The sequence below is a fragment of the Thermostichus sp. MS-CIW-23 genome (assembly GCF_054059455.1).
In genome coordinates this window covers 1-56,630 of sequence record NZ_JBSSCC010000006.1, presented here as the reverse complement: position 1 = coordinate 56,630, position 56,630 = coordinate 1, and the positions used below count along the sequence as shown (strand labels likewise).

Annotated in this window: 47 protein-coding genes and 3 pseudogenes (1 of these 50 running past the window's edge); 29 read left to right on the top strand and 21 right to left on the bottom strand. The window is 58.7% G+C overall.

Annotation, left to right across the window (positions count from 1 at the left end):
- Positions 1-751, bottom strand: partial view of a histidine phosphatase family protein gene (locus ACVW0B_RS03765; RefSeq protein ID WP_457466326.1) — the 5' portion only. Its footprint begins 641 nt before the window's first position; only the first 751 of its 1,392 coding nucleotides appear in the window; the start codon lies at positions 749-751; its stop codon lies beyond the left edge, outside the window.
- A 343-nt stretch (positions 752-1,094) separates the two neighbouring features.
- On the opposite strand from ACVW0B_RS03765, the gene murQ reads away from it, so the two are divergent.
- From murQ to ACVW0B_RS03740, 5 genes are all read left to right on the top strand, one after another.
- Positions 1,095-2,024, top strand: coding sequence for an N-acetylmuramic acid 6-phosphate etherase (gene murQ, locus ACVW0B_RS03760; RefSeq protein WP_457490980.1), 930 nt, complete (start codon positions 1,095-1,097; stop codon positions 2,022-2,024).
- Between the two features lie 21 nt (positions 2,025-2,045).
- On the top strand, positions 2,046-3,332 hold the full coding sequence (locus ACVW0B_RS03755) for a recombinase family protein (protein WP_457490979.1): 1,287 nt from the start codon (positions 2,046-2,048) through the stop codon (positions 3,330-3,332).
- A 371-nt stretch (positions 3,333-3,703) separates the two neighbouring features.
- Positions 3,704-4,540, top strand: a complete 837-nt coding sequence (bchL, locus tag ACVW0B_RS03750) for a ferredoxin:protochlorophyllide reductase (ATP-dependent) iron-sulfur ATP-binding protein (protein ID WP_041437180.1) — start codon at positions 3,704-3,706, stop codon at positions 4,538-4,540.
- A 158-nt stretch (positions 4,541-4,698) separates the two neighbouring features.
- Positions 4,699-5,676 (top strand): protochlorophyllide reductase, encoded by a 978-nt coding sequence (locus ACVW0B_RS03745; protein WP_414357295.1) that lies wholly within the window; start codon positions 4,699-4,701, stop codon positions 5,674-5,676.
- A gap of 41 nt (positions 5,677-5,717) precedes the next feature.
- Positions 5,718-7,118: a ferredoxin:protochlorophyllide reductase (ATP-dependent) subunit N gene (locus ACVW0B_RS03740; RefSeq protein WP_457490978.1), complete on the top strand. Its 1,401-nt coding sequence runs from the start codon at positions 5,718-5,720 to the stop codon at positions 7,116-7,118.
- On the opposite strand, the gene ACVW0B_RS03735 is transcribed toward ACVW0B_RS03740, so the two are convergent.
- The 3 genes from ACVW0B_RS03735 to ACVW0B_RS03725 all read right to left on the bottom strand — a co-directional run bounded on the left by ACVW0B_RS03735 (position 7,115) and on the right by ACVW0B_RS03725 (position 9,063).
- Positions 7,115-7,357 (bottom strand): hypothetical protein, encoded by a 243-nt coding sequence (locus tag ACVW0B_RS03735; RefSeq protein WP_414373570.1) that lies wholly within the window; start codon positions 7,355-7,357, stop codon positions 7,115-7,117. The genes ACVW0B_RS03740 and ACVW0B_RS03735 overlap by 4 nt on opposite strands.
- Before the next feature lie 38 nt (positions 7,358-7,395).
- Positions 7,396-8,706, bottom strand: a complete 1,311-nt coding sequence (gene hemL, locus ACVW0B_RS03730; RefSeq protein WP_011432645.1) for a glutamate-1-semialdehyde 2,1-aminomutase — start codon at positions 8,704-8,706, stop codon at positions 7,396-7,398.
- Positions 8,707-8,787: 81 nt separating this feature from the next.
- Positions 8,788-9,063, bottom strand: coding sequence for a DUF4404 family protein (locus ACVW0B_RS03725; RefSeq protein WP_414356579.1), 276 nt, complete (start codon positions 9,061-9,063; stop codon positions 8,788-8,790).
- Between the two features lie 196 nt (positions 9,064-9,259).
- Here ACVW0B_RS03725 and ACVW0B_RS03720 point away from each other — a divergent pair, with 196 nt between their 5' ends.
- The 5 genes from ACVW0B_RS03720 (at position 9,260) to ACVW0B_RS03700 (ending at position 13,612) form a co-directional block, all read left to right on the top strand.
- The gene (locus ACVW0B_RS03720; protein ID WP_414409074.1) at positions 9,260-9,571 is read left to right on the top strand and encodes a hypothetical protein; all 312 of its coding nucleotides are present in this window, start codon (positions 9,260-9,262) and stop codon (positions 9,569-9,571) included.
- Positions 9,572-9,601: 30 nt separating this feature from the next.
- Complete coding sequence (locus tag ACVW0B_RS03715; protein ID WP_457388200.1) at positions 9,602-10,348, top strand: SIMPL domain-containing protein; 747 nt, start codon at positions 9,602-9,604, stop codon at positions 10,346-10,348.
- Positions 10,349-10,823: 475 nt separating this feature from the next.
- The gene (locus ACVW0B_RS03710) at positions 10,824-12,134 is read left to right on the top strand and encodes a response regulator (RefSeq protein ID WP_457388199.1); all 1,311 of its coding nucleotides are present in this window, start codon (positions 10,824-10,826) and stop codon (positions 12,132-12,134) included.
- A 47-nt stretch (positions 12,135-12,181) separates the two neighbouring features.
- Positions 12,182-12,685, top strand: a complete 504-nt coding sequence (locus ACVW0B_RS03705; RefSeq protein ID WP_414413104.1) for a hypothetical protein — start codon at positions 12,182-12,184, stop codon at positions 12,683-12,685.
- A 60-nt stretch (positions 12,686-12,745) separates the two neighbouring features.
- A complete protein-coding gene (locus ACVW0B_RS03700) occupies positions 12,746-13,612 on the top strand; it encodes a shikimate dehydrogenase (protein ID WP_457388238.1) in 867 nt (288 codons plus the stop codon).
- Positions 13,613-13,675: 63 nt separating this feature from the next.
- On the opposite strand, the pseudogene glnT reads toward ACVW0B_RS03700, so the two are convergent.
- Positions 13,676-14,969 (bottom strand): annotated as a pseudogene (gene glnT, locus ACVW0B_RS03695) (type III glutamate--ammonia ligase).
- Between the two features lie 61 nt (positions 14,970-15,030).
- On the opposite strand from glnT, the gene ACVW0B_RS03690 reads away from it, so the two are divergent.
- Positions 15,031-16,284, top strand: coding sequence for an RNA-guided endonuclease InsQ/TnpB family protein (locus ACVW0B_RS03690; protein ID WP_457490977.1), 1,254 nt, complete (start codon positions 15,031-15,033; stop codon positions 16,282-16,284).
- 69 nt (positions 16,285-16,353) lie between these two features.
- Complete coding sequence (gene ribH, locus ACVW0B_RS03685; RefSeq protein ID WP_011432636.1) at positions 16,354-16,938, top strand: 6,7-dimethyl-8-ribityllumazine synthase; 585 nt, start codon at positions 16,354-16,356, stop codon at positions 16,936-16,938.
- Here the strand turns inward: ribH and htpG are convergent.
- Both htpG and ACVW0B_RS03675 read right to left on the bottom strand, forming a co-directional pair.
- Entirely contained in the window at positions 16,932-18,791 is a 1,860-nt protein-coding gene (gene htpG, locus ACVW0B_RS03680; RefSeq protein ID WP_457387673.1) for a molecular chaperone HtpG, read from the bottom strand. The genes ribH and htpG overlap by 7 nt on opposite strands.
- A 107-nt stretch (positions 18,792-18,898) precedes the next feature.
- On the bottom strand, positions 18,899-20,368 hold the full coding sequence (locus ACVW0B_RS03675) for an LCP family protein (RefSeq protein WP_457490976.1): 1,470 nt from the start codon (positions 20,366-20,368) through the stop codon (positions 18,899-18,901).
- A gap of 25 nt (positions 20,369-20,393) precedes the next feature.
- On the opposite strand from ACVW0B_RS03675, the gene ACVW0B_RS03670 reads away from it, so the two are divergent.
- The 4 genes from ACVW0B_RS03670 to ACVW0B_RS03655 all read left to right on the top strand — a co-directional run bounded on the left by ACVW0B_RS03670 (position 20,394) and on the right by ACVW0B_RS03655 (position 25,715).
- Positions 20,394-21,104, top strand: coding sequence for a 4'-phosphopantetheinyl transferase family protein (locus ACVW0B_RS03670; RefSeq protein WP_457490975.1), 711 nt, complete (start codon positions 20,394-20,396; stop codon positions 21,102-21,104).
- Positions 21,105-21,339: 235 nt separating this feature from the next.
- Positions 21,340-21,735, top strand: a complete 396-nt coding sequence (locus tag ACVW0B_RS03665) for a plastocyanin/azurin family copper-binding protein (RefSeq protein WP_457491004.1) — start codon at positions 21,340-21,342, stop codon at positions 21,733-21,735.
- 66 nt (positions 21,736-21,801) lie between these two features.
- The gene (locus tag ACVW0B_RS03660; RefSeq protein ID WP_457489782.1) at positions 21,802-24,294 is read left to right on the top strand and encodes an HD family phosphohydrolase; all 2,493 of its coding nucleotides are present in this window, start codon (positions 21,802-21,804) and stop codon (positions 24,292-24,294) included.
- Positions 24,295-24,491: 197 nt separating this feature from the next.
- A complete protein-coding gene (locus ACVW0B_RS03655) occupies positions 24,492-25,715 on the top strand; it encodes a glycosyltransferase (protein WP_457490974.1) in 1,224 nt (407 codons plus the stop codon).
- Between the two features lie 111 nt (positions 25,716-25,826).
- On the opposite strand, the gene ACVW0B_RS03650 is transcribed toward ACVW0B_RS03655, so the two are convergent.
- Positions 25,827-27,572 (bottom strand): peptidoglycan D,D-transpeptidase FtsI family protein, encoded by a 1,746-nt coding sequence (locus tag ACVW0B_RS03650; protein WP_457490973.1) that lies wholly within the window; start codon positions 27,570-27,572, stop codon positions 25,827-25,829.
- A 424-nt stretch (positions 27,573-27,996) separates the two neighbouring features.
- Between ACVW0B_RS03650 and ACVW0B_RS03645 the strand changes: the two genes are divergently transcribed.
- Both ACVW0B_RS03645 and ACVW0B_RS03640 read left to right on the top strand, forming a co-directional pair.
- A complete protein-coding gene (locus tag ACVW0B_RS03645) occupies positions 27,997-28,860 on the top strand; it encodes a hypothetical protein (protein ID WP_457490972.1) in 864 nt (287 codons plus the stop codon).
- Between the two features lie 75 nt (positions 28,861-28,935).
- Positions 28,936-30,522, top strand: a complete 1,587-nt coding sequence (locus tag ACVW0B_RS03640; protein WP_457490971.1) for an ArnT family glycosyltransferase — start codon at positions 28,936-28,938, stop codon at positions 30,520-30,522.
- A 24-nt stretch (positions 30,523-30,546) separates the two neighbouring features.
- On the opposite strand, the gene ACVW0B_RS03635 is transcribed toward ACVW0B_RS03640, so the two are convergent.
- The 5 genes from ACVW0B_RS03635 to ACVW0B_RS03615 form a co-directional block, all read right to left on the bottom strand.
- Positions 30,547-31,911, bottom strand: a complete 1,365-nt coding sequence (locus ACVW0B_RS03635) for a gluconeogenesis factor YvcK family protein (protein ID WP_414356608.1) — start codon at positions 31,909-31,911, stop codon at positions 30,547-30,549.
- Positions 31,904-32,887: an RNase adapter RapZ gene (gene rapZ, locus ACVW0B_RS03630; protein ID WP_457490970.1), complete on the bottom strand. Its 984-nt coding sequence runs from the start codon at positions 32,885-32,887 to the stop codon at positions 31,904-31,906. The genes ACVW0B_RS03635 and rapZ overlap by 8 nt, the downstream gene beginning before the upstream one ends.
- A 110-nt stretch (positions 32,888-32,997) precedes the next feature.
- Positions 32,998-33,702 carry an endonuclease III gene (gene nth / locus ACVW0B_RS03625; protein ID WP_457490969.1) on the bottom strand — a complete coding sequence of 235 codons (705 nt, stop codon included), beginning with the start codon at positions 33,700-33,702 and terminating at the stop codon, positions 32,998-33,000.
- A 6-nt stretch (positions 33,703-33,708) separates the two neighbouring features.
- Entirely contained in the window at positions 33,709-34,806 is a 1,098-nt protein-coding gene (gene rseP, locus ACVW0B_RS03620) for an RIP metalloprotease RseP (protein ID WP_457490968.1), read from the bottom strand.
- A 132-nt stretch (positions 34,807-34,938) separates the two neighbouring features.
- Complete coding sequence (locus ACVW0B_RS03615) at positions 34,939-35,181, bottom strand: NifU family protein (protein ID WP_414373537.1); 243 nt, start codon at positions 35,179-35,181, stop codon at positions 34,939-34,941.
- A 509-nt stretch (positions 35,182-35,690) separates the two neighbouring features.
- On the opposite strand from ACVW0B_RS03615, the gene ACVW0B_RS03610 reads away from it, so the two are divergent.
- From ACVW0B_RS03610 to sppA, 5 genes are all read left to right on the top strand, one after another.
- Positions 35,691-36,824, top strand: coding sequence for a PIN domain-containing protein (locus tag ACVW0B_RS03610; protein ID WP_457490967.1), 1,134 nt, complete (start codon positions 35,691-35,693; stop codon positions 36,822-36,824).
- Between the two features lie 44 nt (positions 36,825-36,868).
- A complete protein-coding gene (locus ACVW0B_RS03605) occupies positions 36,869-38,614 on the top strand; it encodes a sensor histidine kinase (protein WP_457490966.1) in 1,746 nt (581 codons plus the stop codon).
- Between the two features lie 44 nt (positions 38,615-38,658).
- The gene (gene rsmA, locus ACVW0B_RS03600) at positions 38,659-39,507 is read left to right on the top strand and encodes a 16S rRNA (adenine(1518)-N(6)/adenine(1519)-N(6))-dimethyltransferase RsmA (protein WP_457491003.1); all 849 of its coding nucleotides are present in this window, start codon (positions 38,659-38,661) and stop codon (positions 39,505-39,507) included.
- Between the two features lie 105 nt (positions 39,508-39,612).
- Positions 39,613-40,317, top strand: coding sequence for a 3-oxoacyl-ACP reductase FabG (gene fabG / locus ACVW0B_RS03595; RefSeq protein WP_457441274.1), 705 nt, complete (start codon positions 39,613-39,615; stop codon positions 40,315-40,317).
- Positions 40,318-40,391: 74 nt separating this feature from the next.
- Positions 40,392-41,198 (top strand): signal peptide peptidase SppA, encoded by an 807-nt coding sequence (sppA, locus tag ACVW0B_RS03590; RefSeq protein ID WP_457439205.1) that lies wholly within the window; start codon positions 40,392-40,394, stop codon positions 41,196-41,198.
- Positions 41,199-41,287: 89 nt separating this feature from the next.
- Here the strand turns inward: sppA and coaBC are convergent, their stop codons facing one another.
- Positions 41,288-42,526, bottom strand: coding sequence for a bifunctional phosphopantothenoylcysteine decarboxylase/phosphopantothenate--cysteine ligase CoaBC (gene coaBC / locus ACVW0B_RS03585; RefSeq protein WP_457491002.1), 1,239 nt, complete (start codon positions 42,524-42,526; stop codon positions 41,288-41,290).
- Positions 42,527-42,865: 339 nt separating this feature from the next.
- Here coaBC and ACVW0B_RS03580 point away from each other — a divergent pair, with 339 nt between their 5' ends.
- Positions 42,866-43,234 (top strand): AbrB family transcriptional regulator, encoded by a 369-nt coding sequence (locus ACVW0B_RS03580; RefSeq protein ID WP_011432615.1) that lies wholly within the window; start codon positions 42,866-42,868, stop codon positions 43,232-43,234.
- A 256-nt stretch (positions 43,235-43,490) separates the two neighbouring features.
- Complete coding sequence (locus tag ACVW0B_RS03575) at positions 43,491-44,294, top strand: Ig-like domain-containing protein (protein ID WP_457490965.1); 804 nt, start codon at positions 43,491-43,493, stop codon at positions 44,292-44,294.
- Position 44,295: 1 nt separating this feature from the next.
- On the opposite strand, the gene ACVW0B_RS03570 is transcribed toward ACVW0B_RS03575, so the two are convergent.
- Positions 44,296-45,489: an RNA-guided endonuclease InsQ/TnpB family protein gene (locus ACVW0B_RS03570; protein ID WP_457490964.1), complete on the bottom strand. Its 1,194-nt coding sequence runs from the start codon at positions 45,487-45,489 to the stop codon at positions 44,296-44,298.
- Between the two features lie 109 nt (positions 45,490-45,598).
- Here ACVW0B_RS03570 and ACVW0B_RS03565 point away from each other — a divergent pair, with 109 nt between their 5' ends.
- Positions 45,599-47,326, top strand: a complete 1,728-nt coding sequence (locus ACVW0B_RS03565; RefSeq protein ID WP_457490963.1) for a helicase HerA domain-containing protein — start codon at positions 45,599-45,601, stop codon at positions 47,324-47,326.
- Here the strand turns inward: ACVW0B_RS03565 and ACVW0B_RS03560 are convergent.
- From ACVW0B_RS03560 to ACVW0B_RS03550, 3 genes are all read right to left on the bottom strand, one after another.
- Positions 47,296-48,540 carry an FAD-dependent hydroxylase gene (locus tag ACVW0B_RS03560; RefSeq protein ID WP_457466853.1) on the bottom strand — a complete coding sequence of 415 codons (1,245 nt, stop codon included), beginning with the start codon at positions 48,538-48,540 and terminating at the stop codon, positions 47,296-47,298. The genes ACVW0B_RS03565 and ACVW0B_RS03560 overlap by 31 nt on opposite strands.
- Before the next feature lie 13 nt (positions 48,541-48,553).
- Positions 48,554-49,540 (bottom strand): methyltransferase domain-containing protein, encoded by a 987-nt coding sequence (locus ACVW0B_RS03555; RefSeq protein ID WP_041436329.1) that lies wholly within the window; start codon positions 49,538-49,540, stop codon positions 48,554-48,556.
- A 267-nt stretch (positions 49,541-49,807) separates the two neighbouring features.
- Positions 49,808-50,851 (bottom strand): glucokinase, encoded by a 1,044-nt coding sequence (locus ACVW0B_RS03550; protein ID WP_414344654.1) that lies wholly within the window; start codon positions 50,849-50,851, stop codon positions 49,808-49,810.
- A gap of 101 nt (positions 50,852-50,952) precedes the next feature.
- Between ACVW0B_RS03550 and ACVW0B_RS03545 the strand changes: the two are divergent.
- Both ACVW0B_RS03545 and ACVW0B_RS03540 read left to right on the top strand, forming a co-directional pair.
- Positions 50,953-51,136: pseudogene (locus ACVW0B_RS03545) on the top strand (hypothetical protein); the annotation flags it as partial.
- A 146-nt stretch (positions 51,137-51,282) separates the two neighbouring features.
- The gene (locus tag ACVW0B_RS03540; protein ID WP_414329009.1) at positions 51,283-52,029 is read left to right on the top strand and encodes a DUF3120 domain-containing protein; all 747 of its coding nucleotides are present in this window, start codon (positions 51,283-51,285) and stop codon (positions 52,027-52,029) included.
- A gap of 304 nt (positions 52,030-52,333) precedes the next feature.
- On the opposite strand, the gene ACVW0B_RS03535 is transcribed toward ACVW0B_RS03540, so the two are convergent.
- From ACVW0B_RS03535 to ACVW0B_RS03525, 3 genes are all read right to left on the bottom strand, one after another.
- Positions 52,334-52,915, bottom strand: a complete 582-nt coding sequence (locus ACVW0B_RS03535; RefSeq protein ID WP_457402191.1) for a hypothetical protein — start codon at positions 52,913-52,915, stop codon at positions 52,334-52,336.
- Between the two features lie 74 nt (positions 52,916-52,989).
- Complete coding sequence (gene ilvN / locus ACVW0B_RS03530; RefSeq protein ID WP_011432604.1) at positions 52,990-53,514, bottom strand: acetolactate synthase small subunit; 525 nt, start codon at positions 53,512-53,514, stop codon at positions 52,990-52,992.
- A 164-nt stretch (positions 53,515-53,678) separates the two neighbouring features.
- Entirely contained in the window at positions 53,679-56,192 is a 2,514-nt protein-coding gene (locus ACVW0B_RS03525; RefSeq protein ID WP_457490962.1) for a DUF3656 domain-containing U32 family peptidase, read from the bottom strand.
- Between the two features lie 163 nt (positions 56,193-56,355).
- Between ACVW0B_RS03525 and ACVW0B_RS03520 the strand changes: the two are divergent.
- A pseudogene (locus ACVW0B_RS03520) lies at positions 56,356-56,630 on the top strand (RNA-guided endonuclease TnpB family protein); the annotation flags it as partial.

The following is a 56,630-nucleotide window of genomic DNA, read 5'->3' as shown; positions in this document are numbered from 1 at the left end:
GCCGCACCAGCAAGATGCGCATCCCCTGCTTGCGCTTGGGCAGGGCTTGGCCGAGGTGAGCGGTGATGTTCAGAGATTCCAGTTGTGGCGGCCCCTGCAGGCCCTCGGGAAAATTGAGAACGCTGATGGCGCAGTTATCCTGCCCAAGGCGGTGATAGTGGTGTGGCCCCAGGCCGATGGCGGTGCTGACCAGGGCGCGATTGATGCCGCTGTGGCCCACGATGAGGATATTGAGGGTCTGTCTCTGGGAGGGATCCGCTCCATGGTTCCAGGGGCCCGAAGCCGATTGCAGATGGAAAGCCAGCATTTCCCAAAACCCCTGCGCCTGCTGCCAGAGATCCCGCACCGGAAAGCGGCCCTCCAGCTCCAGGGTGTCGGGATGGTGCCGCCACAGGTGGTAATCTTCGGGGTATTTCTCCTGCACCTCGGCAAAGGTCAGCCCTTCCCAGGCCGTCAGGTCGATCTCCCGCAGTTGATCGGTAACGTGCAGAGGGATCCCTTCTCGGTCTTTCAAAATGACGCGAGCGGTATCGAGGGCGCGAGACAGGGGGCTGCAATAGGCGCAATCCAACGGGATCCCGGCCAGGGCCTCGGCTACACGCTGCGCCTGCACTTCTCCAGTGGGGGTGAGCCGGGAGAGATCGGAGCGGCCTTGGATGCGATTTTCCAGGTTGAAGGTGCTCTCACCATGGCGCACGATCAAGATGCGCAGGGCAGGCTGGTCGCGGTAGCGGGACGGAGTCCTTGCCATCGCTTGCATGGACTTACTCATCGCAGTAGCGGGACGGAGTCCTTAGAACACCTTCTAGAGTACCGCCACCTGGCAGTGCTTGCCTTCCTCAATTCACCGGTTTGGCTGCGGACTGAGGGGTGCTTGGGCTGGTTGCCGCCGGTGATGAGGGCATCCTGGGAGAAGGACTACCGTGGCCGTGCTGCGTTCCCGTTGGCAGGGGTTTTGGCGGGAATGGATGCTGGCGACGCTGTTGGCGCAGTTCTTCTTCCGTTTACTGATCCCTCAAGAGATCCCTTGCCACCGCTAGATAGAATCTGAGGGGACAAAACTTGGGATCCCTCTCCCCTAAGCAAGCACTGCTATGGATTCTCCACAAGTGGCCGGGGATCCCGGATCCCTGACCGAAAGCCCCAACCCGGCTACAGCCGAGATCGACCGTCTCAGCACCTTGGAACTGGTGAAACGGATCAACGCCGAGGATCGGCAGGTGCCGGAAGCGGTGGCTGCTCAGGCGGAGCCGATTGCCCAAGCCATCGATGCCATTGCCGAGCGGATGAGTCGCGGCGGGCGGCTGATCTATATCGGGGCAGGAACCTCAGGTCGGCTGGGGGTGCTGGATGCGGCTGAGTGCCCGCCCACTTTTGGCACTTCCCCCACCCAGGTGGTGGCTTTGATTGCCGGGGGGGAAAGGGCCCTGACCCAGGCGGTAGAAGGCGCAGAGGATGACGCGGAAGCGGCTGCCCGCGCTCTGGAGAGTCTCCACCTCCAAGCTCAAGATAGTGTTGTGGGAATTGCTGCCAGCGGTCGTACCCCCTATGTGCTGGGTGGGATCCAAGCCGCCAGAAGTATTGGGGCGCTCACGATTGGCCTGGCCTGCAATCACCCTTCCCCGCTAACCGAGCAGGTGGATATTGCTATTGCCCCTTTGGTGGGGCCGGAGGTAATCCTCGGATCCACCCGCATGAAAGCCGGCACAGCCCAAAAGCTGGTGTTGAACACGATCTCCACCGGGGTGATGATCCGCTTGGGCAAGACTTATGGCAACCTGATGGTGGATCTCCAGGCCAGCAATGCCAAGCTCAAGCAGCGGGCGGAGCGAATGGTGGCCCTAGCCTGCGATCTGGATCCCGCCGCGGCTGCCCAATTGCTGCAGGCTTGTGATGGAGAGGTGAAAACCGCGATCCTTGTGGCCTTGATGGGGTGCTCTGCTCAGGAAGCTCGTCAGCACTTGCAACAGGCCCAGGGCAACATTCGCCAGGTGCTTGATTCCGTTCTGGCGCAGCGGCGGTGACAATAGTTGAATGGCTTGTCCATGAGCGTTTGCGGCTACCTCTACACGCCTTCCCATGCTCCTTTGCCGGAACAGGAGTTGGCCTGGCTCAAGTTGCGAGGGGCCGATCCCATCCTGCACGATTGGGGATCCCGAACTCATTTGGAGGAGCTGTTCCGACGCATCACAGCCGGCTTGGTGCAGGAAGTGCTGCTCTTGCGCCTGTCGGATCTGGGGGATCGGGCGGATGAAATTCACGAGCGGCTGCTGCAACTCCAACACTCCGGGATCCGCCTCAGCTTGGTCACCGAATCCGGCCTGCAAACCCCCACCAAGGCTGCCGATTGGATCCCCCTGCTGGCCGAGATCCCCCATCAGTTGCAAAGCCGCCGCCTCTGCTGCAGCCAAGCCCAAAACCGCCTGGCGGGCAAACCCCCCCCTGGCCCTGCCCCCTTTGGCTACCGCCGCGAAGGGGAACGCTACGTGCTGGATCGCCGGCAGGCCAGCATCGTTCAGGATTTTTTCCAGCACTTTCTCCTCTACGGATCCCTGCGGCAGGCGGTGCGCTTCTTGGAGGAAAAACACCACAAGCGGATTTCTGTGGCCACCGGACGCAACTGGCTGCTCAACCCGGTATACCGCGGGGATCTGGCCTATGCCGACGGCACCACCCTGCGGGACACTCACCCGGCCCTTCTCAGCCGCACGGAAGCCGCCCAGATCGATCGCTGGCTCAAACGCAACCAAGGGATCCCGCGTCGCAGCGCCAGTGCTCCCCGCGCTTTGGCCGGCCTGGTTCATTGCTGCGCTTGTGGCAGCCTTCTGCGCATTGTGCAAACCACCCCTCGCAAGGGGAAAAAGAACGGATCCCCCTACCTCTATCTGCGCTGCCAAACCTGTCGCTACAGCCTCCCCTACACCGAAGTCCTGCAGGAGGTGATCCGGCAGGTGTGCGAACAACTGCCCCAACGCGCCCAGACGCTGGATCGACAAGCCCTCACCCAAGTCCGCCAAGAGCTGCAAGCCCAAATCCAGGCCAACGCCGAGCGGCTGCGGCAATTGGAAGAGCTGCAGCAATCTGGACTAATGGACGAGGCCTCCCTGGCCCAGCGTCGCTACCAGTTGCGAGCAGAGACGGCCCGCTTGGCCCAAAAGCTGGAGCAACTCCCCCCCGCCAACCTCACCCAGACCATCCAAACCCTCTCCATCCCGCCCTTCTGGCAAGACCTCAGCGAGACCGAACGGCGTGCCTACCTGCGGGAATTCCTGCGCAGGATCGAGGTGGATTCTGCAGGAGCGGTGCGAGTTACGTTTGCCTTTGATCCCTGAGAGCGAAGGATTCCCCCCACCTTCCCCCCAGAATTGAGACCATTCTTGATTCTTTCTCAGCCCAGACCTGCCTCAGCGCCAAGCCAAGAGGACGGGATCAGCGCCATGGCATAGCTGAATCCTTCCCGATTTGGGTGAATTGTCATCTGGGATTGTTTTCTTTTGATCACTGATGAAAGTATATCTAAAACTAAAATCGGGAAAAACATCAAAAATCGACTTGAGAAGCCCTGGGAACTTTCTTAGGAGCATTTGCAAGATCTGGGAACTTCTAGCTTTTTGAGGGATCCACCTTTATCCTTCGCAACAGTTCTCAGGGGGCGGATCGGCTGCCGATAATGTCCCTTGTCTGCCCCATGGAGGAACGCGCTGTGAAGTTGGCAGTTTACGGAAAAGGTGGGATCGGCAAATCCACCACCAGTTGCAACATCTCGGTGGCCTTGGCCAGGCGGGGCAAAAAGGTCTTGCAGATTGGCTGTGATCCCAAGCACGACAGCACCTTCACCCTGACCGGCTTTCTCATCCCCACCATCATCGACACTCTGGAAGCCAAGGGCTATCACCACGAAGACATCTACCCAGAAGATGTGATCTACCGCGGCTACGGCGGCGTGGACTGTGTGGAAGCGGGTGGGCCCCCGGCAGGGGCCGGCTGTGGCGGCTATGTGGTGGGGGAAACCGTCAAACTCCTGAAGGAGCTGAACGCCTTCGATGAGTACGATGTCATCCTCTTCGATGTGCTGGGGGATGTGGTGTGCGGCGGTTTTGCGGCTCCCCTCAACTACGCCGACTACTGCCTGATCGTAACCGACAACGGCTTTGATGCCCTGTTTGCCGCCAATCGGATTGCTGCCTCGGTGCGAGAAAAGGCCAAAACCCGCAAGCTGCGGTTGGCCGGGCTGATCGGTAATCGCACCAGTAAGCGGGATCTGATTGACAAATACGTCTCGGCAGTTCCCATGCCCGTTATCGAGGTGCTTCCCCTCATCGAAGATATTCGCGTCTCGCGGGTCAAGGGCAAGACCCTCTTCGAGATGGCGGAAACCGATCCCAGCCTGGAGCCTGTCTGCCAGTACTACCTGAACATCGCCGATGAGCTGCTGGCCCGTCCGGAAGGGATCGTGCCCCAACCTGCCGAGGATCGGGAGCTGTTTGCTTTGCTCTCCGACTTTTACAACACTCCAGCCCGCCAACTGGCCTTGGTGTGACGGATCCCCTGCCAGCGGGGGCAGTGTGTCCAAAAATGAAGCCACTGTTTCGGAAGACTGTCGCAAACCTTATCAATTTGTTGTCCGATCCGCTTTCCCCCCCAAGATGGATCCTGTAGGGATCTCGCTTTGGGAAGGAAATGGCACAGGAGTTGGATATGCAAGGACAAGAGCAACCCACCGTCGTGATTACCGGAGCTTCCTCGGGTGTTGGCCTGTACTCAGCTTTGGCCTTGGCCAAGCGCGGCTGGCACGTGGTGATGGCCTGTCGGGATCTGGACAAAGCCTACCGGGCGGCCCAGCAAGTGGGGATCCCCCAGGGCAGCTATACCCTGATGCAGATCGATCTGGCCAGCTTGGCCAGCGTGCGGCGGTTTGTCGAGCAATTCCGCAACTGGGGCCGTTCCTTGGACGCCTTGGTCTGCAATGCCGCCATCTACATGCCCCTGCTCAAGCAGCCCCTGCGCAGCCCGGAAGGATATGAGCTGACCATGGCCACCAACCATCTGGGGCATTTCTTGCTCTGCCATTTGATGTTGGAGGATCTGAAACGCTCCACCTATCCGGATCGGCGGCTGGTGATCTTGGGCACGGTTACCCACAATCCCAAAGAGCTGGGGGGTAAGATCCCACCCCAACCCCACCTGGGGGATCTGCGGGGATTTGCCCAGGGCTTTAAGGATCCCATCAGCATGGCCGATGGCGGCAAATTCGATCCGGTGAAAGCCTACAAAGACAGCAAAGTCTGCAATATCCTCACCATGCGCGAGCTGCACCGCCGCTTCCACGAAAGCACTGGCATCACCTTCCTCTCCCTCTATCCGGGGTGTGTAGCCACCACGGCTCTGTTCCGCCATCACTATCCCCTGTTTCAAAAACTTTTCCCCTGGTTTCAAAAAAACATCACGGGCGGATTTGTTTCTCAGGAATTGGCCGGAGAGCGGGTGGCCCAAGTGGTGGCCGATCCCGAGTTTCGTCGGTCGGGGTTCTACTGGAGCTGGGGCAACCGGCAACGCAAGAATGCCAAGCCCTTTAACCAAGAAGTCTCTGACGAGGCGGCGGACGATGCCAAGGCCAAACTGCTTTGGGATCTCAGCGAAAAATTGGTGGGTGTGCCCCAGTTGGCGGCCCTTTAGCCCGAAATGTTCCCCTCTTTATATGTTGTTAGGAGACGAGCATGAATGCTGCTTTGGATAGTGCCAATGCCCTTAACTTTCAGTGCGAAACCGGCAACTACCATACCTTTTGCCCGATTAGTTGTGTAGCTTGGCTTTATCAAAAAATTGAAGACAGCTTCTTTTTGGTCATCGGCACCAAAACCTGTGGCTACTTTCTGCAAAACGCCATGGGGGTGATGATCTTTGCCGAGCCCCGCTATGCCATGGCCGAGCTGGAAGAGGGGGATATCAGCGCCAAGCTGAATGACTACGAGGAGCTGAAGCGGCTGTGCCTGCAAATTCAGCGGGATCGCAATCCCAGCGTGATTGTCTGGATCGGCACCTGCACCACCGAGATCATCAAAATGGATCTGGAGGGCCTAGCCCAGAAGCTGGAAGGGGAGATCGGGATCCCGATTGTGGTGGCCCGGGCCAATGGCCTCGACTACGCCTTTACCCAAGGGGAAGATACGGTTTTGGCCTCGATGGCTCAACGCTGCCCAGAGCAGGTGCGGGCAGAGGAGCAGGAAACCCGCGGGGGTCTCCAGGCGCTTTTTTACGGGCTCCGCTCTGGAACAAAGAAAGAGGAGGAAGGCTTCCACAAGCATCCCCCCTTGGTGATCTTCGGCTCGGTGCCCGATCCGGTGGTTACCCAACTCACCCTGGAGCTGAAAAAACACGGGATCCGCGTCTCCGGCTGGTTGCCGGCCAAACGCTATGGGGAGCTGCCGGCCATCGAGCCGGGCACCTATGTGGTGGGGGTGAATCCTTTCCTCAGCCGCACAGCCACCACGCTGGTACGCCGCAAAAAGGCTAAGCTCATCACCGCTCCTTTTCCCATCGGGCCGGATGGCACCCGCGCCTGGATAGAAGCCATTGCCCGCGAATTGGGGATCCCGACGCCAGGCTTGGCAGAGCGGGAAGCGGAAGTGTGGAACCATCCCCAGGTTTGGGATTATCGGGAGCTGCTGCGGGGCAAGAGCGTTTTCTTCATGGGCGATAACCTGCTGGAGATCTCGCTGGCCCGTTTCCTGGTGCGCTGTGGCATGACGGTGCAGGAAATTGGGATCCCTTACATGGACAAACGCTACCAAGCGGCTGAGCTGGCCCTCTTGGAGCGCACCTGCGAAGAGATGGGAGTGCCCAAGCCCACCATCGTAGAAAAGCCGGATAACTACAACCAAATCCAGCGCATCAAGGCCCTGCAGCCGGATCTGGTGATCACAGGTATGGCCCACGCCAACCCCCTAGAGGCACGGGGGATAACCACCAAGTGGTCGGTGGAGTTCACCTTCGCCCAGATCCACGGCTTCGGCAACACCCAGGCTCTGCTGGAGCTGGTGACCCGACCGCTGCGGCGCAATGCTGCCCTCAAAGGCTTGGGTTGGGAGCGGCTGGTGCGAGAAGAAGCCCCTATCTAACCTTCCGGCTCCTCATTGTCAAACAGTAGACCGTCTAGGTGATCTGGCAGTTGCTGCCGGTCGATCCAGACCATGCCCGCCAGAATAGCTTCGGCCTCGTTTTGAAAGTAGCCGTAGGCTTTGGTGCCAATCTCCGACTCGCAAGAGCCATCTTGCTGGAGCAGCCGGCAGCGAAAGATAAACCCCTTCTCTGTAGCTTGGGTGGTGATGCTCCAGTTGCGATGGATATGCTCGGCCATAGCAGGGATCCCGCCTCGAAAGAGGGTGAATTGCAGACTCAGAGGGTGCTCAACACCTCTCGCGCGGCGGCTAGAGTTTTCTCCACATCGGCCTCTGTGTGGGCCAGGGAGGTGAAGCCGGCCTCAAATTGCGAGGGCGCCAGATAGACTCCCCGCTCCAACATGCCGCGATGGAAGCGGGCAAATTTCTGCAGATCGGAAGTCTTGGCCTCTTCGTAGTTGCGCACTGGGCCGGCAGTAAAAAAGAAGCCAAACATGCCGGGCAGATAGCCCCCGCACATCTCATGCCCCGTTTCCCGCGCGATCTGCAATAGCCCCGTCGCCAACTTCTCGGTAATCCGCTCCAGATACTCGTAGGTGCCCGGGCGGCGCAAAATGTCCAGTGTCTGGATCCCTGCTGTCATGGCCAGGGGGTTGCCGGAAAGAGTCCCTGCCTGATACATCGGCCCCGCTGGAGCCACCATTTCCATAATTTCTCGCCGACCGCCATAGGCCCCCACCGGCAGGCCGCCACCGATGACCTTGCCCAGGGTCGTTAAATCGGGGATGACCCCAAACTTGGCCTGTACACCGCCATAGCTGATGCGAAAGCCGGTCATCACCTCATCAAATACCAGTAGGGCTCCGTACTTTTGGGTGAGATCTCGCAAGCCTTCCAAGAAGCCCGGCTGGGGGGGAATAAAGCCGGCATTGCCCACCACCGGCTCTAGGATGACTCCGGCAATGGAGTCGGGGTGCTGTTCAAACAGGGCCTTGACTGCCTCCAGGTCGTTGTAGGGAGCCGTCAGCGTAGCGCTGGTAGCTGCCTTGGGCACCCCCGGCGAGTCTGGCAAGCCCAGCGTGGCCACCCCCGAACCGGCCTTCACCAAGAACATGTCCGCATGGCCGTGGTAGCAGCCCTCAAACTTGATCACCTTTTCCCGACCGGTATAGGCCCGCATCAAGCGCAGCACCGCCATGCAAGCTTCGGTGCCGGAATTGACAAAGCGCACCATCTCCACACTGGGCACCGCCTCAATGACCCGCTCCGCCAGTTCATTTTCCAGAACGCATGGGGCGCCGAAGCTGGTGCCTTTCTCCAAAGCTCGGCGCAGAGCCTCAATGACCTCGGGGTGAGCGTGGCCAACAATCGCCGGCCCCCAACTGCCGATGTAGTCGATGTATTGGTTGCCGTCCACATCCCAGGCGTAGGCCCCTGAGACACGGTCGAACACGACGGGATCCCCGCCCACCGACTTGAAGGCCCGTACCGGAGAACTCACTCCCCCCGGCATGAGGCTTTGTGCCCGGGCAAAAACCTGCTTGGAGCGGGTGGTGTTAAACGAGGTGGAGTGGAGAGTGCTGGTCATAGAGCATAAGGAGCTTTCAACGCATTACCAAGGCTAGCAAGCAAGGGAGCTTTCTGGTGAGCCCTTTTACCGACCATGAAACTACAAACCCATCCCTGCCAGTGTGTCGATCACCTGCTCCAGGATCAGGGTGAGGTTGGGATGCGAGGTCTCGAACAGGCCCAGCGCCTCTCCGATGCGATCCCTGGGGCCTTGGCTCGGTTTGCTCTCGGTCGGGGATCCCAGCTCGGCCAGCACCGCTTCCACTTCCTGGCGAATGGTGGCAATGTGCTGCCGCTGCTTTTCGTCCAGGCCAGGGGTTTTTTGCAGCTCAACATCCAGATCGTGCAGCAGTTGTCGCAGTTTCGATTCGGCCATTCTGTAAAGAGACCTTAACGACTTGAGAACCGATTGAGTTTTGACCACCCTGCCTCAATCATACGGTCTGATGGGTTGAAGCAGGGATCCCTCTATCTAGGGTCTAAGAGCGGGTAAGCGGCGAAGGTTAACTTTTGCAGCCGGGGATCCCAGCATTGGAGCAACCTTTGTAGGATGGGCAGTAGAGTCTATCCCCATGTCTGAGCTGGCATTGGCCCTAGTAGGGGCGGCGGTTGCTGCTGCCCTTTTCGTTGGGATTTTCGTCTGGGAACAAAGACGCAGCCAAGAATTGCTGCAGCGGTGGGCGGCAAAGCAGGGCTACTCCCTGTTGAGCCAGGAGGCACGGTACTGGCGGCTGGGGCCTTTTTCCGGGAGCACTTCCAAGTATCAACGGGTATTCCGTGTGCGGATACGGGATCCGTGGGGGCAAGAACGCACCGGCTGGGTGAGGTTAGGGAACTGGTGGCTGGGGCTTTTGTCGGATCAGGCTGAGGAGCGGTGGGAGTAGGCTGGGGTTGAACCATGGAAAGGGAAAGCGATGAACGGGATCAGGGGTTGGAAAGGGCTGAAGGGGGTGGCGTGGCTGGGCCTGGTACTGGCGGTGGCCCTGTTGGGTTGGAACATAATCGCCGGAGGTGGAGCGATGGCCAGTCCCGCTGAGGGATCCCGAATGTTGACGGTTACAGGACAGGGATCGGTCTCCGTAGAGAACTCCATTGCCCTCATTCGCTTGGGGGTGGTGATCCAGGGGGAGACGGCGCAATCGGTACAACAACAGGTGGCAGAACGCTCAGAGCGGCTGGTCAATCGCCTCAAGGAGCTGCAAGTAGGCGCTCTACAAACCACCGGCATTTCCCTCTACCCGCAATACGACTATCGGGATGGCCAACCTCGCCTAACGGGTGTGCAGGGGCAAAACAGTCTGCAATTCGAGGTGCCCGTGGCCAGAGCCGGGCAAGTGCTGGATGAAGCCGTGGCCGCCGGAGCCACCCAGGTGGAATCGGTCAGTTTCCGGGCCGACGATGCCACCCTGTTGGAAGCGCGCAGCCGCGCCCTAACCCAAGCCGTGAAAGATGCCCAACGCCAAGCCCAGGATGTGCTGGGGGCCTTGAACCTGAGCATCCGTTCCGTCGAGCGCATCCAGATTCAGAGCGATGGCTACATGATCCCGCCGCCGATCCCCTTTGCCCGCGCCGACTATGCCCGTCTAGAAACGGCATCCACACCGGTGGAGGGGGGACAGCAAACCGTGCGCGCCCAAGTCACCCTCGAGCTCCGTTACTGAGCCTCTGCTCTGTTGCCTGGAATGATTCACAAATGTTCACCGCATGGATTTCAGCTCTCCCGCCAAAAGATTCCTACTCAGGGCAAGCCTTGGACAGCAACAGACACCGGCTCCGCAATGATCTGTCAATAATCCAATTACTTGGTTATGGTCATTCCAAACTAGATTGAGACACTCCCCAGGCGTTCCGCACTGCTGCCCAAGCGCTCCGCGCTGCTTCTGGAAACCACCCTCACCCCCAACCCCTCCCCCAGAAGGAGTCAGCCCTCACCCCCAACCCCTCTCCCTCTGGGAGAGGGGAGTTGGGAAGCGATGCAACAGAAATGTTTCATTCCTGTTTATTTATAATGACTATAATTTAACCAACTCGGCAAAGTTGAAGCGGCTGCTGTTTGCTACCGCATTAGAATAGCGATGGAAAGTTGCGGGTAGTTTGCTTTCCCGGATTTTCTCGCCATCCTGCCTCAGTTTGTCTATGGATCCCAGCCCGGAGAGCGTTGGTGCAACTCCTCTGCCCGAGAAGGGGAAATCCGGCTCTGGCAGAAGTCAAGACGGCAGTCTGCAAGCCCGTGTACTGATTGTGGATGATAGCTACATGGTGGCAGAAATGCTGTCCAACTTTTTGGGCAAGCAGGGCTGCAGTATTTCTTATGCTTTGGATGGCCTCTCCGCGCTGGAGCAAATTCGCCGCCAACCCCCAGACCTCATCATTGCCGACTGGGTCATGCCCTCTCTGAACGGCCTAGACCTGTGCCGCCAACTGCGGCAATTGCCGGAATATGCTTGGGTGTACTACATCATTATGACTGCCCGCGAGGGCAACGATAGCATGGAGCGGGCTTTGGAGGCAGGCGCCGATGAGTTTCTTTCCAAACCCTTTCAGGCTGCAGAGCTGCTGACGCGGGTGCGGGCAGGGCTGCGCATTGTAGAAAGTCGCCGCCAGCAATATCTGCTCAAAACTGGGCAAAAATCTCCTCCCTCTCCCCCCAAGTCGATTGGTTTGGAGGTGGGTAGCCGTCAGGATTTGGTGGCTCGTTTGCCGCTGCGGGTGGCCCAGGCCCGTGCCCAATCGGAACCCCTCAGCTTGTTTGTGCTGCGCTTGGCCAACCTCGGTTCTCTGGCACAAGGGCTGGATGCTGACGGTCGGGCTGATCTGCTCAAACTGTTTAGGGAGCGTTTGGCCAATAACCTGCGCGATGGAGACGACCTGTTTTGCTACGACGAGGGGCAGTTTATCATTCTGCTGCCGGGGAGCACCTTGGCTGCTGCGCAAATGGCTGCCGAACGCTGCTGTCAGCGGATGATTCAGGATCCCTTTGTGGTGAATGGGCGGGCGCTGCCGGTACAGCTCCAGTTTGGAGCGGCCAGCCTCATGGACAGCGATGATCCCAAGGGGGTGGCTCTGTTGCGTCGGGCTGCCCAGGCTATGCGAGATAGCAGGAATGTGCACAGCTCGGTGGTGACTGCTCCCCATCCCATCCCAGTTTCCGACCGCGTCAGCGGAACGGAGTCCTCAGAGCTGCTGAAACGCCTGCAGCGTCTGGAAAAAGAAAACGCCGAACTGCGCCGAGAGCTGGAGACTCGCCTCAGGCAGATTGAGGATCTCCGCCAACACCATCAAGAGCTCAGCCAAAAAATGCAGGCTTCTGCACCGGAACTGTCCACAGCGGGATCCCTGGCCCATAGACCCTTCCGCTTGCGGCGGCGAAAACTCCGGCAGCTTTGTCTGAAGCGTCAACTGAGCCGCAGAAGACCGCGCCTGGCTTTGGGACGGCTGAGCAGGTAGTGATGGGCTGAGCGAACGGGAGAGACGGAAGGGAGGTGCAAAAGGCTATGATGGGCATTCTTCAGGGTCAAGTGGCCGGATCTGGGATCTGGAGACCAGCAGGAAGATGGTTCCTAAACAACATTGAGCTCATCTTGACGGCGGTAGGAATAGGGGTGATTCTGCTAAGTGGTTTTGTGGCCAGCCGCAGCGCTTTTTCGCTAGAAACGGCAACGGCGGTCAGCGCCACTTTGGTGGGGGTTATCCACGGGATCCTCTTTTGGCTGTTGCGACGGCGGCAGAGACAGGTGAGGCGGGAGGCAATCGGGCAAATTCGGGAAATGCTGGAAGATTTGGGCAAAAACCGCCTGCAAACCATCAAGATGAGCTTGTACATGGTGCAGGCGCGTCAACCGGAACAGGAAGAGCGAACCCGACAAAGCTTTGACCGCGTTTATCAGATCCTGGCGGAGATGAGCACCTTGATCGACCACATTTCGGAAGAATCTCTGGCCGGCTGGCGCCATCGCTACCGGCAGACTCTGCAGCGGGTTGAGTCGGAGTCTCAGTAGTTTTTAAATCGTCTTTAACTTGAGTGGCTTAAGGGATCCCTTGAGGAGTTGGCTGAGCCGGTGGACGGTCGGATTTCGGGAAGCACCCAATTGCTCGGTCTAATCGGGGATCCGGTGGCCCACAGCTTATCCCCAGCCATGCACAATGCTGCTTTGGCAGCTATGGGGGAAAACTACTGCTATGTGCCGTTTCCAGTGGCTCCAAAACACTTGGCGGCGGCGGTGGCAGGGCTGGCGGCCATTGGGGTGCGGGGGTTTAATGTGACGATTCCTCACAAACAGGCCATTCTCCCTTTGCTCGATCAGATTGAATCGCGGGCAGCAGCGGTGGGGGCGGTGAATACGGTTTACCCCTTGCCAGAGGGCGGGTGGGCGGGCACCAATACCGATATCGATGGCTTTGTGCAGCCTTTGCTGGGTCTGGAAAAAGGGATCCCTACTCTCATTCTGGGATCCGGGGGGGCAGCGCGGGCGGCCATCCAAGGCTGTTTGGAGTTGGGGCTGGGGCCGGTGCGGGTGGCGGGGCGATCCCCCAACCCATTGCTGGCCTTGCAACAGACCTGGCCTCAGGTGGAGACGGTGAACTGGGCGGAGTTGAATTGCTACCTGTCTCAGACGCGGCTTTTGGTCAACACCACCCCTGTGGGTATGCACAAGCCGGGATCCCCCGCCGGTCAAGGGCTTTCCCCCCTGAGCCGAGAGCAACTGTGCCTGCTGTCTCCAGGTGCCATCGTGTACGACCTGATCTATGTGCCGGATCCCACTCCTCTGCTGTGCATGGCCGCCGAGTTGGGCTATACCCCCATCAGTGGGCTGGAGATGCTGGTTCAGCAGGGGGCCAAGGCCCTGTCGCTTTGGCTGGGAGGCAAGCCTGTGCCAGTAGAGGTGATGCGGCAGGCAGCTCAACACCAGTTGGCCCAGGTTTAGGGTCACTCCAGGCCAGTTGGAAGCCCTCTCTCAAGGTGTAATGAGATAACAACAACTACCGGGCTAGCAATCCAAGGTTGTTTCCCGCTCCCAGGGCGTGATCTGACGGTTGTATTCCTGCCACTGTTGGCGTTTGAGCTTGAGGTAGGCATTTACAAAGGGATCCCCAAGCCTGCTGCGGAACAGGGTGTTTTGGTCTAAATGGTTGAGGGCTTCGACCAGAGAGCCGGGCAACGTTGGGGCATTGGGGAGGGGATCGGTGTAGGCGTTGTTGTCACAGCGGGGGCCAGGATCCCGTTGGTGTTGGATCCCGTCCAGGCCGGCGGCAATGAGACCGGCAGCCAAAAGGTAGGGATTGGCAGCAGCATCGGCCAAACGCAGTTCAAACCGCCCGGCATCCGGGATCCGAATGGCGTGGGTGCGATTATTGCCGCTGTAGCTGATCGTATTGGGAGACCAGGTGGCCCCAGAGAGCGTGACGGGGGCATTGAGGCGGCGATAAGAATTGACCGTCGGGTTGGTGAGGGCACACAAAGCAGGCGCATGGTGTAGCACCCCGCCGATGAAGTGATAGGCCAGTTGAGAAAGCCCCAATTCCCCTTGGGGATCGGCGAATAGGTTTTGCTCCCCCTGCCAAAGAGAAATATGGGTGTGGCAGCCGTTGCCCGTCAGATGGGCAAAGGGTTTGGGCATGAAGGTAGCTCGATAGCCATGCTTTTCGGCAATGCTTTTCACCATGTATTTGAAAAAGGCGTGGCGATCAGCCGTAACTAGGGCATCGTCAAACCGCCAGTTCATTTCAAATTGGCCGTTGGCATCTTCGTGATCGTTTTGATAGGGATCCCAGCCCAGCTTCTGCATGCCATCGCAGATGTCTCGGATCACCGAGAAACGCCGCATCAAACTTTGCTGGTCATAGCAGGGCTTGGCCTGCCGATCCCGCTCATCGGAAATGGCCCACTCTTCTGGCGACAGAAGCATGAACTCGCATTCGATCCCCGTCTTGACTTGAAAGCCCATGGCTTCTGCTTGGGACAACACCTGCTTCAACACCCAGCGGGGGGTTTGTGGCAAGGGATCCCCGTTGACCTGGACTAGATCGGCAGGCATCCAGGCCACTTCCGGCTGCCAGGGCAGTTGAAACAGGCGCTCGCGCTCCGGCTGGGCAAACACATCGGGGTCTGCAGGCGTCAAGTCCAACCAGGCGGCAAACCCGGCAAATCCAGCCTGACCCTCCCATGAAGTCGATAACTGAGGCAGGCACCAGCTTGGCCCGTTGGATCCCAAGCAGGTCGGTAAAAGAGAGCAGAAAGTAGTTGATCCCTTGGGCGCGGGCAATTTCAGCTAGAAATCGCAGGAGCCCCGCACTGTACCCGTAGGGTCAGTGTCGGGAGGAATGCGGAAGTTATGATAGAACCATGACCCAAGTCCTGACCGTCTCCTGCAAGCTCAAGGTGTCCCAGTCGCAAGCCGCAAAGTTGGATGCGACAATGGATGCCTTTGTGCAGGCGTTGAACTGGGTCAACCAAAACACACCAGAAAAAGTAGTCAACGCAGTCAAACTCCAGTCCCTTTGCTATTACCAGATTCGCGCTCGGTTTGGCTTGTCCAGTAACTTGGCTCAGCAGGTCTGCAGACGGCTGGCCGGTGCCCGTAAAGTTGCCCGACAGAAAAACCGTCCGGTCAAAGCGTTCAAGAGAGGCTTTGCGACCTACGATGCCCGTATCTTTTCGTTCCGCGAGAAAGACTGGACGGTGTCGCTGACCACGGTGGAGGGTCGGGAGCGCTTTGAGCTGGCGATTGGCCGCTACCAGAGAGAACGGCTGGCGGGCTCCAATCCCAAATCTGCCACTCTGGTCAAGCGTAAAGACGGCTCCTACTCTATTCAGATCTGTGTGGAAGCGGAGCCATCCCCACCGCAACGCACGGATAGAGTGCTGGGGGTGGATTTGGGAAGGACGGATATTGCCCATACGTCAGAAGGGGATAACTGGAATGGACAGCAGTTGAACAGAGTCCGAGACCACTACTCCCGGTTGAGGGCGGTACTCCAACGCAAAGCCAGTAAGGGCACACGCAGTTCGCGGCGCAGATGCAGAGAACTGTTGCAACGGCTGTCTGGCAAGGAGAGGCGCTTTCAGGCGTGGGTCAATCATCGCATCTCCAAAGCTATTGTCTCTAGGGCAAAAGCTACCAGCAGCGCTATTGCTCTGGAAGACCTGACAGGGATCCGGGAAAGGGTCAATCAACAGCCACGCAGCAAAGCTGAGCGCCGCAGAACCAATAACTGGGCATTCTACCAGCTTAGGATGTTCGTGGTCTACAAGGCTGCCATTGCCGGAGTACCTGTGGTGCTGGCTCCGCCTGCCTACACGTCGCAGACCTGCCACCGGTGTTTGCACATCCATCCCGACCCTGCGCAATCCTACCGCAATGGGAAGCAGTTTAAGTGTGGACACTGTGGATGGGAAGGGGATGCGGATTTGAATGGTGCGAATGTGATTGCGCTTTTGGGGGCTGCTGTAAACCAGCCTAGAGGTCAAGCCTACGGCTCGCTTCGCGAACGTGGTTGGCTTGCCAACTGCAGGGCTACCGTTCGCGCCAGCGGGCCGGAGGCCTTAAGCCCGCCCTGTACTGCGAAGCAGTCAGGGTCGGGTAGTTTACTGAATTAGGATGGGAAAGCGTGGTTTTGCCGTGTCGGCCCGCTTGTTCTTCTCTTGGGTAGATCTGGAGCAGCGTAGATGGCAGTTTACGAGGGCAATTTTGTTCAGACGGAGGATCTGCGTCTGGCCATTGTCATCGGTCGGTTTAACGACCTAATCACCGGCAAATTGTTGGAAGGGTGCCAGGACGCGCTGAAGCGGCATGGTGTGGATGTCGGCCCGGAGAGCAAGCAAGTGGACTACTACTGGGTGCCCGGCAGTTTTGAGGTGCCTTTGCTGGCTCACCAACTGGCCCAATCTCGCCGTTATGATGCCATCATCTGTCTGGGGGCAGTGATTCGCGGGCAAACTCCCCACTTCGACTATGTGGCAGCGGAGGTCTCCAAGGGCATTGCGGCGGCAGGATTTCGTACCGGCGTGCCGGTCATTTTCGGGATCCTCACCGCCGATACCCTGCAGCAGGCTCTGGAGCGGGCCGGGGTCAAGAGCAACAAAGGTTGGGAATACGCCATGAGTGCCCTGGAGATGGCGACGCTGATGCGCCAAGTTGCCCCCGTGCTCCAAGGCAGCTACGGCCACAGCGGCAACGGGGCCGGATCCCGTCCGTCTCTGCCCGGTGGAGCGGAAGCCCTGCAGTCTACCCTGGACAGCGCTGCCTATTGAGGGCGGGTGAGCCGAGTCAGCACTTCGTTGGAGCGCTGCACAAAGGCCCGCACGGCTGCCGGGTCAAAGCTTTTCTGGGTGATCAAAGCCAAATCGTAGATGTGATTGCAGATGAGGTGAACCAAGTCGGGATCCCGCCCCCGATCGGCAAGAGACTGCAGGTTTTGGATGAGGGGATGGGCCGTGTTCAGAACCAGCGTGTGCTCTTCCAGAAACTCCAGCGGCTTCTGCTGGATGACGGCGTTGAGCTCCTGTAGGCGCCGCAGCGTCTCCGGCAGCAAGATCATGGCCGGAACCGACTCTGATTTAAGAGCTTCTGCTTTGATCTGCAACTTGTCTTTGCCCAGGGCTTGTCGGAAGAGATCGATCAACTTTTGGCTGCGGGTTTTTTGCGTTACCGGGTCAACAATTTCGGCGGCTTTGTCTTTATCCACCAGCGTTTCATCCAGCTCAGAATCTACCCGCTTAAATTGGATCCCTTCTTCTTTGTATTCCCGCTCCAAAAAGCTGCTGAAGTGGCTGTCGATCCAGCTATCCAGCATGATCACTTCCAGTCCTTGAGAGCGGTGGAGATCGATGTAGGCACTCTGGGCAGCCTCATCGGTGGCGTAGTAAACTCGCTTGTTTTGCTTGTCGCGGGTGCGCTCCAGGTACGCTTTCAGGGTCACATATTCGGGTTTGTCAGCACGGGATCCGGCCACTCGGAAAATGAGAATATCCTTAATCTGGGCAAAGAACTTGTCGTTGTTCATCGCCCCAAACTTCATAAAGAGGCTGATGTCGGGCCAGACCTTGACGTATTTTTCGTAATCTTCCCTGTACAGTTCATTGAGACGATCCGCCACCTTTTTGGCAACGTGATCCCCAATGCGTCTTACGGTGCGGTCATTTTGCAAGAAGCTGCGGGAGACGTTGAGAGGAATATCCGGGCTGTCGATGGCCCCCCGCAGAGGCAGGAGAAACTTGGGGATGACTTCCTCACAGTTATCTTGGACAAAGACTTGATTGCAGAACAGCTTGACTTGACCCTTGGTGGGATCAATATCTGGGCGCAACTTGGGAAAATAGAGGATCCCTTGCACGATGAAGGGATAGTCGGTGTTGATGTGCACCCAGAAATGGGGATCCTCTTGAAAGGGATAGAGGTAGCGATAAAACTCTAGGTAATCCTCATCTTTGAGTTCGGAAGGTGAGGTTCTCCACAGGGGCTTTTGCTTGTTGATCACTTCCCCGTTTAACTTGATGGGAACGGGGATGAAATCGCAGTATTTACGAACCAATTCCCGAATGCGGCTTGGCTCCAGGTATTCTTCGTTTTCGGGGGTGATGTAAAGGGTAACGGTGGTGCCGATGCTGGAGCGCTCAGAATCGGAGAGGGTAAAAGTAGTGGTGCCGTCACAAGCCCACTTTACCGGCGTGCTGCCGGGCCGATAGGAGAGGGTGTCGATCTCCACCCGCTGCGACACCATAAAAGAGGAGTAGAATCCTAGACCAAAGTGGCCAATGATTGCTTGCTCTGCGTCTTTGCCCTTGTACTTTTGAATGAACTCTTCAGCGCTGGAAAAAGCCACCTGGTTGATGTATTTTTTCACTTCCTCGGCAGTCATGCCAATGCCGTTATCGGCCACCGCTAAGGTCTTGGCCTCCTTGTTGAGGGCAATCGTAATCTCCGGCTCTGGGAGATCTGCCACTTCGCCGGCAAGGCTGGCCATCTTCAGCTTGGTGATGGCATCAGCAGCATTGGAGATCAGCTCCCGCAAGAAGATCTCTCGATCCGAGTAGAGAGACTGCTTGATGATGGGAAAGATGTTCTCGGTGTGGATGGTGATGGATCCCTGTTCCAGCACGGTCATAGGTGGCTCAGCACTCAAACAAGCTCAGTGCTAATCTACAGAGACCGAAAAGTCCCCGACAAGCAGGCTCTTTTTCGGAAATCCGCACTCGCAACCGAACCGGCTCTCTAGAGCTGAGCGGCTCCGGGCGGAGCTTGGGCTTGGCCGTTCCCATCAGTGGTGCGGAGCGCTTCATCCAAAGCAAGTTGTTGGGCCCAATCCTGGCCGATCCGAATGGTGACGTCGGAGTTGAGAACGCCGGTGGACTCTACCCGCATCTCTCCTAGGCCGACGGCGGCGCGGATCTGTTTGGCTCCTTCGCGATCCCCGCTCTGGGCGAGGATCTCCGTTTGCTGCAGCACCTGGGTGCTGTCTTCCACAGCAAAAGCATGGACGTATCCTTGCCTCACCAATTCTTGCACCATACGGCGGGCCATCCCCGGCTCTCCGGTTGCGTTTTGCACGGCTATGCGCAGGCGGTGTGGAGGAATGCGGGCTACCTCTGCCTCCAGGCCAAAGTGGGAGACGGCCACCCGTCGGATCCCGGCTGGATCCGGCAGCCAGTAGCTGGTGGAGAATTCTCCCGGCTGGCTGAAGCGGCCCGGCAACAGCACCAGGTCGATGCGATCGCCCCCAGAGGTGAGGACAAACTTGGCCAAGCTCAGAACCTCTTCCCAGGTGAGGTTGGTATCGAGGTTGGTGCGGACGACCTGCAAAATCTTTGGGATCCGCGGCCAGACGGCAGGGGAGAGCAGTTCCCGGCTCAGGGCCCGCAGCAATTCCTGTTGCCGTTGCACCCGACCGATATCCCCCAATCCCAGGTGATCGCGGCGAAAGCGGGCAAAGTGGTGGGCTTGTTCTCCATTGAGGCGTTGCCAGCCGGGCTCCAGGTGGATGAACAACTGCTGGGTGTGATCTGCGTACTGCATCGGTTCCGGCACGTAGATTTCCACGCCGCCCACCGCATCGATCAGCTCTTCCAGAGCATCGGTATTGAGGCGAATGTAGCGGTCAATCGGGATCCCACCCATCAAGTGGCTGACCACCTGGGCCGCCAGCGCCGGGCCCCCTGCCAAGTTGGCAGCATTGATCTTGGTCACGCCAAAGCCGGGCAAGCGCACACGAGTGTCGCGGGGGATGGACAAAACGGTAATCCGCCGCGCCTGGGGATCAAAGCGGGCCAAGAGAATGGTGTCGCTGCGGGTGTGGAAGCGATCTCGCTCTGTGGGCAAGGGCAGGGTGGGATCCGGGTTGTCTGTGCCGAGAATGAGGATATGCAACGAGCGATCCAGAGCCGCAGCCCGTAAGGCATCAGGACGGAAGGCTTCTTGTTCTGCAGGAGTGAGGGAAGTTGGGATCACCTGACGGGGCAACATCACGGCCAGGAGGGCACCGGCAGAACCCGCCAACACAGCCGTGAACCCCAACAACAGCCAGAGGATCCCCTGACGAATAGCCTGCTGACGAGCTGCGCGGACACGGTCAGGACGGGGGGGATAGTGGAAGGAGGGCATCAGGTCAGACCAGGTCTCGCGAGCGCGTACAGGAAAGGGTGTACTGTCTGGGTGGTGTTGCCAACCCCACCAATTCAAGGCCATGTTACCCTATCCTCAGTTTTCAGAGTTGTCTGGATCCAACTTCAGCGAGGTAGCAGTCGCCACAGGGGGATCCCTGCAGCCGTTGTCGGGAAAGTCAGAGGTGCATCTTTGGCTGCAGACAGTCCCCCCGTTGGAGAAGTTGCTCCCCCAGCTCGGCCTTCTTTCCCCTGAAGAATGTCGGCGGGCAGAGCGTTTACAACTGCCGGCAGATCGGCGCCGCTTTCTGGCCGGTCGTCTTGGGTTGCGGAGCTTGCTTAGCCGCTACAGCGGCATTCCGCCCCAGGGGATCCCCCTCGACCACAGTTCTACCGGCAAACCCTACTGGCGGGATCCACCCCTGCCGCTGCAGTTCAACCTCAGCCACTCCCACGAGCGCGTCCTGATCGGCCTGAGGTTGCAATACCGCATTGGAGTGGATCTGGAATGGGTTCGACCTGTGCCCCGCTGGCAGCGCATCGCCCAGCGCTACTTTTCGGCTGCTGAGCAGGGCCGTTTGGCCAGCTGTCCAGCTCCAGAGCGGGATGCCCTTTTCTTTCAAATGTGGACACAAAAGGAGGCGCTCCTGAAGGGAACAGGCAGGGGTCTGGCCGGCTCCAGAGCTTTGGACGGGGACTCTTGCTGGGTAACCCTACCGCTTCAGGTTGCCGGTGGCTACGCCGCTGCGGTAGCCCTTGAAATAAGGAAAGACGGAGAGGAAGCCCCAGCCGTGCGACTCTACGAGGATGTGGATGGCTAGACAGGGCAGAAGGGAATCAAAACCTCTCCGCCTAGAGATGCTATCTTGAGTTTCCAGGCTACTCGCAGAGGAGTGAGAAGGGAGGAGTGAGAAGTGAGAAGGAGAAATCTCTTCTCTTTGCTCTTTTCTCTCTCCTCGTTGCTCTTTTCTCTTTGCTCTTTCCTCTCTCCTCGTTGTTGCAATGTTAAACAGGTTCTGTCATTTCCTGGTGCTGGGAATCTGGCTATCGGCCCTCATGATTGGGATCCCTGGCCTGGCGCAGGCGCGGGATCTCTCCAGACAAACGCCGCAGGAGAAGGTGGTTGAGTTGGGCACTGCCGACAATCAGTTGGTGTTTGCGCCCAAGGAACTGTCTTTTCGCAACGGCAGCCTCTACCGTCTTTGCCTGAGCAACCCCAGCCAATTGAAACATTATTTCAGCGCCAAAGATTTTGCCGATGCCGTTTGGACCCGTAAGTTGGACGTGGCCGGCGTGGAAATTAAGGGCCAGATCCGAGAACTGGAGCTGAAGCCAGGCGCTTCGGTGGAGTGGCAATTTATTCCTCTGAAATCTGGGGTCTATTCTCTGGTTTGCACTATTCCCGGCCATGCAGAAGCAGGTATGGTGGGGCAGATTACCATCGGCGATTGAGATCCTCTTCCTGGGCTACCCGGCCAAAAGGGGATAGAAAAGAGAAAGACGCTGCCAGGCCAATCCATGAAAAACCCGCTCACGCCCAAAGCCCTTCGCGCCACCGACGCGAACGCGGAACACTGGACTCGGGGATGCCAGGCAGCCCCCCCTCGAAAGAGCAGGCTCTCCCTTTCGGAACGGGTTGCCGGCTATGCCATAGCGCTTCTCTCCCTCACTGCCGTCCACGGGATCCGCTACTACAACGAACCACAACTGACCGTCGGCAGCCGTTCTCCGCAGACGTTTCTCGCCCCTGCTGCGGCGGAGATTGAAGATGTGGAGGCTACCCAGGCCCGACAAGCTGAGGCGCGACGGCGGGTGGTTCAGGCCCTCAAAATCAACAGCACCGCCAACGACAGCATGCGGCAAAACCTGGAGGGTCTCCTGGCTGAGGTGGAAGCCATCCGACAAGAGGCAGGGCCTCTGCCCTATGTTTCTGTCCAGTTGCTGTCTCTGCCAACGCAGATCTACCTGCGCCAGCTTTCCCCGGAGGAGTGGGAACCCTTCCAGGCTCGCGCCCGACAAGAGGCCATCCGCGGAGCCACCCCATCTCCTTCAGAAGAGCCCTCTTCTGGGCGACCGGAGCAGCTTCCTCCGGAGCAGCGGGCTAAGCAAGAGCTTGTCGAGGTTTGGCAGCGGGTCTGGTTGGACGGATCGGCCACCCAGATGGCGGCGACGGATCCCTATACCCAGTTGATTGCCCAGGTGGAAGCGGCGCAGCAGCGCTATCGGGCAGCTTTGCCGGCTCTGGAGCAGCTCACCCCCCCTGTTCCGGCCACCGTTCTCAACTTGGCAGATGCGGATTGGCAGCATTTGCAAACCTTGAGCCGGCGGGTCTTGGAGCGCCTGCAGAAGATAGGGATTGTGGATGGCCTGCCCCGCGAAGTTCGCGCCGAAGGGATCCAAGCCCAACTGGACGATTTGATTTTTCCGGGCAGCGCCGCCCAACGACAGGAGCTGCAGGCCCTGGTCTATCAGTGGCTGCAGCAGGTGCTCATTCCCAACGTGGAGGTGGATCCCCAGCGCACCGAGCAGCGCATCCGCGCCGAGCTGGAAAAAGTCGAGCCGGTTCTGATCTCGGTTGCCGAGAACCAGGTGATCGTGCGAGCAGATCAGGTCATCACTCCCGAAATTTTTCTCATCTTGGATCACTTTGGGCTTACCCAGCGCGGGATCAACATCTGGGGCTTGGTGGGAGTGGCCGGAGTGATGGGCATGGGCCTGGCTGTCTTTGTGCCTCTGCAACAACGCTTGAGGCCGGGATTGCGCCGCCGGGATCGGGTGTTGATCCTCATAGTTTCCCTGACCGCTCCCCTTTTGGCGGCCTTGTTCAAGCTGGAGTTCAGCTCCCTGCCGGCAGTGGGGCTGTTGCTGGGCAGTTTTTACGGGGCAGGGCTGGGCTTGGTGGTGGTGGTAGGCCAGGCGCTGTTTTTGCCCTTGGTCTCCCCTGTCAACCTGCTCACCCTTGTACCCTTGCTCTCCGGCAGCGTGGTGGCCTCTGCCCTGGCCGGGCGTTCCCGTTCCCGCGAAGAGCTGGCCTTGTTGGGAGGAGGAGCGGCAGCGGTGCAGATGCTGGCCTACGGGGCGGTTAGCTTGGCCACCACCGGTGGCATCGACCTGTTGGCCATGGCTTTGGCAGGGGGAACCAGCTTGGGATGGAGCATTGTTGCCCTGGGAGCCAGCCCCTACCTGGAGCGCCTATTTGACTTAGCCACCCCCATTCGTCTGATCGAGTTGAGCAATCCCAATCGCACCCTGTTGCGGCGACTGGCTGCAGAGGCCCCCGGCACCTTTCAGCACACTCTGCTTGTGGCCACTTTGGCAGAACGGGCTGCCCAGAAGCTGAACCTCAACGTGGAGCTGGTGCGCACCGGCACTCTTTACCACGACATCGGCAAGATGCTGCAGGCCCGCTACTTCATCGAGAACCAGATGGGCAGCCTCAACCCCCACACCCAACTGGACGATCCCTATCGCAGTGCTCAGATTATCAAGGCCCACGTCAGCGATGGCTTGCGCCTGGCCAAGCAATATAATCTGCCTACCGCCGTCCAGGCGTTTATCCCTGAGCACCAGGGGACGATCCTGATTGCCTATTTCTACCATCAAGCCCAGATGAAAGCCGGGGGTCAGCCCGTACCCGAAGAGCCGTTCCGCTACGATGGCCCGATCCCCCAGAGCAAGGAGACGGGGGTGGTGATGATGGCCGATGCCTGTGAAGCCGCCCTGCGCAGCATGACTCTGAGCGATGGCTTCGGCCCCGATGTGGTCGAGCGGGCAAAAGCTGTTGTCCGCAAAATTGCCCAGGCCCGTTGGCAAGATGGCCAGTTGGTTGACAGTGGGCTGACGCTGGAGGATTTGGAGGTGGTGGCAGACGCTTTCGTGGAGGTCTGGCGGGAATCCAACCACGAGCGCATCCCCTACCCCAGTTTCACCCCTGCCCCCTCGCTGCCTGAGACTGCCTCTGCTCAGGCCCAGATCCCGGTGTTGATGAGCCCCTCTACGGGATCCCCTTAGCCAAGTAACCTCTCCCGTTCGCGTCAGCGAGACGGAGTCCTCAGAAGCTGGGTAGGTAGAGAAAGGTCTAGCCCTGCGGCTCATCGATCAGTACGATAGGGGATCGTTCTGTGGACCCAGTATGAACCAGGGCAGTCCTAGGATTTGCAGCCCTAGGCGGAGGATTTTTGTTTTATTGTTTTTGGATGGCCTGCTGAATGTTTCATGGAGCTCCTACTTCCTCTGCCGATCCCAAAGCTTCTGCAGCTCCTTTTCAGATTCCACCTCTGTCTCAGTCCAGCCCTGTCCAACTGTCGCTGGTCATTCCCACCTACAACGAAGCCTCCAGTATCTGCAGCCTGATCCGGCAGTTGTGTGCCCACCTAGACACGATTCTGCCTGGAAGCTATGAGTTGATTGTGGTGGATGACAATAGCCCCGATTACACTGCCAAAGTGGCCCAAGGATTGCAAAAAGAATTCCCTCAACTGCAAGTCATTTGTCGCCACCACGAACGAGGCCTGGCCACTGCCGTGCTGCGGGGATGGCAAGCTGCCCGCGGCGAGGTGTTGGGGGTTATGGATGGGGATTTGCAGCATCCGCCGGAGATTGTCCTCAAATTGTGGCTGCTCATCCAGAAGGGGGCAGATCTGGCGGTGGGCAGCCGCTATGCGGAGTCGGGGGGGGTGAGCCACTGGAGCTTGGGCCGACGCATCGTCTCCCGTGGGGCCCAATGGATCGGGTTGGCTCTGCTGCCAGGGATCTTCAGCCGTGTTTCCGATCCGTTGAGCGGACTGTTCCTGGTCAGACGCCAGTCTATTGCCGGGATCCCGCTCAACCCCAAGGGTTACAAGCTGCTGATCGAGGTGCTGGCTCGGGGCCGGGTGAGAACCATTGCCGAGGTCGGCTACATCTTTCAGGAGCGCCAAAACGGGGAGAGCAAAATCCAACTGCAAACTTGTCTCCAATATCTCCACCACCTGATGGTGCTGCGCTTTTCGCTAGGGCAGGTGGGATCCTTTTTGCGCTTCAGCACGGTCGGCCTATCCGGCACCTTGGTGGACATGGCTTTGCTCTATGTTTTGCACGATCCCACCAACTTAGGATGGGATCTCATAACCAGTAAGCTGGTTGCTTCGGAGGTGGCCATTCTCAATAACTTCCTCTGGAACGACCTGTGGACTTTTCGCCATGTGACCCGCTTGCAGCCGGGGCCCTGGAATCGCCTGCAGCGGTTGGCGAAGTTTAACGTTATCTGCTTAATTGGCTTGGTTCTCAACACTTCACTGGTGACCTTGCTGAGCGAGCGCTTGGGCATTCATTATTTGTTGGCCAACTTAATTGCCATCGGTATTGTTGTATTCTGGAACTTCTACCTCAACTCCAAGCTGAGCTGGAGGAGTGCAGAGGTTAAGTCGGACTCTGTGGGTGGCCAGTCTTGAGTATGGCTTTTTCCAGGAAGAGCCAATCCGGAGGTATGGGCATTTCGCTCATTTCCTCACTGTCTGGGCCCCCTTTGGCATCCACCTTCGCCCCTTGTTCCTATAGCTGCGCTAAGTAGAGTTGGGGCGGATCCCCTCTAGGGCGATGATCTCCTGGATCACCGAGCGAACAACGGGAGCAGCCGTCGTCGAGCCGAAGGCATCTTCCCCCTGGGGCTCGTCGATCACCGCCAAGATCACGTAATTGGGGCGAATGGCCGGGAAGTAGCCCACAAAACTGGTGATGCGCTTGCCGGGCAAATAGCCCCCCCGTGGCCCGGCTTTCTGGGCAGTGCCGGTTTTGCCAGCGATCTCATACCCCTCGATCTTGGCCGATTGCCCCGTGCCAAAGTCCACCACATCCCGCATTTGGATACGCACTGCCAGGGTGGCTTGCTCGGATAGTACCCGCACCGGCTGCGGCTGTGGGGATCCCCAAACCAGAGTATCCGTATCCTTTTCCACCAAGCCTCGCACCACATGGGGCTGTACTTTCAGTCCGCCATTGGCAATGATGCAGTGCATGGCAGCCAACTGTAGAGGAGTGAGGGCCAGCCCCTGGCCGAAAGCGACAGTGGCCCGCTCCACCGGCACCGTAACAAACTGTCGCAGCGGTTTCAAACGGCTGGCCGGCTCAAAGGGCAAATCCACGCCACTGCGCTCGTTGAACCCCAGCCGCACCAAGGCATTGTAGTACTGGCGGGGATCCAGCTTGCGCATTAGATGTACCATGCCCACATTGCTGGATTGCCGCAGGATATCCGTGACGCTCATCCAGCCATGGGCCCCTCGCTGGTGGTAGTCGTAATTTTGAATGGGCCACTGACCGATGAGAATCCGACCCTCGTCATAGACCCGTTCATCTGCTGTAAAGGCTCCAGCATCCAACCCAATGGCAATGTTGATGGGCTTGAAGGTGGATCCCGGCTCATACAAATCCGTTACGGCCCAGTTGCGAAAAAGACCGGGGTCATACTCAAAGTAGCGGTTGGGGTCATAGGTGGGCTCGCTCACCAGAGCCAAAATCTCCCCCGTGTGGGGCTGCAAGATGATCACCGTACCCCGCAGGGCTCGAAACCGCTCCAGTTGCACTTTCAGGGCAGCGCGGGCAGCTCTTTGCAGGCGCATATCTAAGGTAAGTTGCAGCACCGTCTCGCCAGATTGCAGCAGCCCTTCCGGCACCTCGGCAGCCAACAGTCGTCCGTAGCCATCGCGAGGAATAGTAACAGGCTGAACAGTACGCTCCAGCAGCTCTTGCCGGGAATATTCCACTCCCGCTTGGCCCTGATGATCCAGATCTACATAGCCTACCACCTCAGCGGCCATCTCTTTTTGGGGGTAAATGCGTTGCCGCTCGCTCACCAGCTCCAGGCCATCCAGATGCAGAGCCTGAATTTGATCTGCCACCTCCTGGGATACCCAGCGCTCCACCCGCACCGCATGATTAACCGACAGCCGCTGCGTCAGTTGCTCCACCGGACGCCGCAACAGGGGAGCAAGAGCGGTGGCAATTTCCTCTGGAGTGCGTTTGCCAAAGAGGCGGGGATGGGCCCAGAGAGTATAGACGGGGCGATCTACGGCCAGCAATTCTGCCTGCTGCTTGGCAATAGAATGACGATCCACAATTGAGCGACGAGGAATGAAAGGTCTTAGCTGGGCTCGCTGCTGGGCTTCGGCTCGCTGCTGCAATAGGGGTGCCTGTTGATGTTGCAAATAAACCAGACGTGCTCCTGTTACAAATACGGCGATGATCAAAGCCAGTCCGGTCATGCCGGCGCGAAAGTCAAGCTGGCGGGCCGTCGGGATCCGCTCCCCCAAGAGCCATCCCAGCGCTGTTCCCCACTGCCTGGAGCTTCGCGGTGAAGGGATCCAAGAACCTCTGCGTCGGCGCCGTTGAGCAAGTTGCCGGCCATTTTGCCTTGTCTCCAGAGATTTCGGCACAGGCCGCCCTACCCTAGCCCTAGGTCTGCCTTCCATTGCAATCCTCACATGAGCACCACCGCTAGTTTGGCGCTCATCCCACTGTTATGCCACCCCACAGCTTCTTCCCGGCGCCTCGTGCAGTCAGCCACTCAATTTCCGCTCCTGGTTGGAGAGAGGGGAAGTTGAATACAGCACAGCGAAAACCGGAGGACTTACTGCTTTTCATAATTTTTTAAACGCTTCGTATTCTCGGAAACAGACGACCGGCAGACTAGCAAGCCATAATCTAAAAAAATCCAGCTTTCTCGGAGTTAAGTCTATGAAATGCGTGGAGGAGAGCCACAACAAGCGCGTGTACCAAGAGAAAAAAGTTTCGTGTTTGGGCCCTTTTCTTACCTTCATGTTCCTCCCGTTCTTGGCTTTAGAGTGGTTTTCCCTGGGCGATCGCCACTTCACCTGCTTTCGAGTTGACCAGTCTGCGGTTAACTGCGAAGTGTTTTTCCAGCCGTTGCTGCCTTTGCCAAGTACGACTGAACTCTACAAGGACGTGAGAGGGGCTGGAACCAAAACCGAAATCAAAAGAGTCAAAAGAAACCCAGTTAAAGGAACAGGAACAACCCACTACAAATACTACTATGTCACGCTGAAAACTCCTGCAGGGGAACAGGTAGCCTGGTCAGCTTCCAGTGAGAGGGAGGCTCAGGAACTGGCAAGGCGCATTCAGTCTTTTGTGAACGGCATAGAGAGTCAGCTCTTAGTAGATAGCAGTAAGCCCTCAGTGGATATTATAATCTTTTCCCTCCTCTTCCTTTCGCCAGGGATTTTTACACTGATATCGGCTTTGTGGTCCTACCGCCTAACCTTTGACCGCTCCCTGTACCGAATCCAGGAGGAGTACCTCACTCCTTTTGGATCGCGAGGGCAGAAAACTTATTCCTTCCGAGATGTGCAGCAGGTCACGGTTCAGGCCAGGACAGATTCTGATGGCGATACTAGCTTTTCGGTAGAGGTGACATTGCAATCCCAGAAGCCTTTGCTATCCATCTCCAGTGGCGGTGAATCAGAGGCGCGGGCAGAGGCCGAGAAGCTGGGTCAATTTTTGGGGTGTCCGGTCATTTTTTTGCGGGAAACAAAGTCATCGGGAAAGTCATCGGGCATTTTTTTTCGGAAAACAAAGTCATAGTGCTAGAGGGACGTAGCCCCGAGAGGTATTCAAGGTAAGTTAGATCTGTCCATCTGCCCATAGGGATCCCCTCCATTGCCTAGAGCGGTTTGGCTAATCCTGGGGTTGGGCTTGTTCATGCGGGGCCTGGTGGCTGCCCTTTTGCCGCCGGGCTTTGACGAAGCCTACTACTACCTCTACACCCGCCATCTGGATTGGAGCTATTTTGACCATCCGCCGCTGGTGGCCTGGACAACGGGCTTGGGGCCTGCCTTGACCGGCCAGGTGTCGGCTTTTTCTATTCGACTGGGATCCCTGCTGCTGTATTGTGGGTCTTCCCTATTCCTCTACTACACCGGAGCGCGCCTTTTCTCTGATCGGGCAGGACTGATCAGCTTGGCGGCCATCAGCATCGCGCCGATCCTTTGGATTGGGTTTGGGGTGCTGACCCTGCCGGATAGTCCGCTGGTCTTTTTTACGGCAGCAACCCTATGGGTGGCCAGCCAGGAGTTTTTCCCGGTGCCTTTGGGGCAGGGGAAATTGGGAGTCTATGGGGCGGCTCGCTATCGGCCAGGGCCTAGGCTAGCGCTCATAGGTCTCTTGGTGGGGCTGGCCTGCTTGGGGAAGTACCACGGCTTGGCTTTGGGGTTCGGCCTGGTACTCTTTTGTCTGCTCAGCCCAGTTCATCGCTGTGCCTTGAGGTCGGGCTGGACGGTGCTGGCGGTGCTGGGTTTTGTGCTGGCCTTCAGCCCGGTGCTGATCTGGAACGCCCAGCAGGATTGGGTCTCCTTTCGCTTTCAGGCGGGGCGGGCGGTGCCGGAGGCAGGGTATCAACTGCAAGCGCTGGGGCTGACGATCCTTTCTGAAATCTTTTACCTGTTCCCCAGCTTGGGGATCCCTTTGGGGTGGGCGAGTTTGGCAGGGACGGGTCGGGTGGCCCTGCAGATTCTCCGCGGGATGCGGCTGACGGATGAAGAGCTCAAGCACCTTTTGATCCTGGCCTGTGGATTACCGCTGGTGTTGGCCTTTACCTTGATGGGAGGCTACCGGCCCATCTTGCCCACCTGGCCCATGCCGGGGTTTTGGGTGCTGACGCTGCTGCTGGGATCCTTCTGGGAACGGTGGCCGGGAGCGAAGCGAACCTTAGTGGGGACGGCGGTGATGGTCAGCTTGGTGGTGGGGGTGGGGCTGGCCCATGTGCGCTATGGCCTGCTGCAGGCTCCTGGCGGGCTGGGCCTGTGGCCCGTGGAGCAGGATCCCTCTACTCAGCTCATTGAAATTGAGCAGTTGCGGCAGCGGTTTCGGACAGATCCCCACCTGGCTCAAGCCCTTGAGGAGGCAGAGTTCGTTTTTACCAATGTCTATTTTTTGGGCGGTCAGATCGCCATGGCCCTGGCTCCGCTGACGGACAAGCCTCTGACCTGCCTGGATGCGGATTTGCGGGGCTTTGCCTTTTGGTCGCAGCCGCAGGACTGGCTGGGGCAGGATGGGCTGCTCATCACTTCCAAGCTGTTCCAGCCGAGGGCAGGGATCCCAGCCACCTATGGCGACTACTTTGCCCAAATCGAGCCTGTGGCCGAGGTTCCCCTGGTGCGGGCAGGGGCGGTGGCACAAACCTTTCAGGTGTACCTGGCTCGACAGATGGGCAAACCCTATCCCCGTCCCTATTCCCGCCTGCAATAGCAGCGGAGAATAGCCTGGGCCAACCTAGAGGGGGCGATGTCTGTCGAACCAGCGCATCAGCATTGCCGCCAGGCGTTCGGGGTTGTGGCGCACCAAGCCGGTCTCTGGATCCTCTTGCATGACGTTAGCCAAAACGGCACGGCAGCCCAGGTAAGCCAGTTTGTCGGGATCCAGCACCACAAACTCAGAACCGCTGCGGCGGTAATGCTCCAAAGCGCGCGGGGAGGGTGGCTCCCGCTGCACCAGCACGCCGTCAAATAGGCGCACTCCTGCCACCCGATCCAGAGCCATGACGTGATCCCCAACAGTATAGCCGTCGGTTTCCCCCGGCTCGGTCATGATGTTGCAGACGTAGATGTGGGGGGCCATATTTTTGGCCAGAGCTTCCACAATTTCCGGTACCAACAGGTTGGGAATGATGCTGGTGTAGAGGCTACCCGGCCCCAGCACCACAAACTCTGCCGCCTCAATAGCCTCGATGACTTCCGGTAGGGCGGGAGGGTTGGGGGGGTCACAGCCGATTCGGCAAATGCGTCCTCCGGCTTTGGCAATGTTGGACTCTCCCACCACGCGGCGGCCATCGCTCAGCTCCGCCCAAAGGGTGACATCCGCCAGGGTGGCCGGCAGCACCCGCCCCTGAATGGCCAAGACTTGCGAGGTGGCAGTGATGGCCCGAATCAAGTCGCCGCCGGTTACCGCGGTGAGGGCAGTGATGAACAAATTGCCGAAGCTGTGGCCGCTCAACCCTTCCCCCGACTGGAAGCGATATTGAAACAGCTCGGTGAGCAGCTTTTCTTCGTTGGCCAGAGCAGTGAGGCAGTTGCGGATATCGCCGGGGGGCAAAACGCCGATCTCCCGCCGCAGACGCCCTGAGGATCCCCCGTCATCGGCCACCGTGACAATGGCTGTGATGTTGGAGCTGTAGCGCTTCAGACCCCGCAGCAGGTTGGAGAGGCCGGTGCCGCCCCCCAGCACCACAATGCGGGGACCACGGCTGAGACGCCGCCGCGACAACAGCTTATCCACCAGCGCTTCATCTCCCTCGGGGATCAGCACATCCTCGATGGAGCGCATGGCGCTGCGAAACCCCAGCACCACCATCACCAGCCCGATCCCAGTCACCAGGGGGCCACTGATGTTGTTCGGGATCCAAGTGGTAATCAAGCGCAGGGTGATGTCGATCAGCCGTTTTAAGCGAAAGATGGGGGTCAACTCCGTCCAGATGGCGATGCCCAGCACCATCAGCAGCACGCCCCCAACCGCCAGGCTCAGCCAGCGTTTGACAGCCAAACCGGGAAAGAGCCATTTCCAGCCACTTCCCGACCAAGCAGCCTTGCGGCGACGAATGCCCCAAACAGGGGACTTGTTGCTGGGCAGGGGCTTAGCCATGGGAAGGTGCAGGAACGCCGGCCAAAGGGATCCTAACCTGTTGCTGCGCAACGCCAACTTCGCCGGGCACCGGGCCAAAGCGGGCTTCCAGCTCCCGCTGAGAGTCGAGCAGATGGCGATGCTGAACCTGAACATTCAGGTCGGGAAGGGCGTGGTTGCCGGCAGGGACAGTCCAAGGCTGCAGATCCTGGGCCAGGCGCTCCACCAGAGCCACCGAGCGGTGCTGGCCGCCGGTACAGCCGATGGCCAAAGTCAGGTGGGGGCGACGTTCTGCGCGATAGTGGGGCCAAAACGCTTTGATCAGGGACAAGATGTGCTGGTAGGTGGATTGTGTAATGGGATCCGCAAACAAGAACTCCTGCAGCAGGGGATCCTGCCCGGTAAGGCGGCGCAGATGGGGCTGAAAGAAGGGGTTGGGCAAAAAGCGCACATCGAACAGCAAGTTGGCATCGGGGGGAACGCCGTATTTGAAACCGAAGCTGACCAGCCTTAGGTTGAGGGGCTGGGGGATCCCTTGCACCAAAGCTTGCAATTGCTGCCGCAGTTGCTGGGCATTGAGGTCGGAGGTATCCAACCAGTGGGTGCAGCGTTCCCGCACCGGGGCCAGAGCCAGCCGCTCTTGCTCAATGGCCTCCAACAAACCGGCAGCTTCCCCGTAGGGATGGGGACGGCGGTGGGCGCTGAGACGGTTGAGCAGCACCGAGGAGCGAGCCTCCAGGAATAGGAAAGGGATCCCTTGCGATTGCACCCAAGCAGCCAGGGTGGGAACTTGATCCCGGTACTCCTGGGCGTGGAGATTCAAGCTGATGGCCAAAGCAGCGTGATGGGTCCGCATCGCCTCAACCAAGGGGATCACCTGGGCAGGCGGGATCCCTTCTAGGCTGGTGTACCCCAGTTGTTCCAACTGCTGGATGGCCAAGGTTTTCCCGGATCCCGTCAGGCCGGCAATGACCAGAACGGGGGGCGCGACTGACATGGGTTTATCCTGCATGGAGCTTATTCTAGGGCGAGAGGCGGCCAAAACAAGTGCTGCAAGGGAGGGATCCCTGCCGGCTCAGCCATACAGGGCGCCCAGAAACCATCCTCTCAGGTTGGCGAGGCTTTGGTAGCTTTTTTATCCATTTTCTCATCCGGTGCCGCCGGTCTCAGGAGGGGAGCGCTGGGGCAGAGATCCGCCAAAAAACATTGCTGGCACAGAGGCCTGCGGGCAGTGCAGATGGCCCGCCCGTGGTCGATCAGACGGATAGACCAGTTCTCCCAATCCGCCTGCGGCAACAACTGCATCAGATCCTTTTCGATGCGCACGGGATCCTCGTGCTCAGTGAGGCCGAGGCGGCGGCTGAGGCGCTTAACATGGGTATCGACGGTAACCCCGGCATGGATGCCGAAAGCATGGGCCAGCACCACATTGGCCGTCTTACGGGCCACACCGGGTAGGGTGAGCAGCTCCGGCATGGTGCGGGGCACTTGACCACCGAAATCGCTCAAGATCTTGCGGCAGGCTTCCTGAATGTGTTTGGCCTTGTTGCGATAGAAGCCGGTGGAATGGATGAGAGCCTCGATCTCCTCTCGCGGCGCTGTCGCCAGGGCCTGGGCATCCGGGAAGCGACGAAACAGCTCTGGCGTTACCTGATTCACCCGCTCATCCGTACACTGAGCGGAGAGGATGGTTGCCACCAAAAGTTGCAGCGGCGTCCGGTAGTGGAGGGCACAGGTGGAGTTGGGGTAGTGGCGCTTCAGCCGGAGCAGGATCTCCAAAGCTCGCTGGCGCAAGGCCCGTTTGCTGGCCATCTTCCCCTAGCCCGACCCGGTGACAATGGCGAGGGTGTCTTTGAAGATCAGCACCACCCCCAATCCCAGTAACAACACCAAGCCCGTCTGCATCACCCGCTCCTCCAGATGCTTGGGCAGCCGTTTGCCGCGGATCGCCTCCAGGATCAAAAAGGCAATGTGTCCCCCGTCCAAGGCGGGCAGGGGCAACAGGTTGAGAAAGGCCAGGTTAATGCTAATCAAAGCGGTGAAATTAAACAGGCTGGCGGCGTCATCGCGGGCCAGATCCGCCCCAATCTTGACGATCCCCACCGGGCCGGAGACCTGAGCAGCCGTGCTTTGGAAATTCTGCAGCAACTGCCGCAAGCCGTTCAGATTGAGCATCACCACCCGCTGGTAGGCATTTCCCGCCTCCGTGAGGATCTCAGCCACACTCTGAGGGGGACGCAAGGTCACCTCCTGGTTGGGGGCCAAGGTCACTCCAATGGCCACCGTCTCTCCCCGCACCTCTGGGATCACCGTCAATTGCAGGGGATCCCCTTCCCCACGCTGCACCTCCAGGGGAATGGGCCGGTTCTCGCTGCTGCGGATCAGCACCTGAAAATCGTTCAGAGCTGCCAAGGCCGCCGTCTCGTCGGCAATCCCCCTGTAATCGCGATCGGCTGCCTGCAACACCACATCCCCTGCCTTCAGGCCGGCCCGCTCCGCCGGGCTATCGGGCATCACCTGAGGGATGAGAATGCCGGGATGGAGGCGCGTTACCGAGGGGATCCCCACCCAGGCAAACATCAACACCAGCACCAGATAGGCGAAGATCAGGTTGGCCATCACCCCTGCACTCATCACCACCAGGCGATCCAGCACGGGGCGGTTTTTCAGCAGATCCGGGTCGTCGGGCGGGTAGGGGGAATGTTCATCCTCGTCAGGAAAGCCCACGTAGCCCCCCAGCGGCAGGGCGCGAATGGCGTACTCTGTCTCCTTGCCCTGGTATCGCCACAACACCGGGCCAAACCCCAGCGAGAAGCGGTTGACATGGATCCCTTGGAGTTTGGCTGCCGCAAAGTGCCCTGCCTCATGCACCAGGATCAGCAGGGCGAGAATGGCGATGGAGAGGAGAACAGACATGCGCTAGCTCTGAAGAAGGCACAGAAGAAAGAAGTGGGGAGCAGAGAGCCACCCGAGGCTATTTGTCAAGGCACATAATCCAACACATGATAAAGAACCCTAAAGGAATCTCACAAAAACCTACAGGGCCCCTCAGAATACCTGCTCCACCTCCAAAATATCGGGAATGCTCTCCCGCAACTTGCGCTCAATGCCCATCTTTAGAGTCATGGTCGAGCTGGGGCAGGCTCCACAGGCCCCCTGCAAGCGCAGCTTGACCACCGGGCCATCGATTTCCACCAATTCCACATTGCCCCCATCGGCCATCAAGTAAGGACGCAGCTCGTCCAGGACTTTCTCGACGTTCTCGGTATTGAGTTCCAGTGCTTGTGCCATGGTTGCTTTTAGCCTCGTTGAGATTTGGATTGTAGCGGTTTCTGATACATTCACGCTGAACTCTCCTGAACATGGTTCAGGAAAGAAGCGATCGCATCCTGCCTATCTCTGTTCGCGTCAGCGGGACGGAGTCCAAACAGGAAGGCGGTATCCCGCAAAGCCCTGAGGAATACCCCCCGAGCGCTTTCCCCCTTCACTTCCCGGCAACCGTTGCGGTGGACTCAAGGATCAGGGGGAAACTTGGTCTACTATATCCCTCTCAATGACTTTTGCCAAACCGCCTAAAGCTCAGTAAATTCAGCAAAGTTCAGGGTTTTGGGGATTAGAGGCATGCTCCACAGATCCCTCAAGCTGGCAAGGGATCGCTATGATTTCAGCATAGTCTGAATCCTTCTGGGGGAGGGCTGGCTTGGTTGTCCGGATCCCTCCAACGCCAGACGACTAGAATAGGAAGCAGATTTGCCTATTCCCAGCAGCATCACCCACTCAGCAGGGCCGTCTTTTTCCTTATGCTAGACGCTTTACTGGTCATGATCTTCATGTTGGCGGGAGCTGGCCTCGGGTTTTATGGCCTGGATCTGCTCCCTCCTGCCGCCATTCAGGGGGCCAATGTGGAAGGAGCCCGTGTCGTCACCAGCGGCTTTGGCGTGCTGGCAGGACTGGCTTTGGGATCCCTGGTGCGCTGGAGCTACCGTCGCTTCGAGGCCAATGTGCGCTCCCTGCCGCCGGACGTGTTGATCAGCCGCTCGGTGGGGTTGGTGATCGGCTTGGTGATTGCCAATCTGGCCATGGCTCCTGTGTACTTGCTGCCCTTGCCTCCCCAACTCAACAGGTTCCTCGAGCCACTGGCTTCGGTCTTTTTCAGCTTGGCCTTTGCCTATCTGGGGGTCAGCCTGGCCGATACCCACGGCCCCTCGCTGCTGCGGCTGTTTAACCCCAACTATGCTTTGCAGGCAGCCCTCTGGGCGGAGGGCAATGTGGTGGCTGCCACGGCCAAGGTTTTGGACACTAGCTCCATCATCGATGGCCGAGTGGCTCAGTTAATCGAGACAGGTTTTTTGGAAGGAACCCTGGTGGTTCCTCGCTTTGTGCTGACGGAATTGCAGACCATTGCCGACAAAGCCGATGCCCAAAAACGAGAGCGGGGCCGCAAAGGTTTGGATACGCTGCAGGCTCTACGAGAAGCCTACCCCGATCGTTTCGTTATTCACGAAGCCAACTATCCAGATCTGACCACTGTCGATGAAAAGCTGGTGCGCCTCACCCAAACCGTGGGGGGAACGCTGCTTACCACCGATTACAACCTGAAGAAGGTGGCGGCTCTGCAGGGGGTCAAGGTGCTGAATGTGAATGAGTTGGCCGAGGCGCTGCGGCCCATCTATGTTGCCGGCGACAGCTTTGATATCAAGATCACCCGCGAAGGAAAAGAGCCAGGTCAAGGGGTAGGCTACTTGGAAGACGGCACCATGGTGGTGGTGGAAGAAGGGCAGCGCTCTGTGGGCAAAACCCGCTCTGTGGTTGTGACCAGCGCCATTCAAACCTCAGCAGGCCGCATGATCTTCGCCCGCCTCAACAAGGACTCTGCCCCACTAACCCGCCCGGCCTCTGATCCGGCCAGCCCGGCTTCCTCTGGAAAAACCTGAGTTTTGGCCTACGTTCCCCTAGCGCAATGGTGGCTTCATCCCAAATGGGCGCCCTCCGACCCACTCCGATGTTCTACACGCAGGATCGCCAGAGGCGCTTCTGGAGTTTTTACTGGGAAGATGCCGAGAAATATGGCATCCACCCTCAGCACATCGTGAGCGGACAGCAAATCTGGGAGGTGGCCAACGCTGGAGAGTACGAAGCCAAGCTCAACCAGGTCTTTGCAAGCGGGGATCCCCTCTCCTACGAATGTCAGGTGCTCTCGCCCCGCTACAAGTTGCATCTGCATCTTTCTCTCAACCCTGTACGGGACATGGAAGGGGAGGTGGTGGCGGTTGCGGCAGTGGGCAAGTTGCTGGGGGCTACGCCTTTTGCGTTGGCCGGAGGAACCAGCAGCCCCAACAGCCAGCCCCATGCTCTCCCGGCCGATCCGGTACAGGGGATCACGACGCAGTTGGTGCGCAATATCCGGCATTCCCTGGATATCCGGCAACTGTGCCAGCAGACCGTGGAGCAGTTGGGGCAACTGTTTGAGGTAGATCGCTGCCTGATGGCCCTCTACGAGGTGGGGCAAGACTCCCTCACGGTCAATGCCGAGTACCGCCGCCATCCTGGGGATCCCTCCCTGCTCCACCAGACCCTGAAGCTGGCAGATTACCCCCATTTGTTGCAGGCCCTCAGACAGGAAGAACCGGTGGAGGCGGGGCGACATCTGGCCATTGCCATGTCTTACCAGGGCTACGCCAACAGCCTGCTCTGGCTGGAAATGCTGGATCCGAACAGGGTTCCTGTTTGGCAGCCAAGCCACATTCAGGTACTCCAGAGCATTGCCACCTACCTGGGCGCAGCCATTGCCCACGCCATTTTGCTGGATCAAAGTCGCCAACTGGCAACCCGCTTGCAGTTAGCCAACCAAACTCTGCGTCAGAAAAATAAGGAGCTGGAGCAGGCCCGTGCCCAAGCGGAATCGGCCAACCAACTGAAAAGCCAATTCTTGGCTAACACCTCCCACGAGCTGCGCACCCCTCTCAACGGGATCATCGGCTTTATCAAGCTGGTGCTGGACGGGATGGCCGAAAACCGCGAAGAGGAGCTGGACTTTTTGCAAGAGGCCTATCGCTCTGCCCTGCACCTGCTGGCCCTAATCAACGATGTGCTGGATATCGCCAAGATCGAGGCGGGCAAAATGCAGTTGGAGTTCCAGCCCTGCGACCTGCGAGCCTTGTTTAAGGATGTGGAGGCCAAGACCAGCTTGCAGGCCAGCCAGAAGGGCTTACAACTGAGCTTTCACTTGCCCAACACCTCGGATCAGATTTTGCTCTTGGGCGATTACCAACGCCTGTTGCAGGTGATGCTCAATTTGGTGGGGAATGCCATCAAGTTTACCCCCAAAGGCTCGGTAACCGTGCGGGCGGATATCCTGCCCGGCAATCCGGGGTTGGCCCGCATCCGCGTCATCGACACCGGGATCGGCGTGTCGCTGGAAAAGCAGCAAAAACTGTTTCAGGCCTTCACACAGGTGGATGGTTCCACCACCCGCCAATATGGAGGAACCGGCTTGGGCCTGGCCATCAGCCAACGCCTGGTGGAGGCGATGGGAGGGGAAATCAATTTCTACAGCCTGGGCGAAGGGCTGGGATCCACCGTCACCTTTACGGTGCCCCTCTACCGCAAGCCGCTCCTGAGCGGGGATCCGAACCCAGAGGCGCTCCCTGCTCAACCCGCCCGAGATAGACCTGAGGATGCCGATCCCAACTTGATTTCTGTTCCCAACTCAGCCAAGCGATGACCCACCCGGCAATTGCTCCTGCAACCCCTCTGGGTACCGCTCGGTTGCCCTATCCTCGTAAACGGTTTGGTCAGCATTGGCTCAAGGATCCCGCTGTTCACGAGGCGATTTTGCGGGCTGCCCAGTTGAATGATCTGGAGAGAGGGGCGGATCCCACTTGGGTGCTGGAGATCGGCCCCGGCACCGGCCAACTGACGCGGCGATTGCTGGCCCAGGGCGCCCAGGTGGTGGCGGTGGAGATCGACCGGGATCTGTGCCGACTGCTGCAAAAACGGTTCGCCGGCCAACCCCGTTTTCACCTGCTGGAGGGAGATTTTCTCCGCCTGCCGCTGCCTCCTCAACCCCGCCTGCTGGTGGCCAATATCCCCTACAACCTGACCGGCCCCATTTTGGAAAAGGTGCTCGGATCCCCGGCCCAGCCAGTTCGGCAATTCGAGCGCATTGTCCTTCTGGTGCAAAAAGAGCTGGCCGAGCGCTTGCAGGCCGGCCCCGGCAGCAAAGCCTATGGTGCTCTGAGCCTGCGGACGCAGTATTTGGCCGATTGCGAGCTGATCTGCAGGGTGCCCCCCACCGCTTTCAAGCCCGCCCCCAAGGTGGAATCTGCTGTGATTCGCCTCACCCCCCGCCCCGCCCCCACCCCCGTCCGGGATCCCTGCTGGTTTCACCAACTCCTCCAGCAGGGGTTCTCCACCCGTCGCAAGAAGCTCGTCAATGCCCTGGGAAGCTTGGTGGAGCGAGAAGCGGTTGCAGCAGCTTTGGCTCAGCTCCGCCTCAACCCCGATGCCCGCGCCGAAGAGCTGGATCTGCCCCACTGGCTGGCCTTGAGCGATCTGTTGCTGGAGAAAGCGCCCAAAAGGGCTGTTGTTCTTCAAGAGGGGCAGGAACCGGGGTAGGGTGAGAGAGGGAAGCTCAGTTGGACGAACCCAAACATCCTCTGGGGTTTTTGAAGTCCCTTCCCGATCTTGTTCTGGATCCCTTTCGCCAATGCAGGTGCATCCATGCAAAGCAACCAAGGCAAGCAAATCCTCTTGACCGGCGGCACAGGCGGGCTGGGTTTGGGGGTGGTTCCCGTGGTGCTGGCCAGCGGCGCAGAGCTGACCTTGACCTATCGCCAAGAGAAAGATCTCACCATTTTGCGGGAGCGCCTGCCGGCCAATGCTCTGGATCGGGTTCGCTTTGTGCAAGTGGATTTAACAGATGAGGCGGCGGTTGCCCGCGTCATTGCCGACCTACCCCGCGTGGATGGGCTGATCCACCTGGTGGGGGGCTTTGCCATGGGCCCCACCCACGAGTACAGCTTGGCGGACTGGTATCGCGACTTCGACCTCAACCTCACCACCACATTCCTGACCTGCAAGCACAGCCTGCGCAGAATGTGGCAACAGGGCTATGGGCGGATTGTAACGGTGGGATCCCGCGGAGCGGTGGAGCCGGGCCCGCAATTGGCCGCCTACTGCGCTTCCAAAGCAGGGGTGGTGGCCCTGACCCGCACCATTGCCGCCGAAACCCAAGGCACCGACATCACGGCCAACGTCATCCTGCCCAGCATCATCGACACGCCGGCCAACCGAGCTGCCATGGGATCCGAGCAAGCCAAGCTGTGGGTCAAGCCAGAGTCCATCGGGCAGGTGATCGCCTTTTTGGTCTCAGAAGCAGCGCGGGATCTGCGAGGGGCGGTGATCCCGGTGTATGGCAACGTCTAGGCAACTGGTTGACCAAGCCATGAGCCGCCATTCATGATACAGAATATGCACTTATCTCTATCCAGTTTTTTTCCATGCTGAAGCGGTTATTCTTGGGTGGCTTGCGCCGGCAAATCGGCCGCATTGAGGTGGCAGGGGCTATTGATGGCAAAGCTCGCGAGCGGGTTCTCAAGGCCCTGAAAGAGGCGGAAGAAAACCATATCCCTGCCGTGGTGCTGCGCATCGATAGTCCAGGTGGGACGGTGGCCGACTCCCAAGAAATCTACAATGCCCTCTTGCGTTTGCGAGAGAAAAAGGGCACCCGTATTGTCGCCAGCTTTGGCAACATTGCCGCCTCTGGGGGGGTTTATATTGCCATGGGAGCCGAAAAAATTGTCGCCAACCCAGGAACGATCACCGGTAGCATTGGCGTGATCATTCGAGGCAATAATATCGAACGCCTCCTGGATAAGGTGGGGATTTCATTTAAGGTGATTAAGTCTGGCCCCTACAAAGATATTCTCTCGTTTGATCGCGAGCTGACCCCAGAAGAGCGAAACATCCTGCAAGAGTTGATCGACATTACCTACGGCCAGTTTGTGCAGACGGTTGCTGCTGCCCGCAAGTTGAGTTTGAATGTGGTCAAAACTTTTGCCGATGGCCGCATTTTCAGCGGAGAGCAGGCCCTCCACTTGGGTGTGGTGGATCGCTTGGGCACAGAAGAAGATGCCCGCCTTTGGGCGGCAGAGCTGGCGGGTTTGCCGACGGATGCGAAGTTCTACGACCTGCTCCCGCGGCGCAGAGGTTGGTCTCGATTTCTGCCGGCAGCAGAAGCCTTGGCCCGTCTGCAGTTTGAAGTGAGCACCTCGGGCTTGCCCCTGTGGCTTTACACAGGTTCTTGAGGCAGTTCGCGAACAGCTATTCCGGGAAGTTTAGCGTTCTGTACCGCACAGCCCCCACCCCCGGCCCCTCTTCCAGAGGGAGAGGGAGTTTAACTAAAGTAGCCCAACTCCAATTGCCGGGCCAGATCCAGCAGCCGGTGGGCCAGGGTTGGCTTGGTTGCCAATGGGATCCGCTCTGGACTTCCCTGCTGGGGGATCCAATAGCCTTGGTTGTGGCTGCTGCCAAAGCCGCTATCCGGTTGGTCGATGGGGTTGGCCACAATAGCATCCAGGCCCTTTTGGCGGAGCTTCTCTCTGGCCGGTGGCAAGGGATCCCCACTTTGAGCGGCAAAGCCGATGAGGCGTTGGCCAGGGCGTTTGTGGCGGGCCAGAGCTGCCAGCAGGTCAGGGATCGGCTCCAACGGCAACATCTGGGGTAGATCGGCTTTGGGCAGCTTCCCCGCGTAAACCTGAGAGGGGCGCACATCCCCCACAGCAGCAGCCATCCACAAGAGATCCGCCTGGGGAAATTCCGCCTGCAAAGCCGCCTCCAGTTGGGCTGCCGTCTCCACCGGAATGGCCCGAATGGCGAAGGGCGCTGGATCAAAGGGGATCCCCAACGGCCCATGGACCAGCGTCACTGTCGCCCCCCGGCAGGCTGCCGCCACCGCCAGCGCCACTCCCATCCGACCACTGGCCGGGTTGCCGATAAAACGCACCGCGTCGATGGGCTCCCGTGTACCCCCCGCCGTCACCAACACCCGCTTGCCCTGCCAATCTTTTTTCCCCCCTGTCCAGAGCAAAGCCCGCACATACTCCTGCAGCGCCTCCGGCTCCAACATGCGCCCTTCCCCCACCGCATCACAGGCCAGGCGGCCACTGGCCGTCGGCAAGGCCCAAAAACGGGGATCCTGGTGTAGCCGCTGCCAATTCTCGGACACCTTCTCCGCCTTCCACATCTGCGTATTCATAGCCGGTGCCACCGCCACCGGACACCGGGAAGCCAAAACCACATTGGTGAGCAAGTTATCCGCCAGCCCATGAGCCAACTTGCCCAAGGTGTTGGCCGACAAGGGTGCAATGAGGAGAGCCTCCGCCCATTCCCCCAACTCGATGTGCAGCGGTCGTCCTCGTGTTGCTTGCCAAAAGGCGGCATCCGTAAAAGCCGGCTGGCGGGACAAGGTGGCAAAAGTCAAAGGAGAAATAAAATGTTCCGCAGCTTTTGTCAAAACCACCTTGAGCTCTGCTCCCTGCTGCACCAGAGCAGACACCAAAGCTGCCGTTTTGTAAGCAGCAATCCCCCCGCTCACCCCAATGAGGAGACGCCGCCCCGACCAAAAGGGATCCATATTGAGTGACACGCAAACAGCCTTGTTTCCAGTTTCCCTGCTTTTGCTCAATTCCGGCGGCAAAGCGGGGATCCCTCGCCCAAAGATACTTTGACTTGGACGGATGACCCTGTCGAGAATAGGGCCTGAGAGCCTATCATTCCCCATTTCAGCCAAAGTCTCCCCCATAGGTTCTGGCCTTTAGAGGGAATTCCCCACTGCTGTTTTGCGCAACCAGCCCTCAGATCCCATTGCAGTCGCGCACTCATTCCCTCTAATTAAGAAGAGTTGGATCAAACTCTGTTGCAATCCCTGTTTGTTTCTGGCTACACTAACAGTTGTCCCTAAAACCATCTCGATATGGCTACAACCAGTAAACCAAAACCACTCACTGGCCAAGAGCTCCTCGACAAGGTAACTTCAATGGGAAATGCGGATCGCAAGGAAAAAGCTCGCGCCTGTGGTTATGTCACCTACACCAAGAATGGTCAGGAGCGAGTGAATCTGATGCAGTTTAACAACGCCCTGTTGAAGGCCGTTGGCGTGGATCTCGGCGCTAGTGACGAAAATGGATCCCGTGGCCGCGCTCCTACCTTCCGGGTTTCGGTTCATAAGAATGGCAACCTCCTGATTGGAGCTGCCTACACCAAGAAGATGGGCCTCAAGCCCGGAGATGAGTTTGAGATCAAGCTGGGCCACCACAACATCAAGCTGGAGCGGGTCAACTGATTTGCTGCCTCCCTGTGCCGCTTTTCCCTGCTGGTGAGTTCATCTCAGCTTGGGTAAAGCCTTTGGTATTCCTTTCGGCCTCTAGGGGCTTGGGAGCAGCGACCTCTTCCCTTCGCTCCGGTGTTTATTGTTTCTCTACTTTTCAAACAAGGGATCCTCATGATCCGCTGGGGATCCCTGGCAGTTTGTACCTCATCAATGGCTGAAGTGTGGGTAAGTTCGCTATTCTGACAACAGTTAAATTGGGTCTGCGGCAATGAACACTCCGACCGTGCCAAATGTCTTTCGCCATTGGCGGCGGTGGCGAACTTGGGCGGGGCTGTTGTTGTTGGCAGCAGCGTTCTTTGTCATCGAGTCTCATCGGCAAGTTTGGCCTCAGTCGAATGCTTCTCAAAGTCAGGCATTTTTGGAGTGGGTGTCTTCCCAGCCTACTCCCGAACAGCAGGATGTTTTTGTGGATGGAGTCATTCGGCTGCAATTCAATCGGCCACTGGATCCCAATCTACAACGTCTGGCGGTTCAGTTGGATCCGCCGGCAGCGGTTATTTTTGATGTGCAGGGAGACGAGTTGTTGCTTAAGCCTCGGGATCCCTTGCGCTTTAGCACCCGTTACACCCTCACGCTTTCTCCCCAAGAGGGGCTGCCCCTCGAGCAGGCCATTCAGCTGAGTTTTCGCACCGAACCGCAATTTACCTACGAACGGGATGTCAAACCGCTGCTAGAAGCCAGTTGTGTGGGTTGCCATCAGCCGGCAGGACGGCAGCGCACCCAGTTGCTGGACAGTTATGAGGCCACGATGGCCTATGTCAGGCCCGGGGATCCCAATAGCGAGTTGATCAATCCCCGGTGGACGAGCCGCCACGCCTACATCCTCAACGCCACTAACCCCAACCGCCCCCAAGCTCGCGGCGGATCCCCTGAGATTGCCTACATTCAAGCCCGTGGGCTGCCCCTATCCCGTCTGGGTTTTTGGACACCCGAGGAAGTGGAGATCGTCCGCACCTGGATTGTGCAGGATGGCGCCCCCCGCACCAGCGCCCGCTTACAGATGGGCAAGTAAACTACCCGACCCTGACTGCTTCGCAGCACAGGGCGGGCTTTCGGTAGCCCTGCAGTTGGCAAGCCAACCACGAACCTCTAGGCTGGTTTACAGCAGCCCCCAAAAGCGCAATCACATTCGCACCATTCAAATCCGCATCCCCTTCCCATCCACAGTGTCCACACTTAAACTTCTTTCCACTGCGGTAGGATTGCGCAGGGTCGGGATGAATGTGCAAACACCGGTGGCAGGTCTGCGACGTGTAGGCAGGCGGCACCAGAATCAAAGCAACCCCCGCACGCAGAGCCTTGTACTCCAAAAATTGACGGAGTTGATAAAACGCCCAGTTGTTGGCCCGTCTACGCTCTGTCTTGCTCCGTGGCTGTTGATTAACCCTTTCCCGGATCCCTGTCAGGTCTTCCAGAGCGATAGCACTGTTGGTAGCTTTTGCCCTGGAGACAATAGCTTTGGAGATGCGATGATTAACCCACGCTTGAAAGCGTCTCTCCTTGCCAGACAGCCGTTGCAACAGTTGACGGCATCTGCGCCGCGAACTGCGGGTGCCCTTACTGGCTTTGCGTTGGAGTACCGCCCTCAACCGGGAGTAGTGGTCGCGGACTTTGTTCAACTGCTGTCCATTCCAGTTATCTCCTTCCGATGTATGAGCAATATCCGTCCTTCCCAAATCCACCCCCAGCACTCTGCCCGTGCGTTGCGGTGGGGATGGCTCCGCTTCCACACAGATTTGAATGGAGTAGGAGCCGTCTTTACGCTTGACCAGAGTGGCAGATTTGGGATTGGAGCCTGCCAACTGTTCTCTCTGGTAACGGCCAATCGCCAGCTCAAAGCGCTCCCGACCCTCCACCGTGGTCAGCGACACCGTCCAGTCTTTCTCGCGAAACGAAAAGATACGGGCGTCGTAGGTAACAAAGCCGCTCTTAAACTCCTTGACGGGACGCTTTTTCTGCTTAGCCACTTTGCGGGAACCCGCTACCCGTCTGCACACCTGTTGAGCCAAGTTACTGGACAAGCCAAACCGAGCGCGAATCTGGTAATAGCAAAGGGACTGGAGTTTGACTGCGTTGACTACTTTTTCTGGTGTGTTTTGGTTGACCCAGTTCAACGCCTGCACAAAGGCATCCATTGTCGCATCCAACTTTGCGGCTTGCGACGGGGACACCTTGAGCTTGCAGGAGACGGTCAGGACTTGGGTCATGGTTCTATCATAACTTCCGCATTCCTCCCGACACTGACCCTACGGGTACAGTGCGGGGCTCCTGCGATTTCTAGCTGAATAAGGCATCTGGAACCCAACCCCCACTGCCATGACCCCTCCTCAACCTTTGGCCACCGTGATTCAGGGATCCCTGAGTCGAGGGCTGGAAGCTCGCCTCAATCCCGGTGTCTCGGTAGAAGACTTGCGGGTGGGCAAATTCGTGGTGATCCAGGGGCAGCGCAACCGCTTCTTCGGCCTGCTCACCGACGTTACCCTAGAAACCAGCAACCCCCAGATCCTGGTCAACCCCCCCCGTCCTGAAGAGACCCTGCTGCGGGAAGTGCTGGCCGGTACCGGCACCTACGGCATTATTGCCCTCACCCCGATGCTGATGTTGGTGCCGCGGCAAACGGAAGGGGAAAGGCTGTATCCCCTGGTCAATCCCGAACGGCCAGAAGCGTTGGCAGCTCCCCTCGGCCAAGAACCCCCTTCCGCTGGCGCCATGGAGCTGCTGCCCGTGAAAACAGTGCCCGCCCATTTTTCGCAAGTGTATGAGGCACGGGAACTGGACTTTCGCACCGTCTTCGGCTGGGAAGACGACCCGGAGCGGCGCAACTTTGCTATCGGCCAGCCCCTCGACATGGCTGTGCCCATCTGTTTGGACTTGGATCGCTGGGTGGAGCGCAGCAACGGCATTTTCGGCAAATCGGGCACCGGCAAGTCCTTTCTAGCCCGCCTGATCCTGGCCGGCATCATCCGCAAACGGGCAGCGGTGAACTTGATCTTTGACATGCACTCCGAGTACGGCTGGGAGGCGGCCAGCGAAGACAAACACGCCAGCACCGTCAAGGGCTTGCGGCAGCTCTTTCCCGGTCAGGTACAGATCTATACCCTGGATCCCGATTCCACCCGGCGGCGAGGGGTGCGGGATGCGCAGGAGCTCTTCATCGCCTACAACCAGATCGAGGTGGAGGATCTGGCCCTGTTGGCAGAGGAGCTGAACCTATCGGAAGCCAGCCTGGAAAACGCCATTATCCTGCGCAACGAGTTTGGCCGCGACTGGATCAGCCGCCTCTTGAGCCTTTCCAACACCGAGATTCAAGAGTTTTGCGAACAGAAAATGGGCAACAAAGCCTCGATGATGGCCCTGCAGCGCAAGCTCACCCGCCTTGACAACCTCAAGTACATCCGCAGCACCCTGCCCCACAACTACATCGGCCAGATTTTGGATGCCCTCAGCCGCGGCATTCACGTGGTTATCGAGTTTGGATCCCAGTCCAACCTGCTCTCCTACATGTTGGCGGCCAACGTCATCACCCGCCGCATTCACCAGGCCTACGTACATCAGACGGAGCGGTACTTGCAATCCAAAAATCCCCTCGACAAGCCCCGTCAACTATGCATCACCATTGAGGAGGCCCATCGCTTTTTGAATCCGCGGGCAGCCAAGCAGACCATTTTCGGCACCATTGCCCGCGAGATGCGCAAGTACTTTGTCACGCTGCTGGTGGTGGATCAACGCCCTTCCAGCATCGATAGCGAAGTGATGTCGCAGTTGGGCACTCGCATTACGGCACTCCTCAACGACGACCAAGATATCGAGGCGGTGTTTACAGGGGTGGCGGGTAGCCAGAACCTGAAAACGGTGTTGGCCAAGCTAGATTCCAAACAACAGGCCCTCCTTCTCGGCCACGCCGTGCCTATGCCGGTGGTGGTGCAAACCCGCTCCTACGACCAAAGGTTCTACGCCGAGATCGCCGACCCCGACTGGTCGCAGGCCGAAGATGCGGAGGTGCTCCTGGCCGCTCAGAAGGCCAAGGAGGAGCTGGGACTGTAGGGAGAGCTCCCCCAAAGTCCCGTCATCAAGCACAGCAGCAAGCACCGCAGGGGGGGGAAGGCCATCATCCCTCTCAGGATCCACCGCCGCATAACCACTACGGGCCAGTAGGAGTTGGAGAAAGTGCGGGTGAGCAGATCCGTGAAGAGCAGCACCACCCAGTTTTCCCAGCGGCGACGGCGACCGTAGCGGCGCAGGACTTTGACATCTCCCAGATCCTCATGCCGTCTCCAGGCGTCTAGGAGCACCTGGGCCAGGGCAGCGGCGTCGCGGATGCCGAGGTTGAGCCCTTGGCCAGCCACCGGATGGCAGTGGTGGGCGGCATCTCCCACCAAGGCAAGACGATGCTGATAGTAGCGGCGGCTTTGCCGTAGGCGAGCCGGGAAAACCTGGGGCCGGTTCAGCAAAGTGAGCTGGCCGCTCTGACCGCCGTAGTAGCGCTGCATCTCGGCCAAGAAGTCGGCCTGAGGAAGGGCCAGGGTGGCTTTGGCCTGCTCGTGGGGCATGATCCAGACCACCTGACAGCGGTTGCCGGGCAGGGGCAAGATGGCGAAGGGGCCGGCAGGCCAGAAGCGCTCGTAGGCAATGTTTTGGTGGTCTTGGGAAGGGGCCACCAAGGCGGTGATGCAGGACTGCCAATAGTCCCAGCCGTCGCTAGGGATCCCTGCCCACTGCCGCACCTGGGAGCGCAGGCCGTCGGCGGCGACCACCAGGGAGGCCCGCAGTTGGCGACGCCCCTGGGCCGTTTCCAGCTCTACCTCGGCTGCAGCCTTCCCATAGGTTACGCTCTCCACCTTGGCTTCGTAGTAGCAGCTAATTTTGGGATCGGCAGCCACCTGCTCCTGGAGCGCCTGCTGCAGCCAGGCATGCTCGCCACAGTAGAAAACTGCCGCTTCCCCCACATCCTCCGGTCTAAACGTCACCCGCTGGGGAGCGTTGGCGTCGGTTAAAATCACCTGAGCAAAGGGCGTAATGTGGGGAGCCAGCGCCTCCCACACCCCGACGGCCCGGAAGATGCGGATTGACAGCGGCGAAAGGGCATAGGCCAGGGGGCGCTGTTTGACTGCCTCAGCCGACTGGGCCTCAATGAGGGCCAACCGCAGGCCGGATCCCCGCAGGGCACAAGCTAGGGTTAAGCCCGCGATGCCTCCGCCGACGATAATCACGTCGTAGAGGGCTGCCAAAGTATCCGGAGTGGGAGCAAGAGTTGTCATCTCTCTTATTCTCCTATTGGCTGCTGTGGGCAACCACTTCTGTGCGGGTGGAGTCTGCCGACGTGGCGGCTCGCACGGCCCGGAACATGCCAAAGCGGCAGAGGCCGGTGCCGAAGGCCAGGCGCATGAGCAAGAAAGTGGGCACCTCCCGTAGCGACTTAATCAGGCCCACCAAGCCAAACTTCAGCAACCCTTCGGGACGGACAATGCCCTGCCAGATGGAATCCAGCCAAGAGGGAAGGGTCTCCTGAGTCCAGTCGGCGGTTTCCACTCGTCCTGCCACCAGGCCAGTAGCCTCCAACTGCTCGGCAAAGCCTTCGATGCTGGAGAAGGAAGGGTGTGACCATTGATCCAACAGTTGCCGCATCACCAGCCGCTCCCAAAAGTTCAGGGGCTTTTGCCGGTCGTCCCGCTGGTTCCAGTCCGCCACCACCAGGATTCCCCCTGGCTTCAACACCCGCAGCATCTCTTGGGCATAGCGGGCCTTGTCCGGCATGTGAGGCCCTGCCTCAATGGACCACACCACATCGAAGCTGGCATCGGGGAAGGGCAGGTCGAGGGCATCTGCCACCTGAAACTGGACAGGCAGATCAGGGGGGGTGAGCTCCTGGGCCCGCTTCACCTGCTGAGGACTGATGGTGATGCCGGTAACGACAAAGCCGTAGTCACGGGCCAAGATGCGGCAGCTCCCACCAATGCCGCAGCCCACATCCAACACGGTTGTCCCTGCAGGCAGTCGATCCAACCCCCCCCAGCGCACCATCTCGTGGACAAAGTCGTGCTTGGCCTGCAGAAAATTTTTTCGTTGGGGAGGAGAGCCGTAGTGGCCTAGGTGAATGTGTTCGCCCCAGTAAAACTCTAGGATCCCATCCCGAGTCCACTCGTCGTAAGACTTGGCCACAGAGGCGGGAGACTCGTATTTGCGAGCGGTCAACAGATAGGCTGCCAAGCCCACGGCCAGCAGCACAGCTATGCCCAAAGCCCAAAAGATTGGATTCATCGGATCAACCATGAAGCTTCTATGATATGAAGTCCCTCTGCGTGGTGGCAATCATTGTCGGTTGGATAGCGCAGCCCCAGGCGGAGTGCTTTCCGGTATGGGGCCAGCCAAGCAAAGGCGCAATCCCATCTTGACCCATCTGCTGGCTCAAGGAAGAAGTCTGGGATCCCGGCAAAGGGCAGCTGGGCGAGATTTTCCAGCACCCATTGGGATTGCTGCGATCGCCTGCTGGGCCGGGGCGGCAACCTCAGTAGCAGCGGCCGCTCCCTACCAAAGGTTGGCGGCGTAGCGAGCAGCTCCCCTCAGCCCCACCTGCGCATTCACCACCACCTGCACCGACAGTTGCTCCAGAAGAGGACGCATCCGCCCCTTATCCAAAAACGAGGACAAAAACTCCCCTTGATGCAGTAGGCGCAAGAGCTTGGGCGCGATCCCCCCAGCGATGAACAGGCCCCCGCGCGGCAATAGGTGTAGGGCAAAGTTCCCGACTGCAGCCCCGTACAGGCTGATGAAAAGCCGCAGACACTCCACCGCCAGAGGATCCCGTGCTTCCATGGCAGCATTGGCAATTTGGGCTGCCGGGTCAATATGCTTAGCTCCCTTTTCCCAAGCCTCAATTTGGGCCAGCAGCTGTTCTTCTCCTGAGCCCCACTGGCTATCCCGCAAAAATTGATAAATGGCAACGATCCCCTGCCCCGAGACCACCCGCTCGGTGGAGACACGTCCGTGCCGTTTTTGCAAATACCTCAAGAGCTCCCACTCCAGAGGGGTGCGCGGGGAAAAGTCCACGTGACCGCCCTCGCTGGCATGAACTTGGTAACCCCCTTCTCCCCAGGTAAGGTAAGCCTGCCCCAAACCCGTGCCTGCTCCCATCACGCCAATCGGAGCCCGCGGTTGACGCTCACCCACTTGCAAGGTGTCCAGATCCTGGTCGCCGAGGGCAAGCACGCCATACCCCACAGCGCTGAAGTCGTTGATCAAGGCTACGCGCGGGATCCCCAGCTCTGCGGCCAATTGGCTCGACTGCAGATCCCAGGGCAAGTTGGTCACTTTGGCAGTCTGTCCCTCAGACCCTGAGCCCCTTGTTTCCATGACGGGGCCGGCCACTGCAAAACAGGCGGCAGCAGGCTGTGGATCTCGCCCCAGCTCCCGCCGAGCCTGGGCCAGAAACTCTCCCACCATTGGGGCGAGGTTGGCGTAATCTTGGCTGGCATAGCGGCAGTGGTAAAGGCTGTGCTCGGGATCCTCGGCATTGACAAGGCTGAGGCTGGTTTTGGTGCCCCCGATGTCTCCTGCCAACAACAAGTCCATACAGTTTCCTCCGGCCAGCACCTCCTTCCCACCCTGACATCTCTGGAGCATGACTCTAGTCAATAATAAGCTCAACTATACTGAAAATAATGTATAATATGTTCAGTACGGATTACTACCAGTTGATCTTTCTGTTTACTTTCGAGTCTGCCAACATGGTAGCCAAAGCAAAGCAGAAAATTGGTAGTAAGACGACACGGAAACTGCGCTTTGGGTATTCTACTCAAAGCTTTGCGGGATACCGCCATTCTGTTTGGAAGCAAACAGAATGCTATCGCTGCATAGTTGAACAGTGATGTTCAGCAGTGTTCAGCGTAAATGTATCAGAGAGAATGCCAGGCCCCCAAGGCTTCCCCGCTCCTGCTGGGGAGAAGAGGGAAGGGCAAAGAAGGTGCTATGTTAACTGATGTAAAGGTTTTTAATATTGCATTTTGTCTTCTACACCTTTTTTACCCCCTCTCCAAGATGAGCCTCTGCTGTCCTCTGAGCGTTTGGCCGGGCTGGATCCCCGCCCTCTCTCGGCTCAAAGGCGTTTTCGATCCCACCATGCCATTGGGGGAGTGGCAGCTCTGCTCGTGAGTCTGCCCGTTTTTGTGCAAGCGCCCCTGGTGCGGTATGCCCCTTGGGTCAGCTTGGTGATGTCTTTGGGCTGGCTGGGCCTTAGCTTGCATCTCTACTCCCAGCCCCGTACCCGCCTGTGGGGAGATTTGCTGTACGGCTTTACCCTGACTTGGCTGGCAGGATCCCTGTATTGGGGATGGCTGCGCTTTGAGCCTCTTTGGCACATGCCCATGGAAGCCTTGGGGATCCCGATTGTCTGGTGGGGGACACGGCGACGGTTTGCCCGCATCGGTACCTGGTTTTATCTCGGCTCCCTGTGGGGTACAGCGGTTACAGATCTCTACATTCACTCGGTGGGGCTGCTGCCTGAGTGGCGGCAGGCGATGCAGTTTGACCGGTTGGAGCAGGCGGTTGTCCCTTTTAGGGCGGCCCTCGACAAAATGGCTACCCCCTGGGGCCTGGGTTGGGGCATCGGCTTGGGCCTTCTGTTGCTGGGTGTTGGATTGTGGAGAGTCCAGGGATCCCGCCGCTTGCACCATTGGGCATTTGCGGGAGCAGTGCTGAATACCCTGTTGGTGGATGGGCTATTTGGCTGGGGGGCAGCTCTGCTGCGGTGAGCTGGGACATCCCCATAACTGATACATTTACGCTGAACACTGCTGAACATCACTGTTCAACTATGCAGCGATAGCATTCTGTTTGTTTCCAAACAGAATGGCGGTATCCCGCAAAGCTTTGAGTAGAATACCCAAAGCGCAGTTTCCGTATCGTCTTACTACCAATTTTCTGCTTTGCTTTGGCTACCATGTTGGCAGACTCGAAAGTAAACAGAAAGATCAACTGGTAGTAATCCGTACTGAACATATTATACATTATTTTCAGTATAGTTGAGCTTATTATTGACTAGAGTCATGCTCTACTTCAGGTGGGAGTAGAAGTATTGGTAGGGCTGGGAGCTCCATCGGACTCCGTCCTGCCAACGTCGGCGGCAGCAGGTGCAGTTGCCGGCAGTGTAGGTTCTGGCCCGGCAGGAGGCAACTCCGGTGCCGGTGCGGGCTGAGGCAGAAAGTCGATGACCTCCCAAGTCTTGGAATCCGGTGAGCTGTAGGCCAGCAGCCACCGTTCGGGCACGGTTTTGACGCGGTCGGGCGAGCGTTGTGTAGCAACAGTTTGTGCCTTTTGGTGGGCCAGGGTGAGCTGGAAGGGATCCCCTTTGCGGCGATAGGGGCGGCGGGATCCCGGCGGCTGCACGCTCAGGGTGTAGGTGCCGCTGAGGTGATGGCCTTCCAGGGTTTCTCCTGAGGCCAACAGCAAGGGTTCACGGCGATCCTGGCGGATTTTCACATCCTGCAATTGCAGGCGGGCTGCTAGCTGGTCACTGCCCACCAAGGATCCCACCGGCCCGGACAAATGAGCGATCTGATAGGCGAGGGCCTGCTGCACAATCGGCTTTGGCGGTCTAGGGCCGCAGCCGGCCAGCAGCCCCACCAGCACAATAGCCACAAGGCTAATCGTGCCCCGCAGAACCGATCCCCTACAACTCCACCCCAGTTTTGGCATCGCTTCCCCTGAGGCCATCAGACGGTAACTAAGGTGGGGTGTTGCTTCAGGTATTCCGTATTCACGCCGGACTCGCGGGTGAGAGCCACCAGGCCGGTACGGGCGATCTCACGGATGCCAAAACTGGTCAACATCTTGATGATGGCCACCATTTTGCCGGGATCCCCGGTTACCTCGAGAGTCAAAGACTCCTCCGCCACATCCACAATCCGGGCGCGAAACATTTGGGCCACATCCATAATGGCGGAGCGGGTATCGGGGCTGGCATTGACCTTGACCAGCATCAGCTCCCGTTCCACGCAGGGAACATGGGTGATATCGGTAACTTTCAGCACGTCGATGAGCTTGTAGAGCTGCTTCGTCATCTGCTCCACATCGTGTTCATCTCCCTGCACCACCATAGTGATACGAGAGATCCCCGGTCGTTCGGTGGGGCCAACGGTGAGGCTGTCGATGTTAAAGCCGCGACGGGCAAACATCCCCGCAATGCGGGTTAAAACGCCAGGCTGATCCTGCACGAGGGCGCTGAGGGTGTGTTTCACGGCAACCAGAGGATAGAGAAAAAGCTGAGAAGAGGTTGGGGAAGCACCTGGGAATAACAATACCCTGAGGAAATTTTACGCCAACTTTGCCGGAATGTTTTTCGCATTGCTCCGGTCGGAGCACAGCTGCAGAGCCGGCGCCCTAGAGAAAGACAGCGCAGCCGTTAACTCTCCAAAGACCCGCGCGTAACCCCCAATTGGCTGTGTAGCTTCAGCTCCTGCCACAGTTGGGATCCGCTGAGTTGACCTTGTAGGAGTTGCTGATAGCGGTGCAGGGTTTGTTGGATCTCGGCGGGGGATTCATGCAAAAATTCGATGCGCAGATAGCGCAGGCCCAAGGCCAATAATTTCGGCACATATTCTGCCCCCGTTTGGGCCTTGCCGTTGTAGAGGGTATTCCGACAGCCGGCATCGGCCTTCAAAATGTGCTCGACATTGGCCCTGTCCCTCAGCTTCACCTCGTGTTTTTCACATGGGCGACCACAATTGGTGTAATCCGTTCCGCTGGATAAAAAGGCGCAAAAGACGCAGTGCTCCATGTGGAACAGGGGCATGTGTTGATGAAGGGTAACCTCGTACCCACCGGCGGGGCCGGCTTGCAGCAGGGATCCCAGTTGCTCGTGGTTGAGGTCATAGGAAGCCGTCAGGCGCTCCAGGTTGTAACGGGTTTTGAGATAGTGGGCCGTGATGGGATTGGCCACATTCAAGGAAAAATCCCCAATGCAGCGCTGCCCGGCAAAGAAACGGAGATGATCGTAATTTCTCACCAAGTAGCCATCGGCCCCAGCGGCCAACACTTGCTTTAGGATCCAGGTTTCTCCCGGCTTGGTGATGCGGGGCGGAGCGACCCACAGTTCCACCTCGGGATGGGCGGCTTTGGTTGTGCGGATCACCTCCCGATAGCGGCGGGGATCCTCAAACTCCAGATAGATCTGCCTAATACCGCTGGCTATCGCCGCCGGCAGTTGCGCCGGATCCCGCACCAACACCACCAACTGCGGGGATCCCCTTTCGGGCTCCTCCTGAGAAGGCACCAGATCTTGCCAGCGAGCTTCGGGATTGAGTTGCCAGCGCGGGGGCTGAGCTCGCAGAGCTTGTAGGCGTTCCACCGCTTGTCGGCGCATCTGGTTGAGCAGGCTCACCGGCAGCATTACCTCCCCCTGCAAGGCATTGTGCAGGGATCCCAACTTGAAGGGAGTGGAGCCCAAACGGCCCAGTTGCTGTCGCAGTTTTTCGGTGGTGAGGGGTTGGCGGTGGGCAGCTTCCAGGGGCAGCGGCGAATCCACCTGCACCGTATGGCCTTGCTCATCCCGCAGGATCAGCGTCAGCGGGGATCCCACTTGGCCGTGAACCTCCATGTGGACGGGCCGCTGAAAGCGGGGGTGATCCCCGGCGTAGCTCTGGCGCAGGCGCTTTTCCAGTTCCGGGTCGCTGGTCTTCCAGAGGCGATCCCCCACCCGCAGACGTTTGAGGTCAATGGCCCCCTCTCCGAAGCTGAGCCAGGCCAGCCCCTGCTTCTCTTGCACCCGGTAAACTCGCCCCCCCTGCTCCGGCAACTCCGGCTGCCCCTGGTCAAACACCACGCCGTCCCCAGCTTTGAGGGGTGCCTCCAGCCGGATCCCCACCTGATCCTGTTGGATCCCCACCACTTGCCCCAGGTAAACCCCCCGTTTCTTGCCAAACCGCGCGTGCACCAGCTCCTGGTTGTTGATGCCCCGCAGCCAGCCTGTGTAGAGCCCACGAGAAAAGCTCATCTCCAGCTCGTAGCGTTCCTGTTGCGAGGGCTGCCACGGCTGTCCCACCCCCAGCGCATCCAAGGCCTGCCGATACACCCGCGTTACATTGGCTACATATTCTGGGGATTTCAGCCGGCCCTCAATTTTCAGACAGCGGATCCCCAGCTTCACCAGCTCCGGTAGCACCTCCAGCCCGGCCAAATCTTGAGGGCTGAGCAGATACCGCTTCTCCCCCAAGTCGCGGCGGATCCCGTCTACCACCAGCTCATAGGGCATGCGGCAGGCTTGGGCACATTCCCCCCGATTGGCCGAACGCCCCCCCAGCGCCTCGCTGGTCAGACATTGCCCCGAGTAGGCCACGCACAACGCCCCATGCACAAAGACCTCCAGAGATAGGGAGGATCCCTTCTCTTCCAGATAGGCCCGGATCTGGGCGATTTCCTGGAGGGAACATTCCCGCGCCAGCACCACCACCTCACAGCCCAGCTCAGCGGCAAACTCCGCTCCCACTCCACTGGTGATGGTCATTTGCGTGGAAGCATGGATGGGGAAATCGGGGGAAAGATGCCGGATCAGGCGGGCGATGCCAATATCCTGCACAATCACCGCATCCACCCCCGCCGCAATCATCGAGCGGATGTATCCCTCGGCTTCCGTCAGCTCCCTTGGAAAAACCAGGGTATTCAAAGTAACATAGCCCCGTACCCCCCGCCGGTGCAGCCAGGCCATCAGTTCCGGCAAATCCGCTTCCGTAAAGTTGCGGGCGCGCATCCGGGCGTTGAAGCGCTCCAGCCCAAAGTAAATGGCATCGGCTCCGTTTTCCACTGCCGCCTTGGCACACTCCCAATCCCCCGCCGGGGCCAGCAGCAGGGGCAACTTGGTGGTCAGAGGCGGCGCCTCAAAGTGATCCGTTTCCGCGAAATCTATCCCAGCAGCTTTCATCGGAAGACAGCCCCACAAAGAGAACAAGGGATCCTTTCCCATTCAAAATCAAAAAACCTGAGAGCAGGATCCCCTTGTCTCAGCTTACTAGCGCAGGAGCCCCGCACTGTACCCGTAGGGTCACTGCCGGGAGGAAAGCGCTTTGATGAAGTACAATGGACTTATGAGCCAAGTCCTGACCATCTCCTGTAAGCTCAAGGCGTCCCCGTCGCAAGCCGCCAAATTGGACGCGACGATGGAGGCTTTTGGCCAAGCCTTGAACTGGGTCAACCAGAACACGCCGGAGAAGATCGTCAATGCGGTCAAACTGCAATCCCTTTGCTACTACGAGATTCGAGCTCGGTTCGGCTTGTCCAGTAACTTGGCCCAGCAGGTGTGCAGACGGGTGGCAGGCGCTCGCAAAGTGGCGAGACAGCGCAACCGTCCGGTTAAAGAGTT

What these genes read in the sequence shown, in the direction of transcription:
- murQ (WP_457490980.1), top strand. Translation starts at nt 1,095, where the DNA reads ATGGATTCTCCACAAGTGGCCGGGGATCCCGGATCCCTGACCGAAAGC.
- ACVW0B_RS03755 (WP_457490979.1), top strand. Translation starts at nt 2,046, where the DNA reads ATGAGCGTTTGCGGCTACCTCTACACGCCTTCCCATGCTCCTTTGCCG.
- ACVW0B_RS03745 (WP_414357295.1), top strand. Translation starts at nt 4,699, where the DNA reads ATGCAAGGACAAGAGCAACCCACCGTCGTGATTACCGGAGCTTCCTCG.
- ACVW0B_RS03740 (WP_457490978.1), top strand. Translation starts at nt 5,718, where the DNA reads ATGAATGCTGCTTTGGATAGTGCCAATGCCCTTAACTTTCAGTGCGAA.
- ACVW0B_RS03735 (WP_414373570.1), bottom strand. Translation starts at nt 7,357, where the DNA reads ATGGCCGAGCATATCCATCGCAACTGGAGCATCACCACCCAAGCTACA.
- hemL (WP_011432645.1), bottom strand. Translation starts at nt 8,706, where the DNA reads ATGACCAGCACTCTCCACTCCACCTCGTTTAACACCACCCGCTCCAAG.
- ACVW0B_RS03725 (WP_414356579.1), bottom strand. Translation starts at nt 9,063, where the DNA reads ATGGCCGAATCGAAACTGCGACAACTGCTGCACGATCTGGATGTTGAG.
- ACVW0B_RS03720 (WP_414409074.1), top strand. Translation starts at nt 9,260, where the DNA reads ATGTCTGAGCTGGCATTGGCCCTAGTAGGGGCGGCGGTTGCTGCTGCC.
- ACVW0B_RS03715 (WP_457388200.1), top strand. Translation starts at nt 9,602, where the DNA reads ATGAACGGGATCAGGGGTTGGAAAGGGCTGAAGGGGGTGGCGTGGCTG.
- ACVW0B_RS03710 (WP_457388199.1), top strand. Translation starts at nt 10,824, where the DNA reads ATGGATCCCAGCCCGGAGAGCGTTGGTGCAACTCCTCTGCCCGAGAAG.
- ACVW0B_RS03705 (WP_414413104.1), top strand. Translation starts at nt 12,182, where the DNA reads ATGATGGGCATTCTTCAGGGTCAAGTGGCCGGATCTGGGATCTGGAGA.
- ACVW0B_RS03690 (WP_457490977.1), top strand. Translation starts at nt 15,031, where the DNA reads ATGACCCAAGTCCTGACCGTCTCCTGCAAGCTCAAGGTGTCCCAGTCG.
- ribH (WP_011432636.1), top strand. Translation starts at nt 16,354, where the DNA reads ATGGCAGTTTACGAGGGCAATTTTGTTCAGACGGAGGATCTGCGTCTG.
- htpG (WP_457387673.1), bottom strand. Translation starts at nt 18,791, where the DNA reads ATGACCGTGCTGGAACAGGGATCCATCACCATCCACACCGAGAACATC.
- ACVW0B_RS03675 (WP_457490976.1), bottom strand. Translation starts at nt 20,368, where the DNA reads ATGGCCTTGAATTGGTGGGGTTGGCAACACCACCCAGACAGTACACCC.
- ACVW0B_RS03665 (WP_457491004.1), top strand. Translation starts at nt 21,340, where the DNA reads ATGATTGGGATCCCTGGCCTGGCGCAGGCGCGGGATCTCTCCAGACAA.
- ACVW0B_RS03660 (WP_457489782.1), top strand. Translation starts at nt 21,802, where the DNA reads ATGAAAAACCCGCTCACGCCCAAAGCCCTTCGCGCCACCGACGCGAAC.
- ACVW0B_RS03655 (WP_457490974.1), top strand. Translation starts at nt 24,492, where the DNA reads ATGTTTCATGGAGCTCCTACTTCCTCTGCCGATCCCAAAGCTTCTGCA.
- ACVW0B_RS03645 (WP_457490972.1), top strand. Translation starts at nt 27,997, where the DNA reads ATGAAATGCGTGGAGGAGAGCCACAACAAGCGCGTGTACCAAGAGAAA.
- ACVW0B_RS03635 (WP_414356608.1), bottom strand. Translation starts at nt 31,911, where the DNA reads ATGGCTAAGCCCCTGCCCAGCAACAAGTCCCCTGTTTGGGGCATTCGT.
- rapZ (WP_457490970.1), bottom strand. Translation starts at nt 32,887, where the DNA reads ATGTCAGTCGCGCCCCCCGTTCTGGTCATTGCCGGCCTGACGGGATCC.
- nth (WP_457490969.1), bottom strand. Translation starts at nt 33,702, where the DNA reads ATGGCCAGCAAACGGGCCTTGCGCCAGCGAGCTTTGGAGATCCTGCTC.
- rseP (WP_457490968.1), bottom strand. Translation starts at nt 34,806, where the DNA reads ATGTCTGTTCTCCTCTCCATCGCCATTCTCGCCCTGCTGATCCTGGTG.
- ACVW0B_RS03615 (WP_414373537.1), bottom strand. Translation starts at nt 35,181, where the DNA reads ATGGCACAAGCACTGGAACTCAATACCGAGAACGTCGAGAAAGTCCTG.
- ACVW0B_RS03610 (WP_457490967.1), top strand. Translation starts at nt 35,691, where the DNA reads ATGCTAGACGCTTTACTGGTCATGATCTTCATGTTGGCGGGAGCTGGC.
- ACVW0B_RS03605 (WP_457490966.1), top strand. Translation starts at nt 36,869, where the DNA reads ATGGGCGCCCTCCGACCCACTCCGATGTTCTACACGCAGGATCGCCAG.
- fabG (WP_457441274.1), top strand. Translation starts at nt 39,613, where the DNA reads ATGCAAAGCAACCAAGGCAAGCAAATCCTCTTGACCGGCGGCACAGGC.
- sppA (WP_457439205.1), top strand. Translation starts at nt 40,392, where the DNA reads ATGCTGAAGCGGTTATTCTTGGGTGGCTTGCGCCGGCAAATCGGCCGC.
- coaBC (WP_457491002.1), bottom strand. Translation starts at nt 42,526, where the DNA reads ATGGATCCCTTTTGGTCGGGGCGGCGTCTCCTCATTGGGGTGAGCGGG.
- ACVW0B_RS03580 (WP_011432615.1), top strand. Translation starts at nt 42,866, where the DNA reads ATGGCTACAACCAGTAAACCAAAACCACTCACTGGCCAAGAGCTCCTC.
- ACVW0B_RS03575 (WP_457490965.1), top strand. Translation starts at nt 43,491, where the DNA reads ATGAACACTCCGACCGTGCCAAATGTCTTTCGCCATTGGCGGCGGTGG.
- ACVW0B_RS03570 (WP_457490964.1), bottom strand. Translation starts at nt 45,489, where the DNA reads ATGACCCAAGTCCTGACCGTCTCCTGCAAGCTCAAGGTGTCCCCGTCG.
- ACVW0B_RS03565 (WP_457490963.1), top strand. Translation starts at nt 45,599, where the DNA reads ATGACCCCTCCTCAACCTTTGGCCACCGTGATTCAGGGATCCCTGAGT.
- ACVW0B_RS03560 (WP_457466853.1), bottom strand. Translation starts at nt 48,540, where the DNA reads ATGACAACTCTTGCTCCCACTCCGGATACTTTGGCAGCCCTCTACGAC.
- ACVW0B_RS03555 (WP_041436329.1), bottom strand. Translation starts at nt 49,540, where the DNA reads ATGAATCCAATCTTTTGGGCTTTGGGCATAGCTGTGCTGCTGGCCGTG.
- ACVW0B_RS03550 (WP_414344654.1), bottom strand. Translation starts at nt 50,851, where the DNA reads ATGGACTTGTTGTTGGCAGGAGACATCGGGGGCACCAAAACCAGCCTC.
- ACVW0B_RS03525 (WP_457490962.1), bottom strand. Translation starts at nt 56,192, where the DNA reads ATGAAAGCTGCTGGGATAGATTTCGCGGAAACGGATCACTTTGAGGCG.